The organism is Streptomyces monticola, assembly GCF_042665355.1.
GTDB lineage: Bacteria > Actinomycetota > Actinomycetes > Streptomycetales > Streptomycetaceae > Streptomyces > Streptomyces monticola.
In genome coordinates, this window is record NZ_JBHTCF010000011.1 from 168,738 (window position 1) to 225,173 (window position 56,436).

Consider the following 56,436-nt stretch of genomic DNA (forward strand, 5'->3'; position numbering starts at 1 on the left):
GCATGGGGTGATCTGCGCGTCCTGTACGGCCCGTTCGGCCGCGACGGGGCCACCGCCCGCGCCGCCGACCTGCCCACGGGACGCACCTTCGAACCCACCGGCATGACGGCGGGCGACATCACCGGGGACGGCAGGGACGACCTGGTGACGACGCACGCCTTCGAGGAGATGTCGGAGTCGTCGCAGTTCTGGGCGGGCTCGGCGAGCGGCCTCTCGACCACGTCCAGGACCCTCACGGACGCCGCGTCGGCGACCATCGGCGACGTCGACAAGGACGGCCGCGGCGACCTGGTGATCCGTACCGTCCCCGGCGGCGTGGTGGAGAACCTCCCGTACGACGCGGGCACCGTCAAGGTCCTCTACGGCACCGCGTCCGGGCCGTCCACGACCCGCACCACGACCCTCACCCAGAACTCGGCGGGCGTGCCCGGCGCGAGCGAGGACGGCGACCAGTTCGGCGCCGCACTCGCCGCGGGCGACGCGAACGGCGACGGTTACGCGGACATCGCCGTCGGCATCCCCTACGAGGACCTCGCCGGCGCCGCGAACGGCGGCAAGGACGCGGGCTCCACGGTGCTCCTCAGGGGCGGTGCGTCCGGTCTGAGCGGCACCGGCGCACGGGCGTACCACCAGGACACGGCGGACGTCCCCGGCGTCGCCGAGGCCGGCGACCGCTTCGGCGCCGCGGTGGCACTCCCGGCGGGCCAGGGCCTGGTGGCCGGCGCCCCCGGTGAGGACACCGCGTCCGGCACCGACTCGGGCGCCCTGTGGCTGCGGCTCGCCGCATCGGGCACCTACGCGCTGAACCCGGGCGACCTGCAGGCGCCGGGTCAGGGCGCGGAACTGGGCTCGTACCTCACGGACTGACGCCGCGAAAGAACACGGGATACCCGACACAAGACGTCGGGTATCCCGTCCACGCTGAACGCATGACGTTCAACTGGGAAGCCTTCGCGACCGCCGAACCCGCTCTCGCCAAGACCGTCGAGGACCGCTTCGCCCTCTTCACCCACCACATCCTCGCGACCGTCCGCAAGGACGGCTCCCCGCGCACGACGGGGCTCGAAGTCCGGTTCCTGCACGGGGAGTTGTGGCTCGGCATGATGCCGAACTCGCTCAAGGCCCTTGATCTGCGCCGCGATCCACGGTTCAGCCTGCAGGCCAATCCGGGCGCGGGCGAGGAGATGGCAGGCGGCGACATCCGGATCGCGGGCCGCGCCGTCGAGGTGCACGACCCCGCCGAGCGCGCCCGCTACACCGAGGACGTGAACCCTCCGGACCCGGCCGCCTTCCACCTCTTCCGCACCGAACTCACCGAGGTGGTACGGACGTACATCGAGGACAACACCTATCTGGCGATGCAGATCTGGAAACCGGAAGAGCCCCTGCGCACCGTCAGGCGGACGTAGGGGCTCTTCGCGGTCAGGCGGCGGGGATGATCACTCCCACTCGATGGTGCCCGGCGGCTTGCTCGTGACGTCCAGGACGACGCGGTTCACATCGGCCACCTCGTTGGTGATCCGCGTGGAGATCTTCGCGAGCACGTCGTACGGCATCCGCGTCCAGTCCGCCGTCATCGCGTCCTCGGACGAGACCGGGCGCAGGACGATCGGGTGACCGTAGGTACGGCCGTCGCCCTGCACGCCGACCGAGCGCACATCGGCGAGCAGGACGACCGGGCACTGCCAGATGTCCCGGTCGAGGCCGGCGGCGGTGAGCTCCTCGCGGGCGATGGCATCGGCCTCGCGCAACAGGTCGAGCCGGTCCTTCGTCACCTCGCCGACGATCCGGATGCCGAGGCCGGGGCCCGGGAAGGGCTGGCGCTGGACGATCTCGTCGGGCAGGCCGAGCTCCTGGCCGACCATGCGGACCTCGTCCTTGAACAGCTTGCGCAGCGGCTCGATGAGCTGGAACTCGAGGTCCTCGGGCAGACCGCCCACGTTGTGGTGGGACTTGATGTTGGCGGTGCCGCTGCCGCCGCCGGACTCGACGACGTCCGGGTAGAGCGTGCCCTGCACGAGGAACTCGACGTCCCCCGAGCCCTCGGCGACGATCTCGGCCTGGGCCTGCTCGAAGACCCGGATGAACTCCCGGCCGATGATCTTCCGCTTCTCCTCCGGGTCGGAGACGCCGGCGAGGGCGGACAGGAACCGCTCGCTCGCGTCCACGACCTTCAGCTGCACGCCGGTCGCGGCCACGAAGTCCTTCTCGACCTGCTCGGTCTCGCCCTTGCGCATCAGGCCGTGGTCGACGTACACACAGGTCAGCTGGGAGCCGATGGCCTTCTGTACGAGAGCGGCGGCGACGGCGGAGTCCACGCCTCCGGACAGACCGCAGATGGCGCGCTTGCCGCCGACCTGCTCGCGGATCGCGGCGACCTGCTCCTCGATCACGCTGCCGGTCGTCCAGTCCGGCTTCAGGCCCGCGCCCCGGTACAAGAAGTGCTCAAGAACCTGCTGGCCGTGCGTGGAGTGCATCACCTCGGGGTGGTACTGCACGCCGTAGAGCTTCTTCTCGTCGTTCTCGAAGGCCGCGACCGGCACGACGTCCGTGGACGCCGAGACCTGGAAGCCCTCGGGGGCGGCGGAGCAGGCGTCGCCGTGCGACATCCACACAGACTGCTCGTCCGGGGTGCCCTCGAAGAGCGTCGAACCGGACCTGGACACATGCAGGGGGGTGCGGCCGTACTCGCGGGCACCGGTGTTGTCGACGGTGCCGCCGAGCGTGGTGGCCATGAGCTGGAAGCCGTAGCACATCCCGAAGACCGGGACCCCGGCCTCGAAGAGGGCACGGTCCACGGTGGGGGCGCCCTCCGCGTACACGGACGACGGGCCGCCGGAGAGGATGATCGCCGCGGGGTTCTTGGCGAGCATCTCGGCGACCGGCATGGTGCTCGGCACGATCTCGCTGTAGACCCGGGCCTCCCGCACGCGGCGGGCGATGAGCTGGGCGTACTGCGCACCGAAGTCGACGACCAGGACGGTGTCGGGGGCGGCAGCTGAGGACTGTGAAGACACTGCTGGCACTGCGGCGGCCTTCCGGCGGTGGGGAGGGGGTCTCTGTTTGTCGATTCTAACGGCGCACAGGAGTGCCTCTTCGTCTCACCATCCGAACCCGGGACCGGCCCGCCTTGACCGGGCACGCGCGCGTGGGGCCATACTGTCCCCGTGACCAAGCAGACTCCCGCGTACTTCGCGTTTACCTATGGCAACCGGCCCACCGGCTGCCATGGTCGTGCTGCTTGATCCACTGACAAGCGACTTCCCAGGCGCCCCGGGCCGACAAGGCCCGGGGCGTCTGTCGTATCCGGGCCCGGTCGCCCCGGGGGCACCACGATTGCCGACCGCGACAGGAGCCCCCGCTCATGACCACCACCGCCACCCCCACCGCTCAGGCCACCGCCCCTCACACCACGGCCGCTCCCGCCACCGCCCCCACGGCCACGGCCGCTCCCGCCACGGCCCAGGCCCGGGTCTCCCCCGAGAAGACCGGTGCCCGCACCGCCGAGGCCGCCGAGCTCATCGGCGGCGCCCGGGAACGGATCGACGCGCTCGACGACCGGATCATCGGCCTCGTCCAGGAACGGATGGCCGTCTCGGCCGTGATCCAGGAGTCCCGGATCTCGTCGGGCGGCCGCCGAGTGAACCTCTCCCGCGAGATGGAGATCCTCGACCACTACAGGACGGCGCTCGGCAAGCCCGGCACGGCGCTCGCGATGACGCTCCTCGAGCTGTGCCGGGGCCGCGTCTGAGACGGGGCACGGCCGTGTCCGAGTCGGGGCGCGGCCCCGCGTGTGCGGCCCCGGCGGGCGCACCTGAGTTCGGGCGCGCTCTCACCCGTACGGCGCGTGACCGGTCCGCGCCGGGCTTCGTTGGTCCCGGTGTCCGTGCCAGCCAGGGGCGGGCCCGAAAGAACCACGCGTGGCTCCGCTGGAGCGATGAGACGTACGGATGGTGCCGTGCGTCGTGGGACCTCGCTCCAGAGCGTGACCGGTCGGCAGGGGACAGCAGCCCGGTCACCTTGGGAAAGATTGGTCGGCTCCGGGGACGCCCGGAGCCGGCCGACGGCCCCCGGCAACCATGGCCAGAACTGGCCGAAACGGTTGCGCGGGCCGTGGCTCATCCAGGACGATGCGTTACAGACGCACTCCAAGTCCCGTACTGCACAACTTCATTGCCATTGGTCGAGACCAGCCGTGCGCCCCTCGTGCGCCGGGTCGCCGACCGGCTCCCCCGAAACCAGCGGCGCACCCCCCCGGCGCCGCCCTGCGGCACCGACGCTGCCCTGACGTCGGTGCTGACAGCCAAGGGCCCCGCGGCTCGCACTCCGCGGGGCCCTTCGCTGTCATCAAGCGCTACCCGGCGGCCTTCTCCAGCTCGGCGATCTGGGCGTCCACCAGGGCCCTGGGCACCTCGATCCCAGCGGTGCCGCCGAGGTTCGCCGAGTAGAACACCGCGACGGTCGAGCCGCTGCGCACGACCGTGAACGCCATCGCGCCCTTCTGTCCCTCGGCCGACCCGGTCAGACGGTAGGCGACGGACTCGTCACCCGCCTTGGGGTCGGGCTGCGCCCGCACACCGCTGTAACTGCTGCCCTGTGCACCGAACTTCCGGCACTTGCCGACCGCTTCCCGCACCCCGGCGAGCACCTTCTCGGCGTCGGCCTGCTCGTGGGCGAACAGCGCGACCGACGACAGTGCGCTGAACTCGGCGTCCGCGCCGCCGGCGGCAATGCGCGCCTTGGCCTCGGGGTCGGTGGAGTACACCACCATGTCCACGAGCGGCCCGCAGGCCCCGGCCTTCGCCGACTCCCCGGTCTTCGGGAAATCCCGTGAGTCACGTCACATAAAGATCCCGTGAGTTCGCAGACAACCATTCACAGCTTTCACAGGTCATGCATGCGTATCAACGGCCACACCCGCGCCCCACCGCGGAGGCCTCCACCTCCGTGCCGTGCGTGACGCCCGGTACGCCGGACTTCCCGAGGTCTTCCATGAAGCTTCGCCGTGTCATGGCCACCGCGGCCGCGACGGCAGTCATAGCCCCGGCCGCGCTGCTCGCGGCGCCGGCCGCGTTCGCGACGGAGGAGACGACTCCGTCTCCCACCGCGAGCGCCACCGAGTCCAGCCCCGAGACGACGACTTCGGCCCCGGCGCCGACCGAGTCCGCGACCAAGACGGGCAAGCCGACCGAGGCGCCCAGCGAAACCGCGTCGGAGACCGCCAAGCCGACCGAGGCGCCGAGCGAGACCGCCTCGGACACCGCTTCGCCGAGCCCCTCCGAGTCGGAGTCGGACGAGCCCACCGACGAGCCCACCGACCCCTCGGAGTGCGTGGACTCCAAGGTCGATGTGGACATCAAGGGCCTGCCCGGCAAGATCGCCGCGGGCTCCGGCCGGCACAAGTTCAAGATGACGGTGGCCAACAACTCCGAGTCCACCCTCACCGACCTGTTCTTCCTGGCCGGCGCCTCCGCCGACAAGGCCGGGGAGAACATCTTCAAGAACAAGCAGGTCGAGCTCCAGGCCCTCAACGAGGACACCGGCACCTGGGAGAACATCGGCACCGACGGGCACGCCGTCGGCTTCGTCGGCTGGACCGACGAGCTGAAGCCCGAGTACCAGGTCGACATCCCGCTGCGGATCAACGTCAAGAAGAGCGCCCCGGTCGGCGCCGGCTTCTCGCTCGGCGGCAGCGTGTACAGCGACGAGGACGCCGAGTGCGTCGGCTTCGGCGAGATCGCGTACAAGTTCCAGATCGTCGCCGCGGGCACCGACACCGAGGACACCAAGCCGCAGACGGGCGGCCAGGTCCCGGTCACGGACGAGAAGCCGGACAAGGACGACGCCGCCAAGGTCACCGGCAACCTCGCCGAGACCGGCTCCAGCTCCGCCCTTCCGGTCATCGGCCTGATCGGCGGCATCACCGTCGTCGCCGGTGCCGGTGTCGTCTTCGCGGTCAGGCGCCGCAAGGGTGAGGGCGCGGTCGCGTAACGACCACCCCGTCGGGACACGGTCAACTCCCGTACACGACAAGGGACCTGCACTCGGAGGGGGGTGCAGGTCCCTTGCGTTCGTACAGGTCCCTTGCGTTCGTACAGGCCCCTTGCGTTGGTGCAAGTCCCTTATGCGTGCCGTGCCGGTCCCTTATGTGTGCCGTGCCGGTCCAGGCGCCGTCACTTCTTCGGCGGCACCGCGGGCATCCCCAGGAACGGCAGCTTCAGGGCGCCGAAGGCGTCGGCGGGAACGGCGGGCGCCTTGGGCTCGATCGCCTCCACCCGCACATAGCGCTCGCCCTGCGGCGGACGCGGGTCCTCCTGGCCCTTGTTCGGCCACAGCGACATCGCGCGCTCGGCCTGCGCGGTGATCGTCAGGGAGGGGTTCACACCGAGGTTCGCCGTGACCGCCGCGCCGTCGACGACGGATATCCCGGGGTGGCCGTAAAGGCGGTGGTACGGGTCGATCACACCGGTCAGCGCGGAGTCGCCAATGGGGCAGCCGCCCAGGAAGTGCGCGGTCAGCGGGGTGCCCATCAGCTCGCCGATGTTCGACCCGGCGAAGCCGTTGATCTCCTCGGCGAGCAGCGTCGCCGCCTCGGTGGCTTCCTTGATCTGGTCGGGGTTGGGCGCCCCATGCCCCTGACGTGCCGTCAGCAGTCCCTTGCCCAAGCCCTTTTCCTTGCGGTACGTGGTCAGGGAGTTGTCCAGGGACTGCATCACCAGGCCGATGATGGTCCGCTCCGACCAGCGCCGGTTGGACAGCGAGCGCAGCATCAGCAGCGGGTGGCGGGCGCAGTTGCCGAGCCAGCCCAGGACACGGCGTGAGCTGTAGGGCACCTGGAGGATCGTCATGCCGCCCATGGCGTTGGAGCCCTTGCCGTAACGCACCGGCTCGATATGGGTGTTGGCGTCCGGATGGATCGAGGACGTGATCGCGACGCCCTTGGTGAAGTCGACCTTCGCGACGCCATGGCGCTTCTTGTACCGGCGGTTGTCGGTCTGGGCGCCCACCAGGGCCTCGGAGTTGGTGCGGGTCAGATCGCCGAGCCGGTCCGAGATGTGCGGCAGCAGGCCGCTGTCCTTCATCCGGTGCAGCAGCGTCTGGGTGCCGTAGGTACCGGCGGCCACCACGACCTTCCGCGCCCTGAACACCCTGCCCTTGCCCTTGCGTTTGTCGTCGGTGGGCAGCGTCGCCACCGCGTAGCCGCCGCGCGAGTCCTCCGTCACCGAGACGACGGAGGTCATCGGGTGGACGGTCGCGCCCGCCTTCTCGGCGAGGTGGAGATAGTTCTCGTTGAGGGTGTTCTTCGCGCCGTGCCGGCAGCCCGTCATGCACTCACCGCACTCGGTGCAGGCCTTGCGGGCGGGGCCCGCGCCGCCGAAGTACGGGTCGGCGACCTCGGTCCCCGGCGCCGCCTTCACCTCGCCCGTCGCGTCCTTGCCGTCGCCGTAGAACACCCCGACCGGCGCCATGTGGAAGGAGTCCCCGACACCCATCGCCTCGGCCGCGGCCTTCAGATGGACGTCCGAGGGCGTCGTCGTCGGGTTGAGCCGCACACCGAGCATCCGCTGCGCCTGGTCGTAGTACGGCTTCAGCTCCTCCTGCCAGTCGGTGATGTCCTTCCACTGCGGGTCGTTGAAGAACGGCGCCGGCGGTACGTACAGCGTGTTGGCGTAGTTCAGCGAGCCGCCGCCGACACCGGCGCCCGCCAGGACCATGACGTTGCCGAGGAGATGGATGCGCTGGATGCCGTAGAGGCCGAGCGCCGGGGCCCACAGATAGTTCTTCAGGTCCCAGGAGTTCTTCGGCAGCGTGTCGCGCGTGAAACGCCGGCCGGCCTCCAGGACGCCGACCCGGTAGCCCTTCTCGGTCAGCCGCAGGGCGGAGACGGAGCCGCCGAAGCCGGAGCCGACGACGACGACGTCGTAGTCGTAGTCGTGGTCGGCACTCTCCTCCGCCGATGCCCGGCTGGAGACAGACTGGTCCTGTGACACCGATACCTCCATAGAAACGTGCAGGTCAGCCGCGTACTGGCAGCAGGGGGGTCAGCGCAGGCGGAAGGCCTTCATCGCGCGCAGGCTGCGGGTCATGAACGCCGCGTACTTCTCGTCGTCCATCCCGAACGACGGCGCCATCGGCATGATCCGCTGATGGGCGACGGTCTGCGCCTCGGTGTACTTGAGGATGCCCTCGGAGCCGTGCCGGCGGCCGAGCCCGGAGTCCTTCATGCCGCCCATCGGCGACTGGACGCTGCCGTACGCGGGCGCGTAGCCCTCGTTCACATTGACCGTGCCGGTGCGCAGCCGCGCGGCGACGGCGCGGCCACGGCGGCCGTCCTTCGTCCACACCGAGGAATTGAGGCCGTACGCCGTGGAGTTGGCGAGGCCGACCGCCTCGTCCTCGTCCGTGAAGCGGTAGACGGAGACGACCGGGCCGAAGGTCTCCTCGTTGCACACGGACATCGGGGCCTCGACGCCGTCGAGGATGGTCGGCTCGAAGAAGTACGGGCCGATGTCGGGCCGGGCCACACCGCCCGCGACCAGCGTGGCGCCCTTGGCGACGGCCTCCTCGACATGCCGGGTGACGGTCTCCAGCTGCCGCTCGCCGACGAGCGATCCCATGTCGGCGCCGTACGCGAGGGACGTGCCGAGGCGCATCGCCTTGGTGCGGGCGGCGAAGCGCTCCACGAAGGCGTCGGCGATCGACTCGTGGACGTACAACCGCTCTATGGAGATGCAGAGTTGACCGGCGGAGGAGAAGCAGGCACGCACGGCGCCGGCCGCGGCCTTCTCCACATCGGCGTCCTCGAGGACCAGCATGGCGTTCTTGCCGCCGAGTTCGAGCGAGACGCCGACGAGCCGGGCGGCCGCGCCCTGGGCGACCTCGCGGCCCGTGCGGGTGGAGCCGGTGAAGGAGACGTAGTCGGCGTACTTGACCAACTCGGGCCCGACGACCGGGCCTTCGCCGAGCACCACCTGGAAGACCTCGGCGGGAAGCCCGGCCTCGATCAGCAGGTCACGCGCCCACAGGGCGGTCAGACAGGTCTCGGTGTCGGGCTTCATGACGACCGCGTTGCCCGCGACGAAGGCGGGGAGCGCATCGCCCACCGACAGCTCAAGGGGGTAGTTCCAGGGTGCGATCTGGCCGACGACACCGCGCGGCACCCGGTTCTCGCTGACCTTGGTGAGCGTCGGCACCGCGCCCGTGTGCCGCCTGGAGCGCAGATACGCCGGCGCCTTGCGGCCGTAGTGCCGGGCGGCGACGGCGACGGCCTGCACTTCCTCGTGCGCGTGCAGCCGGGCCTTGCCGGTCTCCAGCTGGATCAGGTCGAGCACCTCGGCCTGGCGGGCGAGCACCAGGTCGTGGAAGCGGAGCAGCACCGCGGCCCGCTTGCGTACGGGCGTCGCGGCCCACGCGCCCTGGGCGGCCCTGGCCCGCTCGAACGCCGTCGCGACGTCCTCGGGCGTGGACTCGGGCAGATCCGCCAGCTTCTCGCCGGTGAACGGCGTGTGGTTGGCGGTCCGCCCCGAGCCGACGACATCACGGGTGAGCCGGGCTACGAGGTCGGGGGTGACCACATCGGCGGCGGTCCGTGCGCCCGCGGGCGCGGGGGCGAGGGGGTTGGTGCCGTTCTTGGCCGGGGCGGGGGCCTGCGAGTCCGTCATGAGCGTGAGCGTACGACTCCGGAAACCTTTTGGGTACCCGTCGGTAATCAGCTTTCACGGAGTAGGCACATTGCGCCAGTGGTCACTGGCAACAAAGGGCCTGATCAGCGGCGTTGTCAGCCCTTGACGGTCACAGCTTCTTGATGTCCAAGTTCTCGATCACTGACTTGGCTACCTCGCGGCCGCGCTCCGTGAAGTCGCCCTTGCCGGGGTACCTGATCGCGAGCTTGTACATGTCGCCGCCCTTGGTCCGGTAGTAGAGGACCTTGGCCTCCCGCGGCGCCTCCAGGTCGTCGGGGCCGCCGTCGAGCTGGCCCGCGTACACGACGGTGTTCTCGGCCGCCTTCTGGCCCTGGTACTTGGCGTCGTTCTTGGTGGTGACCTTGGCCTTCTCCATGTCGGCCTCCGGCAGGATGTCCGAGGACGACGTACCGCCGCGAAGGTCCTCCGCGTCCTCGTACGCCTCGGCCGCGGCGCTGCCGGAGATCTCGTCGGTGTCGTCCTCGGACTTCTTGTAGAGGTTCAGCTCGACGCTGACGACACCACTGGGATCGCTGTACTCGATGAAGTGCTTACCCCTGTCGAGGTCGTCGGGCTCATTGGTCTTCACGTACGCCGCGGGCAGCAGCACCGAGGCGTCAAGGCCCTTGAGGTCGCGTGACTTCCAGCCCTCCGCGTCCGTCACGGAGCCCACGAACGGATCGACGACGACCAGCGCGGCCGCCGCCACCGCCGCCACGACGACGGCGGCCGCGCCGATCAGCACCTTGCGGCTGACCCTGATGCCGTCCACCGGACCCCGCGCCGTCCCCAGGGACTGCACCTTCGTCGGCGCCGGCGGCTTCGCCGCGTCCTGGAGCAGCTGGCGGACCTGGGCCGCCGTCGGGCGGTGGTTCGGGTCCTTGTTCAGGAGCCGGTTGATGGCGTCGGCGAGCGGGCCCTTGGCCGCGTTCGGCGTCGCCGGGGTCGCGTTGATCACCGACTGCAGCGTGGCCGGTGTGTTGTTGCGGCGGAACGGCGAGACGCCCTCCGTCGCCGCGTACAGGACCACACCGAGCGACCACAGGTCGGAGGCCGGGCCCGGACGCTGCCCCAACACCCGCTCGGGCGCGATGAATTCGGGCGAGCCGACGAAGCCGCCGGTGTCCGTCAGATTGGTCTCGCCCTCGATCTGCGCGATCCCGAAGTCCGTGAGGACGACCCGGTCGTGCCGGCCCAGCATCACGTTGTCCGGCTTCACGTCCCGGTGCAGGATGCCCGCCTGGTGCGCGGCGTCCAGGGCGTCGAGGACCTCGAGCCCGATCCGGGCGGCCTCGCGGGCGCCGAGCGTGCCCTCCTGCAGCGCGTCACCGAGCGTGCGGCCCTGCACGAACTCCATGACGATCCAGGGCTGGCCGTCCTCGACCGCCACGTCATGGACGTTCACCACGGCCGGGTGGTCGAGCCGCGCCGCGGCCCGTGCCTCACGGCGCATCCGCTCGAAGGCGTTGGCCCGCTCCCGGTCCGGCAGATGGTCGGGAAGCCGCGGCTCCTTGACCGCCACATCACGGTCGACCGTCTCGTCCTTGGCCCGCCACACCGTGCCCATGCCGCCGTGGCCGAGCTTGGACAGCAGGCGGTAGCGGCCCGCGACCAGACGGCCCGCACCCGGATCGGGCTGCGCCTGCTGCTGCGGCGCCACCTGCGTGGGCACGGCGTGCGCCTGCGGCGGCGCGGGCGGCCCGGGGGCGGGCGGGGCCTGCTGCGCGTAGGGGTTGGGCTGGCTGGGGTCGTACGGGCCGGACTGGCTGGGGTCGTACGGGTTGGGCTGCTGCGCCTGCTGCGGCGGTCGCGGCTCGTACGAGGTGGGCTGGTACGGGGTGCCGTAGCCGCCCTGACCTCCCTGGCCGCCGTGCCCTCCCTGGCCGCCGTGCTCTCCCTGGCCCCCCGGCGGCTGCTGCGGCTGCTGTGGCGGTTGCAGACCGAAACTCGTCGGGTCGTTCGGGCCGTAAGGGGGTCCCCCGTGGTTGCTCATGCGTCATTGCTATCGCGTGCCACGGCCCCACATCCACCCCGGGTGGACAGCGGTCACTGACCCGTGACCCGGGGCGCCGGATATCTGGGGGTTGGCCGGAATTTGACGCTCGTCCGGGCCCTTGGGCACGCGTTCACCGTGACCGGGTCCTGACGAACCGTTCACCGTGACCGGGTCCTGACGAACCGTTCACCGTGACCGGGTCCTGACGAAGGTGTCGAGCGCCGTGTCGAAGTGCCGTTTCGCCTCGTCCGCCCGGCCGGCCGGCGCCGACACCCACACGTCGTACATCCGGCCGCCCTCCTCCCAGGCCAGGTCGTACATATGCCGCCTGCCGCGCCCATCGCCGAGACCGTCCCCGTCCCAGGTGAACTCCCACAGCGCGGCGGGCCTGCCGTTGTGCGTGGTCTCGGTGACCTCGCCGGCGCGATAGCCCTCGTGGCTGCGCGGCCCCTCCCGGTGAGCGCGCCGCAGCGCCGCCACCGGGCCGCCGGTGACCGGGTCCGCCTCCTTCACCCCGATCCGGAACACCCCGCCCGGCGCCACGTAGAAGATCCGTCGCGACTCCGTCGCACGCTCGTAGCCGCGCGGCACGGCGAGCGAGAACCCGGCCGGGTCGTGCACCGTCCGGTACCCGGCAGGCGCGGACTTGGCGCCCGTCGGCTCCCGGGTCACCGTCACCGTCGGCGTGGGGCCCGAACTGCGCGTCGCAGAAGGGGAGTCGGACGCCGGCCCGCCGCCCTCGCCGTCCCGCCCGAGCAGCAGCCCCGCCGCGGCACCGGCGGCAGCCGCGAGCGCCACCACGAGGGCCCCCGCGACCAGCGCGGCCCGCGCCCGGCGGCCGCGCGGCCATCCGCCCCGCCAGCCGAGAGGCCGGGCACGCGGCCACCGGGGACGGCGCCCGGCGGCAGAGCCGTTCCCCGCGGCCGGGAGCAGCGGACCAAGCACGGGCCCGAGCACCGGGTGACGCGGCGGCGCACCGCCCGAGGGCGCCACATAGGGCGCGATCCCGGTCTCGACGTACGACCGCAGGAGCCGCTCCGCCTCCTCGGCGTCGATCCTGCGCTCCGGATCGCGCTCCAGGAGCCCGCGGATCACCGGCAGCAGCGGCCCCGCCACCGCGGGCGGCCGCAGGTCCTCCATCAGTACGGCGGCCACGATCCCGCCCAACGTGTCGCGCCGGAACGGCGATTCACCGGTCAGCGCCGCACACAGCAGCACACCGAGCGACCACAGATCGGACTCGGGCCCGGCCGCGCCGCCCGACATCCGCTCCGGCGCGGTGTACTCCGGCGAGCCGACGAACGAGCCGTGCTCGGTGAGCGTCGTCGACCCGGCGACCTGCGCGATCCCGAAGTCGGTGAGCACCACCCGGCCCGTGTCGCTCTCCATGAGGACATTGCCGGGCTTGAGATCACGGTGCAGCACACCCCCGGTGTGCGCGGCCCGCAGCGCCCCGAGCAGCGCCAGACAGAGCCGGGCCGCCTCCGCCGGCACGAGCGGCCCCGCCACGGCGAGCCGGTCCGCGAGCGAACCGCCCTCGATCAACTCCATGACGATGTACGGATGTCCGTGCTGCACCACCACGTCATGGACGGTGATCACATGCGGATGCCGGATCTGGGCGACGGTGCGGGCCTCCCGCAGGGTGCGCTCACGCAGCTGCTGCGCCTCGTCGGCCAGAAGCGCCGAGCCGAGGAGGACTTCCTTGACGGCCACCTGCCGGCCGAGCAGCTCGTCCATGGCGCGCCAGACGACCCCCATGCCGCCGCGCCCGAGTTGAGCCTCCAACCGGTAACGGTCCGCTATCAAGCGGCTGTTGCCCCGCTCGCTCGCCATGGACTCATCATGCCGCACACCCGTACGGACGCGCCCCGCGCGTTACGGCCACCCTGCCGCCGAGGCTATGGGTGTCGGCCACTCAGCTTATGGCTCCAGGTCACACCGGGTGACCGGGCCTCATGGCCGCTCGTACGGCCAAGGGACACGCACCACCGCTCACGGCCGTGCGGTCCAGGGACGCGCACCGTCGCTCACCCTCGGAGCTCACGGTCACTCATGGCCGCCAGCCGCGCAGCACGCTCTCGAACTGCTCCCGCGTCTTGTCCCAGTCCGCCGCCGGGCCCGACATGTAGATCGCGTACTCCGTACCGTCCGGGGCGAAGTACAACTGGTCGATCGCCCGCCGCTCGCCCTTGTTGGCGCCCTTGGTCTCGGTCCAGGTGAACTCCCACAGCGCGCCACGGTTGCCGCGGAAGGTGTTGGCCGTCAGCTGCATCCGGTCGTACGTCGGCAGCCGGCCCATGCCCTGCTTCTCCATGGCGAGAGCGTGCAGATAGGAATTCTCGTGCTCGGGCTTCTTGTTCACACCGATCCGGATGAAGTGCCGCCCGCCGTCCGGGGTGTAGTCGATCTGATCGCCGAACGTACGCCGTTCGTAGTCGGGCGGCACCAGCAGACTGAAGCCGCCCACGTCGTCCCTGATGCGCTTCCAGTCCTTCGGCAGCGCCCCGGCCGTCTCCTCCTTGCCGCCTCCGTTGCGCCCCTGGCCCTGGTCTCCTTCGTCCTGCGCGTACTTGAGGATCCCGACCGCCGCACCCACTCCGACCAGCGCGGCAGCCACCACGACCGCGACGGCCGTCCGCCAGGTGCGCTTGCGGCCCCGGCTCTGCGGGGGCGGCTGCGACGGCGCCTGGTACGGCATTTGGTGCGAGGTCTGCGGTGTCTGCGGGGTATGCGGCGGCTGCATGTTCTGCGGGGTATGCGGTGGCTGCGCCGGCTGCACGTTCTGCGGGGGCTGCTGCTGCGCCGTGGGGCGGAACCCGGTGAGCTCATCACCGGAGATCCGCCGCGTCGGCACATACGCGTGCGTCGACTGCGGCACGCGGCCCTCCGCCACCTCCGCCAGCATCCGCTCGGCCTCCTCGGCCGAGGGCCGCTGCGCCGGGTCCTTGCGCAGCAGCGCCGTGATCACCGACGCCAGCGGACCGGCATGCTCCGCGAAGCCCGGGTCGTCCTCCACCACGGCCTGCATGGTGGCGAGCGGCGACTGCCGGCGAAACGGGGAGAACCCCTCGACCGCCGCGAACAGCGTCGCCCCCAGAGCCCATAGATCGGCCGCCTGCCCCGGGTCGGCACCCCGCACCCGCTCGGGCGCCAAATAGTCGATGGAACCGACCAGTTCACCGGTCTTCGTGATCGTCGAGTCACCCTCGATGGCCGCGATACCGAAATCCGTGAGCAGCACCCGGCCGTCCCGGGCGAGCAGCACATTGGCCGGTTTCACATCCCGGTGCAGCACCCCTGCGGCATGCGCGGCACGCAGCCCCCGCACCACCCACGCCCCCACACGGGCCGCCTCGGCCGGAGCGATCCGCTCGTCCTGCTGCACGGCGTCGGCCAGGGAGCGGCCGTCGACCAGCTCCATCACGATCCAGGGCCGCTCGTCGTACTCGAAGACGTCATGCACGGTGACCACGGCGGAGTGGTTGATCCGCGCCGCCGCCCGCGCCTCCTTCTGCGTACGCGCGAGCAGCACCGCACGCTCCGCCTCGGAGACATACAGCGCGGCCGTCAGCTCCTTGACCGCGACGGTGCGGTGCAACACCTCGTCATGTGCCCGCCACACCTTGCCCATGCCGCCGCTGCCGAGGCTCTCACCGAGCCGGTAACGGCCCGCGAGGAGCGAGCCCTGCGCCTTGCCTTCGGTCTGATCCACGTCCCCCGCCTGTCCTTGCTCCCGGCCAAGGGTATGGAATGGGCCGTACGAACCGGAAGGCGGCGGCCGGTTGTCGTCCGCAGGGGCATAGGCGGGGCATACGCGGAGCAGGGCGGTTGGGGCTGCTTCTCCGGCTGATGCGCGCTACTTCTTCAGTCGATGCGCGCTACTTCTCCGGCTGATGCACGCTACTTCTTCGGCTGATACGTCGCCAGCGCCTGCCCGTACAGCCGGGTCACCTCGTCACGCTCGGACTCCGGCCCCTTGACCATCAGCACGTGGTACCGGCCGTCGATGAGCATCGCGACATTGCGTACGTAGACGGAGTCGCCGTCGCCCTCCTGCCAGGTGAACTGCCCCTCGGCCATGGCGCGGGTGCCGATCGTGGTGGTGCGCAGGCCGCTGGAGGTCGCCCAGGACGAGTCGTGATACGGCTGCAGCTCCGGCTCGTCCTGCTTCTGGTACTTCATCGGGTCGCTGCCGTACTCGTCCGCGCCGTCCCGGCCCGGCACCACCGTCAGCGTGAAGGCGCCGTCCCCGTAGACGACCTGCCCCCGGCCGTTTCTGCCCTGCCGGTCCCAGCCACTGGCCACCGCCACCCGGAAGCCCTCCGGGTCCTTGCGCAGGACGAAGCCCTTCGGCAGATCGGGATCGGTGGTCTGCGGATCGGGCTTCTGCGAACTCGGCGACCCCTTGTCGCCGTTGTCGCTGCCTTCGCCGTCACCGGTGCTGTCGGGCCTGTCCGGCTCGTCCGACGGATTCGCGGGCGCCGAACTGGCCGCGCCCGCCTGCCCGGCGGGCTCGCCCCCGTCACCGGACTCGCGCGGCTCCGCCTTCGGCATGAAGAGCATGGCGTACGCGACCGCCGCCACCAGACCGAGCAGGATCAGGGCGAGCAGCAGCCGGCCGAGCCTGCGCGGCGTGCCCTGCGCACCGGGAGCACGCGACGGCCGCGGCTCGCGCGGCGGCCGCGGAGCCCGCTCGGGTGCGGGAGCGCGCCGCGCCTTCGGGGCCCGCTGCTCTGTCGGAACACGCCGCGGTTTCACGGCACTTCGCGGTCCCGCCTCGGACGCGAGGTGCGCGGGCTGCGCGGCGTCCTGGGCGGCCCGGCCCTTCTTGTGGCGGCCGGCACGGCCCGCACGCCGTCTGCGCACCAGCTCGCCACGACGGCGTACGACGGGCAGTTTGGTGCGGTCGAACGGCGGCGCCGCCACCACATGCGCACCGGCCTCCGGCTCGGGCGCCGACCGGACGAGAGAGCGCAGCCAGCCGCGCAGCTCCTCGAAGTCCGGGCGCTCCGTGGGGTCCTGGCGCAGCAGCGACTCCACGACCGGCCGCAGCGGACCGCACTCCTCGGCGAACGCGGGCGGCTCCCCGCACACCATCTGGACCAGTTCGTACGCACTGTCCTCGGGGTAGGGCGCGTGGCCCTGCACGGCGCGGAACAGCAGCGCGCCGAGCGCCCACAGATCGGTGGCGGGCCCGACCGGAGCGGCCAGCTGCCAGTTCTCATGCACCGGCCCCGCCTGCTCCGGCGACCAGCGCTCGGTCACGGCACCCACGACGGTCATCCGCGCCTGCCGGGCCCGCTCGGCGGCGAGCGGCGTCTCGGGCCCCTTGCGCCGGGGCGGCCGCGGGGCCAGCAACTCATCCCATTTGCTGGGGGTTTGACGGGGCAGGCGGGTGGTGGGCTCGTCGTGTACGGGGGCACCGGCGGGGGCGTGGGCGGCGGTGGGGGCGTGGGCGTCGGCAGCGGTGGGGGCCGAGGCGGGTGCGGCGTCGGCCCCGGGGCGCGACGCCTGACCTGCCTGATCCGCCCTGCTCTGCCGGTCCGGCCCGCTCTGCTGATCCGCCTGGTCCGCTCCCGCGCCGCGCGGTGTCGCGCCGTGCCAGTCGGGTGCGAGGCCCTTGCCGCCACCGGGACGACCGGCGACACCGTACGGATCGGCTATCCGGCCGGGCGGCGTTTGGACGTGCTGGTCGGACGGCGCCTGAACGTGCCGACCGGTCGGCGCCTGAACCTGCTGCACGTGCTCCTCGCTCACACGGGCCGCCGCGGCCGCCCGTGCTCCGGCGCGATAGGCCGCGATCGCACCGGCCCGCACCGCCCGCGCGTCACCCGGCGGCAGCGCCCGCTGCTCGGCGGGCGCCTGCGGGCCCCCGGGCTGCGGCGACTTGCGCAGGTCCGGCGAGGCACCGCCGGGTTCCCCTGAGCCACCCTCCGCCGGGCCGCCCTCCATGAGTTCCGCGGGGTCCGATAGGTCCGACGGGTCCGACGGGTCCGACAGATCTGACGGGTCCGGCACCGGGTCGTATCCGCACAGCGCCTCCTCCGCCGCACCCGCCGCCAGGCCCGTGAGCATGACGCGGCCGTCGTCACAGACCAGGACGGTACGGACGGTGATGTTCCGGTGGACCCAGCCATGGGCGTGCAGCGCGCGCAGGGCGGTCAGGACCTCCGAGGCGACCTCCGCCGCGCGGTACGGCGACAGCGGCTTGTCGGCTATCAGCGCCGCCAGCGGCAACGCCGATACGACCTCGCTGACGATCCACAGCGAACCGTCCTCGGCGAAGACATCGAAAACCTGGTCAAGGCGCGGGTGATCGGGGATCTGCGCGGCCGCCTGCGCGGCCTCGAGGGCGCGCCGCACGGCCGGATCCGCAGGCCTGCGGGTGGCATGCCCGGACGGATGGCGCGCACCGCCGCCGTCCTCGTCGAGCACTTCCGCGTCGACGGTCTCGGGCAACGGCACCTGCCTGACCAGGACTTCCTGGCCGCTGTACGTATCGAAGGCACGGGTCTCGGCGAACTCGTACTCATCCGACGGCGGCAACGGCAGGCGGTAGCGGTCGGCGAGTACCCGTCCCGCATAGTCGTCCACGTCGCCTCCCCGTCAGCGCCCCATGGATTCGTACACCAAATCCGGTCGTTTTCCGGCATATTGCGGCTGCGTACGGTCCATGAACTCTCACGATACGTGGCCTCGACCGACTCCGCCGCCGGGTCTCGGCAACCCGCTCAGTCCTTGGGCGCGAACGTCTTGAACGCGGTCTCCCGCAGCGTGCGGCACTCCTTGCCGTCCCAGGTACTCGCCTTGCAACTGACCATGATCGAGTAACCGTGGGTGGCGTCGACCTTGAAGCCCCGGTTGAGCACCCGCACCCGCTGGCCGCTCTGGTCGCGCTCGAACTCCCAGTCCGCGACGGTCGGGTAGCCCTTGTAGTCGCCGACCTCGTCTATGCGTATGTGCTTGTAGTTACGGCTGCTCCCGGCGACGGCTCCCTTGAGCTGCTCCCACGCGGCGGCCGCGTCATCACCGGGGCTGCGGTTGAAATCGACCTGAACGCGCGGGAATCCGCCGTTCGCGCTGAATATCCCGCCGGAGTTCTGCCCGGCCGTACCGGTGCGCCGGAAGTCCTTCGGCATCGCCATGGCGAAGTGGAACTGGCCGTCCGACACCGTCTTGTACCCCGCCGGAAGGCCGCCGCCGGTGTCCTTGCCGCCGTCACCGCCACCGCCGTCGTCCTTGCCGTCGCCCTTGCCTTGGTCCGTGCCCGGGTCGTCGCCCTTGCCCTGGTCCTTGCCCGGGTCCTTTCCTTGGCCCTCCGGGTCCTTGGCACCGCCGTCGTCATCCGCGCCCGCCCCGCCGGACGCCGACGTTTCGCCCTTGCCCTTGCTGTCGGGAGTATCGTCACCGCCGCTCAACGCGACCGCGAGAACCGTGCCGAGCACAGCCAGCACGACGACCACCACCAGGGTCACCAGCGCGCGCCGCGGCACCACATCGGTGAGCGAAGCCCGCGCGCCGCCCCCGCCACCGGATCCGGATCCGGCCGGCCGCTTCCCCGGCGCCCCGGCCGGGGACACCTGCGCGGTACCCGCACCACCGGACGCCGCCGAAGCCGACGACGCCGGAGCCGATGAAGCCGACGCAGGCGCCGGCTCCGACGAGGGCGCCGACTCCGCACCCGCCGCCTCCGCGCTCGCGTTCGCGTCTGCCTCCGTCGCGGCCGAACCCCTGCCGCCCGACGAGGACTTCGCACCTGCCGCCGTCGCCGCCGCCGCGTTCCGCACCGACCGCAGAGCACCCCGCAGCCGCTCCACCGCGGCCTCGCTGCGCCGCCCGCCGCCCTGCGCGGGCACCGTCGGCAACGGCACCACCTTCGTCGCCGCCACCGGATCGTCCGCCTCCGGCTCGGCCTCCAACGGCTCGGGGGCATGGATCACATCGTTCAGGAGCGCCCGCGCCCCCGCATCGTCGAGCCGCTGGTCCGGGTCCTTCTCAAGCAGGCCGTAGATGACCTTCTCGAGCCGCCCGGCGTTCCGCGGCGGTTCGAGGGACTCCGTCATCACCGCGGTGAGCGTCGCGATCGCCGAGCCCTTGTCGTACGGCGGCACACCCTCGACAGCCGCATACAGCAGACCGCCGAGCGACCACAGGTCGGCGGCAGGACCCGGCTTGTGACCACGGGCCCGCTCCGGCGAGATATACGACGGCGCCCCCACGAGCATGCCGGTCGAAGTGATGGACGGGTCACCCTCGACCTGGGCGATACCGAAGTCCGTCAGCACCACCCGGCCTTCGTCCTTGGAGATCAGCACATTCGACGGCTTCACATCGCGGTGCAGAATCCCCTCACGGTGCGCGGCCCGCAGCACATCGAGCACGGCGAGCCCGACCTCGGCGGCACGCCTGGGCGTCAGATGCCCGTCCTGCCGCACGACTTCGGCCAGCGACTTGCCCTCGATGAGCTCCATCACGATCCACGGGCGGTCGTCCTCGTCGACGACGTCATAGACCGTCACCGCGCCGTTGTTACGGATCCGGGCAATCGCCTTGGCCTCACGCAACGTCCGCGTGATGAGCCGCCGCTTCTCATCGTCGTCGATGCTCGAAGGGAACCGCAGCTCCTTGACCGCGACCGTACGGCCGAGCGTCTCGTCGACCGCGCGCCAGACCGTGCCCATACCGCCGCGGCCGAGCACCTCTCCCAGCCGGTACCGACCGGCGAGGAGGCGCCCCTTGGTCTCCTTCGGCTGCTCAGCCTCCGACATGCGTCCCCTCTGCAATCAACCCGCCCTGGCAGAGCGTCCATTGTCTCTCATGCCCGGGGTGGGGGAAGGCCCGGGTCCGCGCGATGATGGCCCGGTACAGATCAAGGGACCGATATGACCGACCAGCACTCACCACACCCCCCTCACACCTCGCCCACCCCAACCCCGCACAAGGGTCACGGCACGAGCACCTGGCGGGGGGTGATTCGGGGGGGTGTGGGGGTGGTTGTGTTGGGGGTGACGGCACTGTCGTTGCGCGAGGCTGGGCCCCCTCCCCCCTCCGGCGACGGGGCCCCCTCCCCCACCTCCACCACCGGTCAAGCCCTCAACTCCCCCTCGGCCCTTCTGGCCTCCCTCACCACCAGATCCCGCACCCCGGGCACCGCGGCCCTCGCCCGGACCACCGCCCCCGCATCCGCCCGGGACACCACGGCCGGCCCGAACGTCCCGGGCACCTCCAGCGGCCGCTACGCCCCGGACACCCCCGACGCCCCTGGCAGCCGCTATGTCTCCACCGGAACGGCCAACACCGCGACCGACCGCCCCATCCGCCGCAAGGACCGCTTCCGTATCGGCAGCATCACGAAGTCCTTCACGGCCGTGGTGGTTCTCCAACTCGCCGCCGAGCGCAGGCTGGCCCTCGACGACACCGTCGAGCAGCATCTGCCCGGCGTCATCCGAGGTCACGGCAACGACGGTCGTGACCTCACTCTGCGTCAACTACTGACCCACACAAGCGGCTTGTTCTCCTACACGGACGCCCTGGGCACGCACACCACCACCTTCGACCGCGCCTACACGCCTGCCTCGCTGCTCCGGACCGCCCTGGCCCACCGCCCCCTTTTCGCGCCCGGCACAGACTGGTCGTACTCCAACACCAACTACACGGTGCTCGGCATGGTCATAGAGAAGGTCACGGGCCGCAGCTACGCCGAGGAGGCGCAGCGCCGCATCCTCACCCCGCTGCGGCTGACCGGTACCTCGTTCCCCGGCGACAGCAGCCGTCTGCCCGCCCCGCACGGCCGCGCCTACTCCGGAACTCCCGCTTCCCCCAAGGACGTCACGGCCATAGAGCCCTCGGGGGCGGGTGCGGCCGGCGAGGTCATCAGCACCCTCGACGACCTGGACCGCTTCTACTCGGCCCTCCTCACGGGCGAGCTGCTGCCCGCGGCCCAGCTGGCCGAAATGCGGAACACCGACGCGTCCGGCGGCGTGTACGGCATGGGCCTGATGCGCACCGAGCTGTCCTGCACCACCGTCTGGGGGCACAACGGCCGCATCATCGGTTCCTACGCCGAGACCGCCGCCACCTCCGACGGCCGCCACGTCCTGACGTATCGCCTCAACTCCGACTGGTCCACGGACGAGAAGCTCAAGAAGGCGCTCCTGGAAAGCGAGTTCTGCCGAAAGAGCCGCAAGTAGAGGAACCACACGCAGAGGACTGAACCCAGAAGACCGGAACCAGGCAACTGGAGACCCAGACGACTCCGAGCAGCGAGCCCGACCGGCCCCGAACTCACAAAGGCACGATGTCCGGTGCCCCCAGCCGCGCGGCGTCCGCCGTCAGGTCGTCCGGCTGGCGCTGTGATTCACGCTCGGCCTCGACCCGCTTCTCGTAGTGCTCGACCTCTCTTTCGATCTGGTCCTTGTCCCAGCCGAGCACCTTCGCCATGAGTTCCGCGCATTCCCGCGCGCTACGCGTGCCGCGGTCGAAGGTCTCGATGGAGATACGGGTGCGTCGGGTGAGGACGTCGTCGAGGTGGCGGGCGCCTTCGTGGGAGGCGGCGTACACCACTTCGGCCCGTAGGTAGTCGTCCGCGGCCTGCAGGGGGGCGCCGAGTGCGGGGTCGTTGGCGATGAGGTCGAGCAGTTCCTCTGCGAGTGAGCCGTACCGGTTCAGCAGGTGTTCCACGCGCACCACGTGGAGGCCGGTGCGGGCCGCGATGCGTGCGCGTGCGTTCCACAGCGCCTTGTATCCCTCTGCGCCGATCAGGGGGATGTCCTCGGTGACGCAGTCGGCGACTCGCTGGTCGAGTCCGTGCACGGCTTCGTCGACGGCGTCCTTGGCCATGACGCGGTACGTCGTGTATTTGCCGCCGGCGACGACGACGAGGCCGGGGACGGGGTGGGCCACGGTGTGTTCCCGGGAGAGTTTGCTGGTGGCGTCCGATTCTCCGGCGAGCAGAGGCCGCAGTCCGGCGTACACCCCCTGGACGTCGTCGCGTGTGAGGGGGACCGCGAGGACGGTGTTCACATGCTCGAGCAGGTAGTCGATGTCGGCGCTGGAGGCGGCGGGGTGTGCCTTGTCGAGGTCCCAGTCGGTGTCGGTGGTCCCGACGATCCAGTGGCGTCCCCAGGGGATGACGAAGAGGACGGATTTCTCGGTCCTGAGGATCAGTCCTGTCGTGGAGTTGATCCGGTCCTTGGGCACGACGAGGTGGATGCCTTTGGAGGACCGCACGTGGAACTGTCCGCGTGAGCCGACCATGGCCTGGGTGTCGTCGGTCCACACTCCGGTGGCGTTGACGACCTGGCGTGCCCTGATCTCGTATTCGCCGCCGCCTTCGACGTCCTGGACGCGGGCGCCGACGACCCGTTCGCCTTCGCGGAGGAAGCCGGTGACGCGTGCGCGGTTGGCGGCCTTGGCGCCGTAGGCCGCGGCGGTGCGGACCATCATGGCGACGTACCGGGCGTCGTCCATCTGTGCGTCGTAGTACTGCAGTGCTCCGACCAGGGCTTCCTTTTTCATGCACGGGGCCACGCGCAGGGCTTGCTTCCGGGAGAGGTGGCGGTGCATGGGCAGGCCGCGGCCGTGGCCCCGGGACATCGACATGGTGTCGTAGAGGGCGACGCCCGATCCGGCGTAGAGCCGCTCCCATGCCTTGTGCTGCAGCGGGTAGAGGAACGGCACGGGTTTGACCAGGTGCGGTGCGATCCGCTCGAGCAGCAGTCCGCGCTCCTTCAGCGCTTCTCTTACGAGTGCGAAGTCGAGCATCTCCAGATAGCGGAGGCCGCCGTGGATCAGCTTGCTCGACCGGCTCGAGGTGCCGGAGGCCCAGTCGCGTGCCTCGACGATGCCGGTGGACAGGCCGCGTGTGACGGCGTCGAGTGCGGTGCCGGCGCCGACCACGCCCGCGCCCACCACCAGCACGTCCAGTTCTCGCTCGGCCATGGCTGCAAGCGCCTGTGCCCGCTCGGCCGGTCCCAGTGTCGCTGTCCTCACTGCTGCCTCCCGTCGCCCCCGTGTGGTCGGGCTCACATCGTCGATTCTGTCCGTACTCACCGACTTCAGCCACCGCCTGTGGACAACACTCCGAAGACAGGCATCGCGCAATGCCGCAAATCGGTCATATTTACTCCTAACCTGACATTGCGCTGGTCCAGTTTGTCCACAGGGCTTGCGCACTCCTCCCGCTCCGGCTATTGGGAAGGACGGCCCACCGCCATGCCCGCAGATCTCGCCGTCATCGGACTCGGACATCTCGGCCTGCCCCTCGCCCAGGCCGCCGTCTCGAGCGGCATCGAGACCCTCGCCTACGACCCACGGCTCAGCGCCGACCTCGCCGCCGGGCGGCTGCCCGCGGACGAGGGCACGCTCACCGCCGCCGACCTGCGCCGGATGCTCTCGGGGGGCTTCCGGCCGACCACCAACCCGGCCGAACTCGGCCGGGTGCGCACCGCGGTCCTCTGCTCGCCGGCCCCGCTCGGCGCGGGAGGCGCGCTCGACCTCGGCCAGATCGCCGACGCGGCCCGCGCGCTCGCCGCCCGCCTGCGACCGCACACCACGGTCATCCTCGAGTCACCCGTGTACCCGGGGACCACGGAGGAATTCCTCCGCCCCATCCTCGAAGAAGGATCCGGGATGCGGGCCGGCCGCGACTTCCACCTCGCCTACTCGCCCGGCCGCCTCGACCCCGGCAACCGCACCCACGGCTATGCCGGCACCCCCAAGGTCATCGGCGGCCTCACCTCCGCCTGCACCGAGTCGGCGGCCGCCTTCTACGGCCGCCTCACCGACAAGGTCGTACGCGCGCGTGGCCCGCGCGAGGCCGAGACCGTCCAGCTCCTGGAGACCAACTACCGGCATGTGAACATCGCCCTCGTCAACGAAATGGCCGTTCTCTGCCATGACCTGGGCGTCGACCTGTGGGACGTCATCCGCTGCGCCGAGACCAAGCCGTTCGGCTTCCAGGCCTTCCGCCCCGGCCCCGGGGTCGGCGGCCACGGCATCCCGCTCGACCCCAACTACCTTCCGCACCGCAGCCGCACCCCGGGCCACCCCCTGCGCATGGTCGGCCTGGCGCAGGAGATCAACCACCGCATGCCCCAGTACGTCATCCAGCGCGCCGCCACCCTCCTCAACGAGCACGGCAAATCCGCCCGCGGCGCGCGCGTGCTGCTGCTCGGCGTCACCTACAAGCCCGACCTGGGCGACCAGCAGGGCTCCCCCGCCCGCGAGATCGCCACCCGCCTGATGGAGATGGGCGCCGCCATCAGCTACCACGACCCGTACGTCCCGCACTGGAGCGTCCTTGACCGCCCCGTCCCCCGCGCGGACTCCCTCTACGAAGCGGCGGCCGACGCGGATCTGACGATCCTGCTCCAGCCCCACCGCACCTACGACCTCCAGGGCCTCGCGGTGAAGGCACAGCTCCTCCTGGACACCCGGGGCGCCACTCCGGTCGGAGCCGCTCACCGGCTCTGACCCCGCGCCTCCCGCGAAAACCAGCACTACAAAAGCGGCACTACAAAAGAAGGAGGGGCCCGCACCACCCGGTGCGGGCCCCTTCCTCTACGTACGGGTACGAAGATCCTCTACGTACGTCTACGAAGGCTCAACTCCCCATGCGTACGGACACTCAGCGGCGGTGCTGCGAGTCCGCCACCGTGACCTCGACCCGCTGGAACTCCTTGAGCTCGCTGTAGCCGGTCGTCGCCATCGAGCGCCGCAGGGCACCGAAGAAGTTCATCGACCCGTCGGGCGAGTGCGAGGGGCCGGTGAGGATCTCCTCGGTCGTGCCGACCGTGCCCAGGTCGACCTTCTTGCCGCGCGGCACGTCCTCGTGGACGGCCTCCATGCCCCAGTGGTGCCCCTTGCCCGGAGCGTCCACGGCGCGCGCCAGCGGGGAGCCCATCATCACCGAGTCGGCACCGCAGGCGATGGCCTTCGGCAGGTCGCCGGACCAGCCCACGCCGCCGTCGGCGATGACATGCACATAGCGGCCGCCGGACTCGTCCATGTAGTCACGGCGGGCGGCCGCGACATCGGCGACGGCCGTCGCCATCGGCACCTGGATGCCCAGGACGTTGCGCGTGGTGTGCGCGGCACCGCCGCCGAAGCCCACCAGGACACCCGCGGCGCCCGTGCGCATCAGGTGCAGCGCGGCGGTGTACGTGGCGCAGCCGCCGACGATGACCGGCACGTCCAGCTCGTAGATGAACTGCTTGAGGTTCAGCGGCTCGGCGGCGCCCGACACGTGCTCGGCCGACACCGTCGTGCCGCGGATCACGAAGATGTCGACGCCGGCGTCCACCACGGCCTTGGAGAACTGGGCGGTGCGCTGCGGCGACAGGGCGGCGGCGGTGACGACGCCGGAGTCGCGCACCTCCTTGATGCGCTGCCCGATCAGCTCTTCCTTGATCGGGGCTTCGTAGATCTCCTGGAGGCGGCGGGTCGCGGCCTCTGGGTCGAGCTCGGCGATCTCGTCGAGCAGCGGCTGCGGGTCCTCATAGCGGGTCCACAGGCCTTCGAGGTTGAGCACCCCGAGGCCGCCGAGCTCACCGATGCGGATCGCGGTCTGCGGCGAGACGACCGAGTCCATGGGGGCTGCGAGGAACGGCAGCTCGAAGCGGTAGGCGTCGATCTGCCAGGCGATCGAGACCTCCTTCGGGTCCCGCGTACGCCGGCTCGGCACGATGGCGATGTCGTCGAACGCGTACGCCCTACGGCCGCGCTTGCCGCGCCCGATCTCGATCTCAGTCACGTTGTGAGGCCTTTCCACTCTCCGGTCTGCGTCTTCCAGTATCCCCGACGCGCACACCAAGGCCCGCGGGCGTTGTACCCGCGGGCCTTCAGATGTACGTCCCTACGTGGCCGCCGGTCAGCGGCGGGCGTAGTTGGGCGCCTCGACGGTCATCGAGATGTCGTGCGGGTGGCTCTCCTTGAGCCCGGCCGAGGTGATCCGTACGAACCGGCCCTTGGCCTTGAGCTCCGGGATGTCGGCGGAGCCGACGTAGCCCATGGAGGCCCGCAGACCGCCGACCAGCTGGTGCGCGACCGACGAGAGCGGGCCGCGGTAGGGCACCTGGCCCTCGATGCCCTCGGGCACGAGCTTGTCCTCGGACAGCACGTTGTCCTGGAAGTAACGGTCCTTCGAGAAGGACCGCGCCTGCCCGCGCGACTGCATGGCGCCCAGCGAGCCCATGCCGCGGTACGACTTGAACTGCTTGCCGTTGATGAACACCATCTCGCCCGGCGACTCCTCGCAGCCCGCGAGCAGCGAGCCGAGCATCACCGTGTCGGCGCCGGCGGCGATGGCCTTGGCGATGTCGCCCGAGTACTGCAGGCCGCCGTCGCCGATGAGCGGGACGCCCGCGTCATGGCACGCCTTGGCGGCTTCGTAGATCGCGGTGACCTGCGGGACGCCGATTCCGGCCACCACGCGCGTGGTGCAGATCGAGCCCGGGCCGACGCCGACCTTCACCCCGTCGACGCCGGCGTCGATCAGGGCCTGGGCGCCTTCACGGGTGGCGACGTTGCCGCCGACGATGTCGACGCCGATGTTGGTCTTGAGCTTGGCGATCATGTCGAGGATGCCGCGGCTGTGGCCGTGCGCGCTGTCCACGACGAGGAAGTCGGCACCGGCCTCGACGAGGGCCTGCGCCCGGTCGTACGCCTCGTCGCCGACGCCCACCGCGGCTCCGACGACCAGGCGGCCCTCGGCGTCCTTCGCGGCGTTGGGGTACTTCTCGGCCTTCACGAAGTCCTTGACCGTGATCAGGCCCTTGAGGATGCCGGCGTCGTCGACGAGCGGCAGCTTCTCGATCTTGTGGCGGCGCAGCAGCTCCATGGCGTCTTCGCCGGAGATGCCGACCTTGCCGGTGACCAGCGGCATCGGCGTCATGACCTCGCGGACCTGGCGCGAGCGGTCCACCTCGAAGGCCATGTCGCGGTTGGTGACGATGCCGAGCAGCTTGCCCGCGGGGTCGGTGACCGGAACGCCGCTGATGCGGAACTTGGCGCACAGGGCGTCGGCCTCGCGCAGCGTCGCGTCCGGGGAGACGGTGATCGGGTCGGTCACCATGCCGGACTCGGAGCGCTTGACCAGGTCGACCTGGTTGGCCTGGTCCTCGATGGAGAGGTTGCGGTGCAGCACGCCGGCGCCGCCCTGGCGGGCCATGGCGATGGCCATACGGGCCTCGGTGACCTTGTCCATCGCGGCGGAGAGCAGCGGGATGTTCACCGTGACGTTGCGCGACACGCGCGAGGAGGTGGAGACCTTGTTCGGCAGCACCTCGGAGGCGCCCGGCAGCAGCAGGACGTCGTCGTATGTCAGCCCGAGCATCGCGAATTTCTCGGGTGCTCCGTCGACGTGGTCACTCATGACACCTTCCCCAATGCTCTTGCCAGGCGCGGACCACCATGCTAACGGCCCGCGGAGGTGCTTCATTCCACGATCGCATCACAGCAGATCACGATCGCTGTACGTTCCTACGACAGCGCCTGGGCGGTCACTGCTCGGCGAGCGCCCGCAGGCGGCTGAGCGCACGGTGCTGGGCGACCCGGACCGCGCCCGGGGACATCCCCAGCATCTGCCCGGTCTCCTCCGCGGTGAGCCCGACGGCGATCCGCAGGAGCAGCAGTTCACGCTGGGTCTGCGGCAGATTGGCAAGGAGCTTCTTGGCCCATTCGGCGTCGCTGCTGAGCAGGGCCCGCTCTTCGGGACCGAGCGAGTCGTCCGGCCGCTCCGGCATCTCGTCGGAGGGCACGGCCGTCGAGCCCGGGTGGCGCATCGCGGCGCGCTGCAGATCGGCGACCTTGTGCCCGGCGATGGCGAAGACGAAGGCCTCGAAGGGGCGCCCGGTGTCCTTGTAGCGCGGCAGCGCCAGGAGCACGGCGACGCAGACTTCTTGGGCCAGGTCTTCCACGAAGTGCCGTGCGTCACCCGGCAGTCGGGAGAGCCGGGTACGGCAGTAGCGCAGCGCGAGGGGGTGCACATGGGCGAGAAGGTCGTGCGTCGCCTGCTCGTCCCCCTCGACGGCACGCTGGACGAGGGCACCGATCACCGTCGTCTCGTCGTCGCGCATCGGTCCATGGTGCCTTGGTGCCTCCCGGTCCGTGGCACCGCGTCCATAGTTGTGCACCGAAGCGTTATGAGCAGGTGCGCCGGAACTCATCTCCTGCGCCCTCCCCTCCCGCTCGATCGAATCGTCCCCGAGGAACTCCACACCTCAAGGATGCGGCATCGCGCGGAAAACCGTTGACGGGACGGCCGAGGCCGTCGGGGCCGCCGTCGGGCGGCCGCCGACCCGCCCGCGCAGCGGCGGGCGGGACTCGCCGGAAACACGGAACCCGCGCGGCGGTGCACTCGCTCAGCGGACCAGGCCCCAGCGGAAGCCGAGCGCCACGGCGTGCGCACGGTCCGAGGCGCCGAGTTTCTTGAACAACCTGCGCGCATGTGTCTTGACCGTGTCCTCGGACAGGAAGAGCTCGCGTCCGATCTCGGCGTTCGACCGGCCGTGGCTCATGCCCTCGAGCACCTGGATCTCACGCGCGGTGAGCGTCGGCGCGGCACCCATCTCGGCCGAGCGCAGTCTGCGCGGGGCGAGCCGCCATGTGGGATCGGCGAGTGCCTGCGTGACCGTCGCGCGCAGCTCGGCGCGCGAAGCGTCCTTGTGCAGATAGCCGCGGGCGCCGGCGGCGACCGCCAGCGCGACACCGTCCAGGTCCTCGGCGACGGTGAGCATGATGATGCGCGCACCGGGGTCGGCGGACAGCAGCCGCCGGACGGTCTCCACGCCGCCCAGTCCGGGCATGCGTACGTCCATCAGAATCAGGTCCGAGCGGTCGGCACCCCAGCGGCGGAGGACTTCCTCGCCGTTGGCCGCCGTCGTCACACGCTCTACGCCGGGCACGGTCGCGACCGCGCGGCGGAGCGCCTCTCGGGCAAGCGGGGAGTCGTCGCAGACGAGGACGGATGTCATGGCCGCCCTCCGCAGCTGATGCGCGTCACCTTGAGCCTCCAGGCTGGTACGAATCGTCACCTGTGCGATTGACGCCCTCGGACACCTGCCCGAGCGCTTCTGTTTTCAACCGCCTCCGCACTCTCAACGACGGTCACTCGAAAGAGTTACGGGTCAGTGAGCCACCTTCGGCACTCTACGTGAGGGGACGGATACAGCACAGGTATCGCAGGTCACCGAAGCTTCCGTTGCGACTATGCCCCATTTAGCGGCTTTTCTTCCCTTTTGCTGGTGTCTGTGACTAGATTCGCCATGAGTCATATTTTCATCTACTCCGACAGTAGATGTACGGTCATGGGCACTGAATCCGCTCATCACAGGTTGCAAGGGGACAAGCAATGGCAGATTTCTCCCGCCTTCCCGGGCCGAACGCCGATCTGTGGGACTGGCAGCTCCTGGCCGCCTGCCGCGGGGTCGACAGCTCGCTCTTCTTCCACCCGGAGGGCGAACGGGGTGCCGCGCGAAGTGCCCGCGAGAACTCGGCCAAAGAGGTCTGCATGAGGTGCCCTGTGCGCGCGGAGTGCGCCGCACACGCCCTGGCAGTACGCGAGCCGTACGGCGTCTGGGGCGGCCTGACCGAGGACGAGCGCGAGGAACTCATGGGGCGGGCCCGCAACCGCCTCGTCACGGCGTCGGCGACCTCCGGCGCCGCTACCCCGGGGCGCTGACGTCCGCTCCGTACCGTTCCAACGAAGGAACGTTTCTTCAGGTGCGCCTTCACGCGCTTTTTCAGGCGCTTCTTCAGGCGCGTTCCCACGTGCGCCGCACGACCGCTCGCCGGGCTCCCGCCGGGCGGGTTCAGCGGGTCGCGGCGCGGGCCAGCTGATCGAGCGTGGCCGCCACGGCCGGCACCTGGGCCAGATCGGGCAGCGTGAGCGCCACGATCTCGCGGCGCACGGCCGGCTCCACCGCCACCGCACGCGCACCCTTGGGGCGCACCGACTCCAGGGCGAGCTCGGGCAGTACGGCGACGCCGAGACCCGCTCCCACCAGGCCGATCACCGCCGGATAGTCATCGGTCGCGAAGTCGATGCGCGGGGTGAACCCGGCGCCTTCGCAGACCTGGACCAGCTGGCGGCGGCAGCGCGGGCAGCCCGCGATCCAGGGCTCGTCGGCGAGTTCGCCGATGGCGACGGATGAGGTTCTGGCGAGCCGGTGGCGCTCGGGGACCAGGCCGACGAGACGGTCGGCGAGCAGCGGGCGTACGGCCAGGTCGCTCCAGTCCTCGGTGGTGTTCGCGCCTTCGTAGCGGAAGGCGAGCGCCACGTCGCAGTCGCCCTCGCGGAGCATCTCCACCGAGCGCGGCGGCTCGGCGTCCACCAGGGACACCCGGGTGCCGGGGTGGGCGGCGCGCAGGGCCGCGAGTGCGGTCGGCACGAGGGTCGAGCTGCCGCTGGGGAAGGAGACGAGCCGGACCCGGCCGGCGCGCAGGCCCGCGATGGCGGCGACCTCCTCCTCGGCGGCGGTCAGGCCGGCCAGGATGCCGGAGGCGTGCCGGACGAGGGCTTCGCCCGCCTGCGTCAGGCGCATCTCGCGACCCGTGCGGATGAGCAGCGGGGTGCCCGTCGACTGCTCGAGAGCCTTCATTTGCTGGCTCACGGCCGGCTGTGTGCAGCCCAGTTCGCGGGCCGCCGCGGAGAAGGAGCCGGTGGCGGCCACGGCGCGGAGCACACGGAGATGACGGGCCTCGATCATGCCGTAAGCATAAGTCACGCTTGGAGTCATGGGCGAATAATGAGTCGACGCTTTGGTCAAGGTCGTCTAGCCTGCCGCGCATGAAGCTGCTTTCCGTGAATCTGGGCCGCCACAAGGCCGTGGAGTACACCGATGCCCCGACGGGCGCGACAGCGATCGACAAGCGGCCGGTCGAGGGGCCCGTGCGGGTCGTCGCTCCCGGGCCGAAGGGCGAAGGCGGCAGCGGAGTCGTCGGGGACGAGATTGGCGACCTGCGCCATCACGGCGGTGACGCCCAGGCCGTGTACGCCTTCGCGCGCGAGGACCTGGACGCCTGGGAGGGCGAGCTCGGCCGGCCGCTGGCCAACGGCGTGTTCGGCGAGAACCTCACCACCTCCGGGATCGATGTGACCGGCGCGAAGATCGGGGAGCGCTGGCGGGTCGGTCCCGATCTGGTGCTCGAGGTGACGTCGTCGCGTATTCCCTGCGCCACGTTCGCGGGGCATCTCGGTGAGCGGGGATGGGTGAAGCGGTTTACGCACAAGGCCGCGCCCGGGGCGTATCTGCGGGTGGTGGAGCCGGGTGAGATCAGGGCCGGGGACCCGGTCGAGATCGTGCGCCGGCCGGACCACGAGGTCACCGTCGCCTTCCAGTTCAGGTCCGCCACCACTGAGCGCGCCCTGCTGTCGAGGGTGCTCGCCGCCGGTGACGCGCTGCACCCGGAGGCCATCGACGCGGCCCGTAAGTACATCGCCAAATACGGGGGTTGAGCGGGGCCCGGGGAGCGGCCCGTGAGTCCGGGCGGGCGCGGCGGCGGGCGCCGCAGTCATTAGCCTTGGCCCATGACTACCGCTCTGATTACGGGATCGACCGCGGGCATCGGCGCCGCCTTCGCCCGCCGCCTGGCCGCCGACGGCCACAACCTGGTGCTCGTCGCGCGCGACACCAAGCGGCTGCGGGAGCAGGCCACCGAACTGCACGACCGGCACGGCATCGAGGCGGAGGTGCTGACCGCCGACCTCGCCACGGAGGACGGCATCGAGGCGGTCGCGAAGCGGCTCGACGACCGCAGGGACCCGGTCGACCTGCTGATCAACAACGCCGGCTTCGGCAACAAGGGGCACTTCCTCGAGGTGCCCATGGCCGACGAGCTGACCATGCTGAAGGTGCACTGCGAGGCGGTGCTCCGGCTCACCTCCGCGGCGGTCGAGGGGATGCGGGACCGGGGCCGCGGCGGCGTGGTCAATGTGGCGTCGGTGGCGGCGTTCGTGCCCCGCGGGACCTATGGCGCCTCGAAGGCGTGGGTCGTGCAGTTCACCCAGGGCGTGGCGAAGGACCTGGCCGGGTCCGGAGTGCGGCTGATGGCGCTGTGCCCGGGTTTCGTGCGCACGGAGTTCCACGAGCGGGCCGGGATGGGCACGGACAACATCCCCAAGTGGATGTGGCTGGACGCCGACAAGCTGGTGGCCGGCGCGCTGTCGGATCTGGCCCGGGGCAAGTCGCTGTCCATTCCGGATCCGCGCTACAAGGCCATGATGGGCGTGGTGAAGGTGGTGCCGCGGGGGCTGCTCGGCGGGATCACCTCACGTACGGGACGCAAGTACGGCCCGCAGTGAGCGGCCGCAGCGGCGGGCGTAGGCGCGCTGCAGGGCCCGGGTCAGGGGCGGTACGAGGCCGGTGTACCAGGCGGCCGGGCGGCTGAACGCCGTTATGGTCAGGGCGACTTGGCCGCTTTCGGCGAGGGTGACGAGGAAGGCCTCCTCGCCGCGTTCCGGGTGGCCGGGCAGGGTGCCGTAGGCGAAGCCGGCCGTATCCGGGCCGAGTTCGGCCCAGACGACGCGGCAGGGCGCCCTGACCGGTCCGAGGCCCACGGTCACCTCGACGCCGGGGGCCGCACGCTCTGCCGTGCTGTCGATGCGCACGCCCACCGCGCGGTGCATGCGCCAGGTGAGGACAGCTTCGGCGGCGGCCCGGAAGTCCGCGGGACCGGTGCCGACGACCGTCGTCACCCGCAGGTGGTGGTAGCCGTCGGGCAGCGGCGGTCCCTGACGGGTCGCGCCGGTTTCGGGATACGTGAACGGGGCCGGGGCCGGCATGACGATCCTCCGTGGGGAAGCGCTCGGGCCCGGCACCCGCGTGGGGTGCCGGGCCCGAGTCGGCTCAGCTCAGTTCGCCTGCGCTTGCTTCAGCGCCGGCGATGGGCTCAGTGGGAGTGGCCGTGACCGTGGCCCGCCTCGGCCTCTTCCTCTTCCTTCTTCTCGACGACCAGGGTCTCGGTCGTCAGGAGCAGGGAGGCGATGGACGCGGCGTTCTCCAGGGCGGAGCGGGTGACCTTGACCGGGTCGATGACGCCGGACTTCACCAGGTCCTCGTAGGCGCCGGTGGCGGCGTTGTAGCCGCTGCCCTTCTCGAGCTCGGCGACCTTGGAGACGATGACGTAGCCCTCGAGGCCGGCGTTCTCGGCGATCCAGCGCAGCGGCTCGACGGCGGCGCGGCGGACGACGGCGACACCGGTGGCCTCGTCGCCCTCCTTGCCGAGGGAGCCCTCGAGGACCTTCGCGGCGTGGACGAGCGCGGAGCCACCACCGGAGACGATGCCCTCCTCGACCGCGGCGCGGGTCGCGGAGATGGCGTCCTCCAGACGGTGCTTCTTCTCCTTCAGCTCCACCTCGGTGGCGGCGCCGACGCTGATCACGCACACGCCGCCGGCCAGCTTCGCGAGGCGCTCCTGGAGCTTCTCGCGGTCCCAGTCGGAGTCCGTGGCCTCGATCTCGGCCTTGATCTGGGCGACGCGGCCGTCGACGTCGGCCTTCTGGCCGCCGCCGTCGACGATCGTGGTGTCGTCCTTGGTGATGGTGACGCGGCGGGCGGTGCCGAGCACGTCGAGACCGGCCTGGTCGAGCTTGAGGCCGACCTCCTCGGCGATGACGGTGGCACCGGTGAGGGTGGCCATGTCGCCGAGCATCGCCTTGCGGCGGTCGCCGAAGCCGGGCGCCTTGACGGCGACGGCGTTGAAGGTGCCGCGGATCTTGTTCACGACGAGAGTGGAGAGCGCCTCACCCTCGACGTCCTCGGCGATGATCAGGAGCGGCTTGGAGCCACCGGCCTGGATGACCTTCTCCAGGAGCGGGAGCATGTCCTGGATCGAGGAGATCTTGCCCTGGTGGATCAGGATGTACGGGTCGTCGAGGACGGCCTCCATACGCTCCTGGTCGGTCACGAAGTAGTGGGACAGGTAGCCCTTGTCGAAGGCCATGCCCTCGGTGAAGTCGAGCTCCACGCCGAAGGTGTTGGACTCCTCGACGGTGATGACACCGTCCTTGCCGACCTTGTCCATGGCCTCGGCGATCAGCTCGCCGATCTGCTTGTCCTGGGCGGACAGCGCGGCCACGGCGGCGATGTCGGACTTGGAGTCGATGGGACGCGCGGTGGCGAGCAGGTCGTCGGAGACGGCCTTGACCGCGGCGTCGATGCCCTTCTTCAGGGCGGCCGGGGAGGCACCCGCGGCCACGTTGCGCAGGCCCTCGCGGACCAGGGCCTGGGCCAGCACGGTGGCGGTGGTGGTGCCGTCACCCGCGATGTCGTTGGTCTTGGTCGCCACCTCCTTCACCAGCTGGGCGCCGAGGTTCTCGTACGGGTCCTCGACCTCGACCTCACGGGCGATGGTGACGCCGTCGTTGGTGATGGTGGGGGCGCCGAACTTCTTGTCGATGACGACATTGCGGCCCTTGGGGCCGATGGTCACCTTGACGGTGTCGGCAAGCTTGTTGACGCCGCGCTCGAGGGCGCGACGGGCGTCCTCGTCGAACTTCAGGATCTTCGCCATGGAGCTGAATCAGTCCTCTCGAAAATGAACTGCGCCCCTGGCGCCCGGCTTCTTAATTGTCGCGGGGGCCAAGGGCGCAGCTCAAAAGCAAAACCGGTGAATTACTTCTCGACGATCGCGAGCACGTCGCGGGCCGAAAGGACGAGGTACTCCTCGCCGCTGTACTTCACCTCGGTGCCGCCGTACTTGCTGTACAGCACGATGTCGCCGGTCTTGACGTCGAGCGGAAGACGCTCGCCGTTCTCGAAACGGCCCGGGCCCACGGCCAGGACGACGCCCTCCTGGGGCTTCTCCTTGGCGGTGTCCGGAATAACCAGGCCAGAGGCCGTGGTCTGCTCTGCGTCGAGCGGCTGGACCACAATGCGGTCCTCGAGCGGCTTGATGGCAACCTTGGAGCTGGCGGTCGTCACGATCCGACCTCCCCCTTCGGAGATCTCACGGGGTTAACTGTCTGAGGTGGCGACCAGGTGGATCCGTCGTCGCGGGTGCCGGACCTGCCCGTCGCTGTGTTGGCACTCTCCAGTGGTGAGTGCCAGACCCGAGACTATGACTGCGATTAGCACTCGGTCAAGCGGAGTGCCAATCGCCGACCTGTACGGGGGGATGAATCACCACCGGCAGGCCTCGATTTCGCAACGTTCCGGCGGACGCCACGGTTCCGTACGACAGTCCTGGCATGCGGGAGGGCAGCGGGCGCGAGGCATGGCGGCGGAGGGCGGGCGATGCGCTGCTCGCCGTACTCCTGCTCGTCGGCGATGTCGCCGCGCTGGGCGCGGCGACGGTCATGGCCGGTATCCACCGCTGGAGCACGGGGCCGGTCCCGGGCATGGACCGGCTGCCCTACCTGACCACCGGGCCGGTCGCCGCGGTCATCGCGCTCAGCGGCGCCGTGCTCCTTCGGGGCGGGCTCAAGGCGTCCGGCGGGCTCCAGGTGGCGGTGAGCCTGCTGGCCATCGGCGCCCTGCTGATCGGCGGCGTCGCCGCCTACCGCGAACAGCGGCCCGAGCCCGCGCCGTCCACGTACGACCCCGGCCACACCGGCCGGCAGTGCCGCAGCGGCGGCGACAACAGCGAGTGTCTCGGCGGGTGACCGCAGCCGCCATCCCCGACGGGTGACCGCAGCCGCCGTCCCGGCGGGTGATCTCGATCGCAGGGGCGGGCGGAACCGTTGCGGGGGAAGTCACGTCCTCCACCTTGTGAAGATAAAGCGCCTTAAAGCGGAGCAGATCGGACAGGAAGCCGATTCCTCGGCCGCCACCGTCGGCCGCCGCAGCTCCCCCGCCGCGCTCTCGCACCGGCGTACCGAAGCCCTGCTCCTGGCGCTGACTGTCGCGGTCACCGTCTTCGGGCATGCCTATGTCGGGCTCGCGACCCATGGTCAACTGCCTGCGAATCTGGCCCAGTTCACGGCCAGCATGTCGTTGCTCGCGCTGGCCGGGCATCTGGCGGTGCGACGGTTCGCGGCGTATGCCGATCCGCTGATCCTGCCCATCGCGACGCTGCTCACCGGGCTCGGTCTGATCCTGCTGCACCGCCTGGACACCACGTACGCGGAGAAGTTCAAGAACGCGACCCCCACCGCGGGCGGGCAGCTGCTGTGGTCCGTGATCGGGGTCGCGGTCTGCATCGGGGTCCTGGTGGCGCTGCGCGACCACCGGCGGCTGCAGCGCTACATCTATCTGACGATGGCCGTCGCCCTGGTGCTCCTTATGGCACCCGCCTTCTTCCCCGGCGACACCTACGGCGCCAAGCGCTGGATCTATCTCGGCAGTCTGTCCTTCCAGCCCGGCGAGTTCGTGAAGATCATGATCGCGGTGTTCTTCGCGGGCTATCTGACCCTGAACCGGGACGCCCTCGCCCTGACCGGCCGCAAGCTGCTCGGTGTGCGGCTGCCCCCGGGGCGGCAGCTCGCGCCGATCCTGACCGTCTGGGTGGTCAGCCTGCTCGTGCTCGTCTTCGAGCGGGACCTGGGCACCTCGCTGATCTTCTTCGGGCTCTTCGTGGTGATGCTGTACGCGGCCACGGAGCGGCCCGGCTGGATCCTGTGCGGCGTGACCCTGGCCGCGGTCGGCGCCTTCGTGGTCGGCTCGCTGCAGCCGCATGTGCACGGGCGCGTCGAGGCCTGGCTGAACCCGTTCGAGGCGCTCACCCCCGAAGGGCAGGCCAAGGGCGCGTCCGACCAGCTCGCGCAGGCCCTGTTCAGCTTCGGCAGCGGCGGCCTCACCGGTTCCGGGCTCGGCCAGGGCCACCCGGAGCTGATCGGCTTCGCGGGCCGCAGCGACTTCATCCTGACCACGGTCGGCGAGGAGATGGGGCTCGCGGGACTGATGGCCGTGCTGCTCCTGTACGCCCTGCTCGTGCAGCGCGGTATGCGCACGGCCATCCTCGCCAGGGACTCCTTCGGCAAGCTGCTCGCGGCCGGGCTCGCGGCCGCCCTGATGCTCCAGGTGTTCGTGGTCTCGGGCGGCGTGATGGGCCTGATCCCGCTGACCGGCAAGGCGCTGCCGTTCCTCGCGAAGGGCGGCTCATCGCTGGTGGCGAACTGGGGGATGATCGCGCTGCTGCTGCGGATCAGCGACAGCGCGGGGCGGCACCGCGAGGCGTCCCTCGCGGAGCGCGACGATCCCGGTGACCTGGGCGACCTGGGTGACCGGGGTGACCGGGGTGACCGGGGTGGCTCCGGGGCCCGCGGGCCCGCCGCCCACGCCGCCGGCTCCCGTGCCGGGGACCGTCCTCAGGGCCCGTTCTCCACCGCCGCACGGGCCTGACGGCCGGGCCCGGAGTCAGAGGTAGTCCTCCAGGCGCGCCACCGTGTACCCCTGCGCCTGGATCCTGCGCAGCATCCGCGCCGTCATCTCGGTCAGCGAGGCGCCCTTCAGCTCGTCCGGGCCGCGGAAGTGCGCGAGGACGATGTCGCCGGGGCGCAGCTTGCCGCCCTCCGCGTACCGCAGGTCGTTGATCTGCATGGACGCCCGCCACAGCACCAGGGCGGAGAGCCCGCAGTCGGCGGCGGCGCGCAGGGTGTCGTCGTTGTAGTCGCCGTACGGTGGGCGGAAGAGCCGCGGTTTGATGCCGAAGCGCTCCTTGAGCTTGTCCTGCTGGCCGCAGATCTCCCAGCGCTGCCCTTCGTAGGAGAGTCCGGGCAGATAGGGGTGGTCGAGGGTGTGGTTCTGCACGGTCGCGCCCACCGCGCGCAGCTCGCCGAAGTGCGCGTAGCCGGGTCCCACCACGCTGTCCGTCAGGAACATGCTGACCGGCAGCTTCAGTTCCTTCACCATCCGGACGAACCGCGGATCGCGTTCCGCGCCGTCGTCGAAGGTCAGAAAGACGACCTTGTCCTTGGTCGGTACGCGGTCGATCACGGCGGGCAGCCCGGGCCCCGCGGCGGCGAGCGGTTTACGGGCCGGGGGCTTGGGCGCGGGCGCGAACGGCTTGCTCAGGCCCCAGCGGCGGTACGTCGCCGCGCTCACCCGGCGTTCCTCGACCTTCTGCGCGGCCTTCCTGCCGAGCCGCTCGATCGGGTCGACCGACTGGGCGCACCCGGTCAGCGCCCCGCTCACGGCCAGCGCACCGGCTGCCAGCACTCCGGCGAGCAGCCGGTGCGCGCGCCTCACCGTCCGGCCCCCGCCGAACCTGCCCCCGCCAGACCGGCCCTCACAGGTAGTCCTCCAGGCGGGCGATGGCGTACCCCTTGTCCGTCACCGTCTTCAGCAGGCGCCGGATCATGTCGGGCATGGTGCCCTTCCAGTCCTCCTTGCCGCGGAAGTGGGTGAGGATGATGTCGCCGGGGTGCAGGTCGCGGTCCCACTCGCGCCAGTCCATGCGGTCCACGAAGGCCTCGGCGTTCCACAGCGGGACGGCCTTGACGCCGCACTCCTTGGCGGCCTTCAGGGTCTCCTTGTTGTAGTTGCCGTAGGGCGGGCGGAAGAGCTCGGGCCGCTTGCCGTAGCGCTTCTGGATCACGTCCTGCATGCCGCAGATCTCGCGCTTCTGCTGTGCGTACGAAAGTCCGGGCATGTAGCGGTGGTTGAGCGTGTGGTTGTTCAGTACGACACCGCGGTCCTGCATCTTCTTGAAGTAGCCGTAGTCCTCCTTGACCAGGTAGTCGCTGAGGAAGGCGGTGTACGGGATCTTCAGGTCGCTCATCATCTTGAGGAACCGCGGGTCCTTCTCGGCCCCGTCGTCGATGGTGAGGAAGACGACCTTGTCCTTGGTCGGGACGGTGGTGAAGACCGGCGGCAGCTCCTTCTGCCCGGCGACGTCGAAGCCCTTGCGGGTGGTGATCCGGGGCTTCTTGGACGGCGCCTTCGGCGGGGTCAGCGGCATCTTGGCGACGTTCCAGCGCTTGACCGCCGCGAGCCGTGCGGCGTGCGCGGCCGCGCGCTGCTTGGCGAGGCCGGCCTGCTGCTGTCCGGGGGCCGGCTGGGCCGGGGTCCGTTCCGCTTCGCCGCCGGCGCAGCCGGAGGCCAGGGCGGCGGCGGTCACGAGGGCCACGGCCGCCTTGGCCTGGGTGGCCCCATTTCTGGCTGATTTTTCTTTTTGTCGTACTAGTTGCATGGCGTCGGATCCTGTCAGCGCGGGGCCGCCCAACTCCGCCGACACCGCCGCCCGGCGCGCACGATCCACCGACTGGCCGACACGGATCGCTTGCACGGGCCGGCACGGATCGCTTGCACGGGCCGGCACGGTTCGCTTGCACGGGCCGGCACGGTTCGCTTGCACGGGCGGAGACGGGCCACGGTCACCGGCACGGCGCCCGGATGCGAGCGTCGACCAGGACGGCTCGGCCGTGAGCACCGGCCAGGACGGCCCGGGTGCGAGCACCGGCCGGGACGGCCCGGCTTCCGCTGGCCGACAATGGCCGGGTGAACGACCTCGACCCCCCGGACCCCCTCGCCGCCTTCGCCGCCCTGCTCACCGACGAGGGGCGCGCGCTGCTCGACGAAGTGCGGGAGCACGACCCCGCCCAGGAGCTGGCCCTCGCGACCCGGCTCCGCCGTGACCACCCGGCGGGACTGGTCTCCGCGGCCCTCGGCCAGGCCCGGCTGCGCCAGCGCGCGGCCGCGAAGTTCGGGGCGGCGGACGCGCGGCGGATGTTCTTCACGCCGAACGGCGTCGAGCAGGCGACCCGGACGAGCGTCGCGGCGTACCGCGCGGAGCGGTTCAAGGAGCTCGGCGTGAGCAGCGTGGCCGATCTGTGCTGCGGGATCGGCGGCGACGCGATCGCACTCGCCCGCGCTGGGATCTCCGTACTGGCCGTCGACCGCGACCCGTTGACCTGCGAGGTGGCGCGGGCCAACGCGGCCGCGCTCGGCCTCGGCGATCTCATCGAGGTGCGCTGCGCGGACGTCGCGGACATCGACACCTCGGCGTACGACGCGGTCTTCGTGGACCCGGCCCGGCGCGGCGGTCGCGGGCGCATCTTCGACCCGGAGGCCTACTCGCCGCCGCTCTCCTGGGCGGTCGATGCCGCCCGCAAGGCCCCGCACGCGGCCCTGAAGATCGCCCCCGGCGTACCGCACGAGGCGGTGCCCGAGGACGCCGAGGCGGAGTGGATCTCGGACGGCGGTGACGTGAAGGAGGCGGTGCTGTGGTTCGGCGAGGGCATCGGCCCCGGCTCGGTGAGAGCCACGCTGCTGCCCGCGCACGCCACGCTGTGGACGGCACTCTCGACGATGCTGCCCGACCCCGGACCGCGGCCGGTCGGGCGCTTTCTGTACGAGCCGGACGGCGCCGTCATCCGGGCCCATCTGGTCGCCGAGGTGGCGAAGGAGGTCGGCGGGGGCCTGCTTGACCCGACGATCGCGTACGTCACGAGCGACGAGCGGCACGAGACAGTGTTCGCGAGCGCCTACGAGATCACCGACCAACTCCCATTCAACGTAAAGAAGTTGAAGGCCCTGCTGCGGGAGCGGGGAGTCGGCGTCCTGACCGTCAAGAAGCGCGGCTCGGCCGTCGAGCCGGAGGAACTGCGCCGCAAGGTGAAACCGCAGGGGCCGAACTCGGCGACGGTGTTCCTGACCCGGGTCGCGGGAGCGCCGACGATGCTGATCGGCGCCCCGGCCACACCCGCCGGCCGACCACCCGCCTGACCGTCACGAGCGCTCACCCTCCGAGCGCTCACCCTCCGCCCGCCGGAGCAGCAGTTCCCGTTCACGTTCGTTGCGGGCGAGGGCTGCCGCGCGGATGAATTCGGTGCGGGCCTCCGCCGTGCGGCCGAGGCGGGCGAGGAGGTCGCCGCGGACGCTGGGCAGCAAGTGGTAGCCCCGCAGGGCGGGTTCGGCGGCCAGGGCGTCGACGAGGGCGAGGGCGGGTTCGGGGCCCTGTGCCATGGAGACGGCCACCGCGCGGTTGAGCTCCACGACCGGGGACGGGGTGCGCGCGGCGAGCAGCTCGTAGAGGGTCGCGATCTGTGTCCAGTCGGTGTCCTCGTAGGTGTGCGCCCGGGCATGGCTCGCGGCGATGGCGGCCTGCAGGGTGTACGGGCCCGGGGCGCCGCCCACCGCCTGGGCCCGGCCGAGGGCGGCGAAGCCGCGGCGGATGAGCAGCCGGTTCCAGCGGCTGCGGTGCTGCTCGGCGAGCAGCACCGGCTCGCCGGACGGGCCGGTACGAGCCGCCGTACGTGAGGCCTGGAACTCCAACAGCGCGGCGAGTCCGTGCACTTCGGGCTCTTTGGGCATCAGCCCCTGCAGCACCCGGGCAAGGCGCAGGGCGTCCTCGCACAGAGCGGGCCGCAGCCAGTCGTCGCCCGCGGTGGCGGCGTACCCCTCGTTGAAGATCAGGTAGATGACCTCGAGGACGGAGCCGAGCCGGGCCTCGCGGTCGGGCCCGTACGGCACTTCGAAGGCGACGCCCTGCTTGGCGAGGCTGCGTTTGGCGCGCACGATGCGCTGGGCGGCGGTCGCCTCGGAGGTGAGGAAGGCGCGGGCGATCTCGGGGGTGCTGAGGCCGCCGAGCAGCTTCAGGGTGAGCGCGATCCGGGCCTCGGCGGAGAGCACCGGATGGCAGGCGGTGAAGACGAGCCGCAGCAGGTCGTCGTCGATGTCGTCCGGCGCTGCGGGCTCCTGCGGCGGTGGCACGGCCGCCAAGTCCCGTCCCATCTCGGCCAGTTTGCGGGCGTAGCGCTCGCGGCGGCGGACCAGGTCGACGGCGCGGTGTCTGGCCGTGGCCATGAGCCAGGCGCCCGGGTTGTCCGGGACCCCCGTCTGCGGCCACTGCTCAAGAGCGGCGACCAGCGCGTCCTGCGCGAGTTCCTCCGCTATCCCGACGTCGTGCACGACCCGGGCCACGCCCGCGATGATGCGGGGCGACTCGATCCTGAAGACCGCCTCGATCGCCTCGTTGGCCCGGTGGGTGGCCGCTTCACCCTGTTCGTCCGTCACGGCCACCCATCAAAGCACCCGGAAGGGCGGACCTCAGCCCTCTTCGATCTGCCGGACCTCGGCGCTGATCGTCCAGTACGGCTCGTGGGTCTGCAGGAAGCGCTTGGTCCACTCGACGGCCTCGGCCATGTCCTTGCACTGGGAGATCGAGTAGCCGCCGATGACCTCCTTGGTCTCGGTGAACGGCCCGTCCGTGACGGAGATCCGGCCGCCCTCCCAGTGCACACGGCTGCCCTGCGAGGTCGGGGCGAGCCCGGCGGTGTCGAGCATGACGCCGGCCTTGGTGATCTCCTCCAGGAGCTTGCCCATGCGCTCCTGGAGCTCCGGGCTCGGGCCGCCCTCGGGGACGTTGTTCTCATCGATACGGATCATGGTCAGGAAGCGCGGCATGGTGACTCCTCGGTCCGGGAGACGGGGGCCTCTCCCCCGCCTCTCACCCATGCGTCGAACGGGCGGACCAGGAATCGACACGCTCCCCGGATTTCTTCGAAGATCTTTTACGAAACCACGCGAAAACGGTACGAGACCTAGGCGACGGCCACCGACTCGAACCGCCACCGGTGCACCGCGCGCCGCACCAACTCGCCGTCAGGTTCCGGCAGTTCGGGCAGGTCGGCGTCGTAGGCCGCGTCCCACCAGGTGATCACGAGAACCCGGTCCTCGGGTGCGGCGAAGGTCTCACGGCGCAGCGGAGCGACAGCCAGTTCCTGCGCGCCGGCCCAGTCGAGCAGCTCCCCGCCCCGGCCCTCCACGGCCCGGGCCTCCCACATCAGGGCGACGGTCATGAGTACAGGTTGTCCTTTGCCACTTCGTGCACGTGATCGTGAGAGTGAGAGTGAGAGTGCGTGTGGGCCTGCGAGTGGCCGTGGGAGTGGGCGTCACCGTGTCCCGGCACATGCGGCTCCGTCACCGGGAGCGAGGAGTCCGCCGACAGGTCCCAGTCCGACGTGGACCGGCCCCGTGCCACCATCTCGGCGCCGAGTGCCGCGACCATCGCGCCGTTGTCCGTGCACAGCTTGGGCCGTGGCACGCGCAGCTGGATGCCCGCGCGCTCGCAGCGCTCCTGGGCGAGGGCGCGAAGGCGCGAGTTGGCGGCCACGCCACCGCCGATCATGAGGTGGTCGACCCCCTCGTCCTTGCAGGCCCGCACCGCCTTACGGGTCAGCACATCGACGACGGCCTCCTGGAAGGACGCCGACACATCACGGACCGGCACGTCCTCGCCGGCGTTCCGCTTCGCCTCGATCCAGCGCGCCACGGCGGTCTTCAGACCGGAGAAGGAGAAGTCGTACGCCGGGTCGCGCGGCCCGGTGAGCCCCCGCGGGAAGGAGATCGCGTTCGGGTCGCCCTCCTTCGCGTACCGGTCGATGACGGGGCCGCCGGGGAAGCCGAGGTTGAGCACCCGGGCGATCTTGTCGAAGGCCTCGCCCGCAGCGTCGTCGATGGTCGCGCCCATGGGGCGTACGTCCGAGGTGATGTCGGAGGAGAGCAGCAGCGAGGAGTGTCCGCCGGAGACGAGCAGCGCCATCGTGGGCTCGGGCAGCGGGCCGTGCTCCAGCTGGTCCACGCAGATGTGCGAGGCCAGGTGGTTCACGCCGTACAGCGGCTTGCCCAGGGCGTAGGCGTACGCCTTCGCGGCCGAGACGCCGACGAGCAGCGCGCCCGCAAGCCCGGGCCCGGCCGTCACGGAGATCCCGTCGAGGTCACGGGCGCTCACGCCCGCCTCCTTCAGGGCCCGTTCGATGGTCGGCACCATCGCTTCGAGGTGGGCACGCGAGGCGACCTCCGGCACGACGCCGCCGAAGCGGGCGTGCTCGTCGACGCTGGAGGCGACGGCGTCCGCGAGCAGCGTGGTGCCGCGGACGATGCCGACGCCGGTCTCGTCGCAGGAGGTCTCGATGCCGAGAACGAGAGGCTCGTCGCGTGAGTCAGCCATGGGTGTCGGTTCCTTGTACTTGTACGGAGGAGGCCGGGTCGGCGAGACGCATCACCAGGGCGTCCACGTTCCCGGGCTGGTAGTAGCCGCGCCGGAAGCCGATCGGCTCGAAACCGAAGCGCTCGTACAGCTTCTGGGCACGGGTGTTGTCGACGCGCACTTCGAGCAGCACTTCGCCGCACTCGAAGGCGGTGGCGGCCCGCAGCAGGTCGCTGAGCAGCGCGGCGCCGAGCCCGCTGCCCCAGTACTCGCGGGCGACGGCGATGGTCTGGACGTCCCCGAGCCCGCCGGCGGCGGCCAGGCCCGCGTACCCGACGACCTCGTCCTGCGCGAGCGCGACGACGAAGTGCCTGGTGGCCAACGGGCCGCGGGAGTGCGCGAGTTCGGACCAGAACATGCCGCGCGACCAGGCGTCCTCGGGGAACAGCTCACGTTCGAGCACCATCACGGGCTCGATGTCCCACCAGCGCATCCCGCGCAGGACGGGAGTATCCACGGTGGTCACTTGGGGGTGACCACCTTGTAGTTCTTGGGGACTTGGGCGTCGGGGCGGCGCAGGTACAGCGGCCGTGGCGGCTCGAGGTCCACGCCCGCCGCGAGCCGCTCGGCGGCGAGGGAGGCGAGGGCGGCGGCGGAGACATGCTCGGGGCCGCGGGCGTCGGCGAAGGTGTCCGGGTAGAGCAGCGCGCCGGCGCCGGCGGCGGGCAGTCCCGCCACGCGCTCGGCGATCTCCGCGGGCCGGTCGACGGCCGGGTCGGTGAGCCGGGTGCGCGCGTCGGCGTACCGCGCCCAGTAGACCTCCTTGCGCCGGGCATCGGTGGCGACCACGAACTCGCCGTCGATCCCGGCCGCGTAGGCCAGGCCGTCGAGCGTGCACAGGCCGTGCACCGGGACGCCGAGCGCGGAGCCGAAGGTCTCGGCGGTCATGAGGCCGACCCGGAGGCCGGTGTAGGGGCCGGGGCCGACGCCCGCCACGATCGCGGTGACGGCGTCGAGTTTCACGCCCGCGTCGGCGAGCACCCGGTCGACGGCCGGAAGCAGCAGCTCCCCGTGTCTGCGTGCGTCGACCTGAGCGGACTCGGCGACGACGGATGCGCCGTCGTGCAGGGCGACGGTCACGGCGGGGGTGGCGGTATCCAGAGCGAGCAAGAGCACGCAAACAGCCTACGGCTTGCGCGGCCGTGGCACGGTGCCCAGGCGAGGGGTTCACCTGCTGCTACCGTCACCATCAAGACGTATATACGAAGGGTGGAACGGTGGCACGCAGCAGCTCGGGAATCGTGGCCGGGCTCACCGCGGCGGCCCTCGCCGCGGTCGGCTTCCTCGCCTACCAGGCCTCGGCCAACGCCCCGGAGACCCTGGGCAAGCCCAAGCAGGACTCCTCCGCGGCCACCCCTCAGCACCCCAAGGACAAGGCCGACCCGAACGCGGTACCCGCGGCGTCGGGCAGCGGCGAGCGCGTCGTCTACTCCCTCGGCACCGACCAGGTCTGGCTGGTCGGCGGGGACAACAAGGCGCAGCGCTCCTTCAAGGTCACCCCGTCCACGGTCGATCCGCAGCCCGGTGAGTACGCCGTGACCACCCGTTCCGGCTCGGTCGTCGGCTCCGACGGGGTGCCGATCGAGCACGTCGTGCGGTTCGCGAACGCGGACGGCGTCGCGATCGGCTTCAGTGCCGCCGTGGACGGCTCGATGCCGAAGCCCGACCCGTCGAAGAAGACCGGCGGCATCCGCCAGACGCGGGCCGACGGCAAGGCGATGTGGGAGTTCGCGACGGTCGGCACGACCGTTTACGTGGTGCCGTAACTCCCGTACCCCATCGCCTCGGCCGGCCCGATCGGCCCGATCGGCCCCACCAGCTCGGCCGGCCCGATCAGCTCGGCCGGCTCAGGCCGCGTCCGGCTGCCGGTCCGTCTCCTGGGCGGCCGTGGACTCCGGGCATCGCTCCGGGAACCGGGGCGGGGTGGACACCGCGCTCGCGGCGGCACACGAAGCCAGCAGCTCACTCATCGACAGCGCTTGCGGCTTGGTCTCACGTTCCGGCGCCGACATGGTGCCTCCCGAGCTCGGCCCTGCGAGGTTAGGTACACCTAACCAGGTCGTGGTATCCATGTGACCACGCCGGGTCCTCGGCATGCAACATCTTCCCGACGGCCTGTCGGAAACTTCGGGGGAACGTACGAAAACGGGCGTTCAGGCGACCGGAAACAGCCCCTGGCCAGGGCGCCTCAGACGGCGAGCGCCGTGAGGTCGGCCGCCGTCCAGCGCTCCCCGATCCCCGTGAGCGCGACCTGGCGCACATCGTCGTCGGTGTCACCGGTGGCGCGGTCGATGACCACGTGAAGGCGGTCGTCGGAGAGCTCCTCGACCTTGCCCTCGCCCCACTCCACGACGATCACCGAGTCGGGCAGCGAGACATCGAGGTCCAGGTCCTCCATCTCGTCGAGCCCGCCGCCGAGGCGGTACGCGTCCACGTGCACCAGCGGCGGACCGTCACCGAGCGGGGGGTGGACGCGGGCGATCACGAAGGTGGGCGAGGTGACGGCGCCGCGCACGTTCAGACCTTCGCCGAGGCCACGGGTGAGCGTCGTCTTGCCCGCGCCGAGCTCACCGGTCAGCATCACCAGGTCGCCGGGGCGCAGGACTTCGGCGATACGGCGCCCCAACTCCCGCATCTGCTCGGGGGAGTTGACGGTGAGGCCGGTGCTACGGACGGGTGCCGGGCTGTGCGGTGCTTCCATAGCCATCCACGGTAGCCGCTGCCGGGACGGCGCCCGCCCGGACCAGGAGATCAGCGAGCCGGTCCACGACTAGCTCGGGGTGCTCCATCATCACCAGGTGCCCGGCGTCCGGCACGATCACCAGCTCCGCGTCCGGCAGCAGATCGGCGATGGCCTCGCTGTGCTCGCTCGGCGTCACCAGGTCCTTGTCGCCGGCCAGGACGAGGACGGGCAGCGCGGCGAAGCGCCCGAGCGCCTCCGCCTTGTCGTGGTCCGCGAAGGCCGGATAGAACTCGGCGACCACGTCGATCGGCGTGCCCTCGATCATCCGCTCGGCGAACCGTGCCACCGCGGGGTCCACATCACGGGACGCGAACGAGTACCGCTTGATGATCCCCGCGAACAGGTCGGCGGTGGCCCTGCGCCCCTTCTCCACCAGCTCCGCGCGCTGGCCGAGCGCCTTGAGCACACCGGGGAGCACTCGTCGCACCGCGTTGACGCCCGCCACCGGCAGGCCGTAGTTGACCTCGCCGAGCTTGCCCGACGACGTACCCACGAAGGCGACACCGGCGACCCGGTCACGGATCAGCTCGGGGAACTGGTCGGCAAGGGCCATCACCGTCATGCCGCCCATCGAGTGGCCGACCAGGACCAGCGGGCCCTCGGGCGCCGCCGTGTCGATCACCGCCTTGAGGTCCCGGCCCAGTTGGTCGATGTCGACCGGCGTGCCGTCCTCGGCCTGGGACCTGCCGCGGTCCGAGCGGCCGTGGCTGCGCTGGTCCCAGTACACGGTGCGCACGGCGCCGCGCAGGGCGGCCCGCTGGAAGTGCCAGGAGTCCTGGCTCAGGCAGTAGCCGTGGCTGAAGACCACGGTGACCGGTGCCGGTGTCCTGCGGCCGAAGAGGCGCCGCCGCTTGGGGGCCGCGCTCTGCCCCGGCTCCGCCTCCTCCACCTCGTAGTACAGCTGCGTGCCGTCGTCCGCCCGCGCCTTGCCCGGCTGGCCGCGCAGCGCGCCGTAGGGGCCCGCCGAGTCGAGGGCGAGCCTGGCCTTCTTGCGCATGCCGCGGCCGACGGTGAGCCGCTCGATGGCGACGCCTGCCGCGGCGCCGGCGGCGACCACCCCTATCGCGGCACCCGCGACACCGGCCCGGCGCCAGTTCGTGGCCACCGAGCCCGCTGTCTTCGCCGCGTCCACCGCCGCGTCCACGGCGGCCCCCGTGCTGGTCTCGCTCACGTGCCGCTCCTGCCTGTGCTCGGTCGGTTCAGCGCTGTGCCCGCACGTCCGTCGGATCGGGCTGCTCGTTCACATAGACGCGGGGGACCCGCGATCCGATGCGGGTCACGATCTCGTAGCCGATGGTGTCCGCGGCCCGCGCCCAGTCCTCGGCCGTCGGCTCGCCCCGGTCGCCGGGGCCGAAGAGCACGGCCGCGTCCCCCACATCGGGCTCGTCCCCGCCCAGGTCGACGACGAACTGGTCCATCGCGATCCGCCCGGCCGCCGTCCGCCACTTGCCGCCGATCAGGACCGGGCCGCGGCCCGACGCGCCCCGCGGCAGTCCGTCGCCGTAACCGGCGGGGACCAGGCCGAGGGTGGTGGCGCCCGGTGTCACGTAGTGATGGCCGTAACTGACGCCGTGGCCCGCGGGCACCTGCTTGACCAGGGCGAGAGAGGCGGTGAGCGTCATCACCGGGCGCAGGCCGAAGTCGGCGGGCACCCCGACCTCGGGGCTCGGCGAGACGCCGTACATCGCGATGCCGGGGCGCACCAGGTCGTAGTGGGAGTCCGGCAGCGTGAGCGTCGCCGGGGAGTTGGCGATATGCCGGACCTCGGGGCGCAGGCCCGCGTCCTCGGCGTACGCCACCATCTGCGCGAAAGCGGTGGACTGCGCGGCGATCGACGGGTGGCCCGGCTCGTCCGCGCAGGCGTAGTGCGACCAGAGGCCGGTGATCCGCAGGGTGCCCTCGGCCTCGGCCTTGAGGGACTCCTCGACCAGCTCCGGCCAGTCATCGGGCCGGCAGCCGTTCCTGCCGAGGCCGGTGTCGGCCTTGAGCTGCACCTTGGCCGTACGCCCCGCCTGGCGCGCCGCGGCGACGACCTCGCGCAGCGCCCACATGCCGCTGACCGACACCTCGACCTCGGCCTCGACGGCCTGCCGCCACGGGCCGCCCGGCGTCCACAGCCAGCACAGGACACGGGCCTCGTCGGGGCCGATCCCGGCGGCGCGCAGGGCGAGCGCCTCCTCGGGGGTTGCGGTGCCCAGCCAGGTCGCGCCCGCCTGGAGCGCGGCCCTGGCGCAGGGCACCATCCCGTGTCCGTACGCGTCCGCCTTCACCACGGCCATGAACTCGGCGCGCGGTGCGCGGGCGCGCAGGGCCCGCACATTGGCCCGCAGAGCGGCCAGATCGATCTCGGCGCGGACGCGCAGGGGTGTCTCGTTCATCGGGTTCAGTGTCTCAGAGCCGTCCGACAAGTCGGGCTCCGCGCAGCTGTTGGACGGAACACCCCCGCCCGGAGCGCCCAGGAACCAGGGCGCTCCCCGTCCCGGGACCCCGGGCTCAGGCCCCGGGCCAAGCCCCGGGCTCAGGGCCTGCGGCCCCAGATGTAGACCCGGTCGCCCTTGCCGAGGACGGACCACAGCCTGCGGGCGTCGCGGAAGCGCATGTTCACGCATCCCGGTGAGCCCGGCGGGTTGTAGACACTGCCGTAGATGGCGTGGAAGGCCTGGCCGCCGCTGAAGAACTGGCTGAACGGCATGGGGGTGTTGAACAGCGTCGAGTAGTGGTTCTTGTGCTTCCAGTAGACCTTGTGCCAGCCGCTGCGCGTCGGCGTCGAGCGCTTGCCCGTGCGCACCGGGACCGGGCCGAAGAGGGTGCGCTTGCCCTTCTGCACCCACATCAGCTGCCGGGTCAGGTCCACGCAGGCGACGCGGTACTTGCGCTGCGGGCACTTGCGGGCGGCGTTCGGGTTCTTGGCGGCGGCGAGCCAGCGCATCCGGGCCCAGGTCACGGGCCCGGCGAAGCCGATATTGGGGCGGATGCCCTGCGCGGTCTGGAACCTGCGGATCGCCCGGCAGTCCGCGGCGGACTGCCGCCCGTCCGCCTTGAGCCGCAGATAGCGCTCCACCTGCCGCTGGTAGGGCCCGGTCCGTTTGCTGCACTTCGGCGCCGCGGCACCGCGCACCACTTCGCCCGGCGGTACGTACTCGATCAGGGCGTCGATCGCGGCGGGCGGCTCGTACGGTTCGACCGCGTCCTCCGCGGCGCTCGGCTCGTACACCCGCGGCGGCATCGCCTGGTCCGGGGTGTCCAGCTGCCAGGACTCGTACGGCGTGAGCGGCACCCCGGGCACCAGCTGCTGCAGCGGGGCGGGGACGGGCGGCCGGGGACCGGCGAACGCGGGCCCGGCGGGCAGCAGCGCGGCGACCGCCAGTACGACGGCCAGGGACCGGCGTGTGGAGTTACTGATCATGCGATCAGGAAAGCGCCGGAATCGTCCGATTCCGGCGCAGCCACGCGGCCGGGCCGCGCGTTCTCCCTCATTGTGGGCAACGGTCAGGGGGGGGCGTCAGGGAGTGACCACCACGGCGTGACCAGGTGGTGGCCGTCGGAGCGGGCCCTACCCCCGCACATCCCGCCACGCCGCCGGAATCGCCGCGGCCACGTCCTGCGCTCCGACCGGCGCCCCCTGAGCGGCGAGCCGGGCGGCGAGGCCGTGCAGATACGCCCCGACGGACCCGGCGTCCACAGCCGTGAGGCCCGCCGCGAGCAGCGCCCCCGCGAGCCCTGCGAGGACATCACCGCTGCCCGCCGTGGCCAGCCACGAGGTGCCGGTCGGGTTGACCCGGACCGGGCCGCCCTCCGGCCCCGCCACCAGTGTCGTCGCCCCCTTCAGGAGCACCGCCGCCCGGTACTCCGCCGCGAGCCGGCGCACCGCCGCGAGCCGGCCCGCCTCGACCTCGGACCGTTCGACCCCGAGCAGCGCCGCGGCCTCCCCGGCGTGCGGGGTGAGGAGCGTGGGCGCCGTCCGTGCCCGCACCACCTCCGGGTCGGCGAGCCGCAGGCCGTCGGCGTCCACGAGCACCGGCACGTCCGCGGCAAGCACGTCCCGCAGCTGTTCCCTGCCGTGCGCGTCGTCCCCGAGCCCCGGCCCGACGACCCAGGCCTGCACGCGCCCGGCCCTGGACGGCGGCCCCGCGTGCACCAGCGCCTCGGGGAAGCGCGCGATCACCGCGTCCGCCGCGGGGCCCACGTACCGCACCGCGCCGGCACCGGAGCGCAGCGCTCCGGCCACGGCGAGCACGGCGGCCCCCGGGTAACGCGCCGAGCCGGCCGCGATCCCGACGACCCCGCGCCGGTATTTGTCGCTCGAAGCGCCCGGCACCGGAAGCAGCGCCGCCACATCCGCGTACTGCAGCGCCTCGAGCTCGGGCACCGCGGGCAGTCCGAGGCCGATGTCGATCAGCCGCACCGCGCCCGCGCGCTCCCGCGCCGGGTCGATCAGCAGCCCCGGCTTGTACGTCCCGAACGTCACCGTCGCATCGGCGCGCACCGCGTCGCCGAGCACCTCACCGGTGTCCGCCTCGACGCCGCTCGGCAGGTCGACGGCGACGACCAGGGCCCCTGACTCCCTTACCGCGCCCATCAGTTGGGCGGCGGCGGGGCGGAGGCCGCCCTTGCCGCCGATCCCTACGATTCCGTCGAGCACGAGGTCCGCGCCCGCGATATCCCGCTCCGCGGCGGCCGAGACCCGGCCACCGGCCGCCCGCAGCGCCTTCAGACCGCCCTCGTGGGCACGCTCGGGGGCCAGGAGCACGGCCGTGACGCCGGCCCCGCGGCGGGCGAGACGTGCCCCGGCGTACAGCGCGTCGCCGCCGTTGTCACCGCCGCCCACGAGGAGCACGACACGCTTGCCGTAGACCCGGCCGAGCAACTCGGCGCAGGCGGCGGCCAGTCCGGCCGCGGCCCGCTGCATCAGCGCACCCTCGGGGAGCCGTGCCATCAGCTCCCGTTCGGCCGTCCGTACCGTCTCGACACCGAACGCTGTCCGCATACGAAGTCGCTCATCCCTCCGCGATCACCACGGCGGAGGCGATCCCCGCGTCGTGGCTCAATGACACATGCCAGCCGCGCACTCCGAGCTCCGCGGCGCGCGCCGCCACCGTGCCCCGTACCCGCAGCCGGGGCTGCCCACTGTCCTCGACGTACACCTCGGCGTCGGTCCAGTGCAGCCCGGCGGGCGCGCCCAGGGCCTTGGCGAGTGCCTCCTTGGCCGCGAACCGCGCGGCGAGCGAGGCGATCCCGCGCCGCTCGCCGCCGGGGAGCAGCAACTCCCGCTCCACGAAAAGCCGGTCGGCGAGGCCGGGGGTCCGCTCCAGGGACGCCCGGAACCGGTCGACCTCCGCCACATCGATCCCCACACCAATGATCATTCGACGGTGACCGACTTCGCCAGATTCCTCGGCTGGTCCACTTCGTTGCCCCGGGCCGTGGCCAGTTCGCAGGCGAAGACCTGCAGCGGCACCGTCGCCACCAGGGGCTGCAGCAGCGTCGGTGTGGCCGGAATACGGATCAGGTGGTCCGCGTACGGCACGACCGCCTCGTCGCCCTCCTCCGCGATCACGATGGTGCGCGCCCCACGGGCCCTGATCTCCTGGATATTGGACACGATCTTGTCGTGCAGCACGGAGCGCCCGCGCGGCGACGGCACGATCACCACCACCGGCACGTCCCGCTCGATCAGCGCGATCGGCCCGTGCTTGAGCTCCCCGGCGGCGAAGCCCTCGGCGTGCATATACGCCAACTCCTTGAGCTTCAGGGCGCCTTCGAGCGCCACCGGGTACCCCACGTGGCGTCCGAGGAACAGCACGGTGTTCTTGTCGGCGAGCGAGCGCGCCAGCTCACGCACCGGCTCCATGGTGTCCAGGACCTGCTCGACCGCGCCCGCGATCTCGGAGAGTTCATGGATGACGGCGCCGATCTCGTCGCCCCACTTGGTGCCGCGTACCTGGCCCAGGTACAGCGCCACCAGATAGCAGGCGACGAGCTGGGTGAGGAACGCCTTGGTCGAGGCGACGGCGACCTCGGGCCCCGCGTGGGTGTAGAGCACCGCGTCCGACTCACGGGGGATCGTCGAGCCGTTGGTGTTGCAGATGGCCAGGACCTTGGAGCCCTGCTCACGGGCGTGCCGCAGCGCCATCAGGGTGTCCATCGTCTCGCCGGACTGCGAGATGGCGATCACCAGGGTGCGCGGGTCCAGAATCGGGTCCCGGTAACGGAATTCGCTCGCCAGCTCCACCTCGCACGGCATCCGGGTCCAGTGCTCGATGGCGTACTTGGCGATCAGCCCCGCGTGGAACGCCGTACCGCAGGCCACGATGACGACCTTGTCGACCTCGCGCAGCACGGAGTCGGGGATGCGCACCTCGTCGAGTGTCAGGGAGCCCGCCGCGTCGATCCGGCCCAGGAGCGTATCTGCGACGGCCTTGGGCTGCTCGGCGATCTCCTTGAGCATGAAGTAGTCATAACCCCCCTTTTCCGCGGCTGAGACGTCCCAGTCGACGTGATAGGTGCGGTGGTCCGCGGGGTTGCCCTCGAAGTCCGTCACCGTCACGCCGCCCTGCCGCAGCTCGACGACCTGGTCCTGGCCCAGCTCGATCGCGGTCCGGGTGTGGGCGATGAACGCGGCCACGTCCGAGGCGAGAAAGGACTCACCTTCTCCAACGCCCACCACCAGCGGGGAGTTCCGGCGCGCACCGACCACCACATCGGGCTCGTCCGCGTGCACGGCGACCAGCGTGAAGGCCCCGTCCAGGCGACGGCACACCAGCCGCATCGACTCGGCGAGATCGGCGCACGCCGAGTACTCCTCGGCCAGCAGATGCGCCACCACCTCGGTGTCCGTCTCGGAGGACAGACGGTGGCCGCGCTCCTCCAACTCGGCCCGCAGGGCGGCGAAGTTCTCGATGATGCCGTTGTGCACGACGGCGACCCGGCCCGCGTTGTCCAGATGCGGATGGGCGTTGCCGTCCGTGGGCCCGCCGTGCGTGGCCCAGCGGGTGTGCCCGATCCCGCTGGAGCCGGCCGGCAGCGGCCGGTCCACCAGTTCCTTCTCGAGGTTGACGAGCTTTCCCGCCTTCTTCGCGGCGGCGAGCCCGCCGTCCGCGAGCACGGCGACACCCGCCGAGTCATAGCCCCGGTACTCCAGCCGCTTCAGTCCGGCGAGTACGACATCAAGCGCCGACTGTGAGCCGACGTAGCCAACGATTCCGCACATGGCCGCAGCCTACGGCGCCGGACACCGGCAACCTCTCAGCCCCGCCCGCACACCCCCGCCCGAGGGGCTGTTACCGGCCGCGCGCTATCCGGTCCCTGGCCTCCTCGACCAGATACAGATACTCCAGCTCCTCGCAGCGCGGCTTGCTGCCCGGCTCGTACATGTCGAGGCAGTCCTCCAGGTCCTCGCCCAGATCCTCATCGGGCAGGTCGAGGGCCAGCTCGCTGCTGACCCGCCCCGCGAATTCCGCCCGCGCCCCCAGGGCGGCCTGCGCTCTGCGGCGGCGGACACGGGCGAAGACACGACGGCGTACGGACATGGCGCCCCCCTCGGGCCCCGGAGCTGTGCGGCTCACCCGCCCCGGCACAGTCCGGAACGTATCCCCGTTCGCATAAGCGGTCTAGACCTCACACACGGCCAACCGTCCCGCAAGGCATATCCGGCCCACACGCCTCAAAGTGGACTCTGTACACCTCAAAGTGGACCCACGTGACGCACCCCACCCGCCATCCCGTTCATCCAGCCGCAACAATGAAGTAGTGATCACTTCGCCGCCCCGAAGCGCCCACCGCCCGCCGCACCGCCGCGCCGAGCCGACGCCCTACGTCGACCTGACCCGCGCGGAGTGGAGCGCCCTGCGCGAAAAGACACCGCTCCCGCTCACCGCGGACGAGGTCGAGAAGCTGCGCGGCCTCGGCGACGTCATCGACCTGGACGAGGTCCGTGACGTCTATCTGCCGCTGTCCCGGCTGCTCAATCTCTACGTCGGCGCCACCGACGCCCTGCGCGGAGCCCTCAACACCTTCCTCGGCGACACCGGCGGCGGCCACGGCACGCAGTACGGCACGCCCTTCGTCATAGGAGTCGCCGGCTCCGTGGCCGTCGGCAAGTCCACCGTGGCCCGCCTCCTGCAGGCGTTGCTCGCCCGCTGGCCCGAGCACCCGCGCGTGGAGCTGGTCACCACGGACGGCTTCCTGTGGCCGATGAAGGAGCTCAAGGAGCGCGGTCTGCTGTCCCGCAAGGGCTTCCCCGAGTCGTACGACCGCCGCGCCCTGACCCGCTTCGTCGCCGACATCAAGGCCGGCAAGGACGAGGTCACGGCCCCCGTCTACTCCCACCTCATCTACGACATCGTCCCCGGCCGACGCCTCACCGTGCGCCGCCCCGACATCCTGATCGTGGAGGGCCTGAACGTCCTGCAGCCCGCCCTGCCCGGCAAGGACGGCCGCACCCGCGTGGGCCTCGCCGACTACTTCGACTTCAGCGTGTACGTGGACGCGAAGCCCGAGGACATCGAGCAGTGGTACCTCAACCGCTTCAAGAAGCTGCGCCAGACCGCGTTCCAGAACCCGGACTCGTACTTCCACCGGCACACGGCGGTCTCCGAGGAGGAGGCCCTGGACTACGCACGCACCATGTGGCGCACCATCAACAAGCCCAACCTCCTGGAGAACGTGGCCCCCACCCGCGGCCGCGCCACCCTGGTCCTGCGCAAGGGCCCTGACCACAAGGTCCAGCGCCTGCGCCTGCGCAAGCTCTGAGCCGGGTAGGGGGCCTGGGCCCGCACCAACGCGTACGCCCCTCGCCCACGGACATCCGTGGGCGAGGGGCGTACGCGTACCGCTTCGAGATTCCCTGCGGCCTAGCCCAGCGCGGACTTCACCACATCGGCGAGCCGCTCCGCCACCGACCGTGCCTGGTCGATGTCGGCGGCCTCCACCATCACGCGCACCAGCGGCTCCGTACCGGAGGAGCGCAGCAACACCCGCCCGGTGGCGCCCAGTTCACGCTCGGCGTCGGTGACCGCTGCGGTCAGCTCCGGCGAGGTGCTGACCCGGCTCTTGTCGACGTCCGGGACGTTGATGAGCACCTGCGGCAGGCGCTCCATGACACCGGCGAGCTCCTTGAGGCCGCGCCCCGTCTGGGCGACCCG

Annotated in this window: 50 protein-coding genes (2 of these 50 running past the window's edge); 14 read left to right on the plus strand and 36 right to left on the minus strand. The window is 71.2% G+C overall.

The window, feature by feature from the left end; translation table 11 throughout:
- Both ACFQVC_RS24795 and ACFQVC_RS24800 read left to right on the plus strand, forming a co-directional pair.
- Positions 1–867, plus strand: partial view of an FG-GAP and VCBS repeat-containing protein gene (locus tag ACFQVC_RS24795; RefSeq protein ID WP_381834368.1) — the 3' portion only. It extends 540 nt beyond the left edge of the window; 867 of the gene's 1,407 nt are visible here — the last part of the coding sequence; its start codon lies beyond the left edge, outside the window; it ends in the stop codon at positions 865–867.
- 62 nt (positions 868–929) lie between these two features.
- Complete coding sequence (locus ACFQVC_RS24800) at positions 930–1,409, plus strand: pyridoxamine 5'-phosphate oxidase family protein (protein ID WP_381834371.1); 480 nt, start codon at positions 930–932, stop codon at positions 1,407–1,409.
- 30 nt (positions 1,410–1,439) lie between these two features.
- Here ACFQVC_RS24800 and guaA read toward each other — a convergent pair whose 3' ends face one another.
- A complete protein-coding gene (gene guaA, locus ACFQVC_RS24805; protein WP_381834374.1) occupies positions 1,440–3,017 on the minus strand; it encodes a glutamine-hydrolyzing GMP synthase in 1,578 nt (525 codons plus the stop codon).
- A gap of 347 nt (positions 3,018–3,364) precedes the next feature.
- On the opposite strand from guaA, the gene ACFQVC_RS24810 reads away from it, so the two are divergent.
- The gene (locus tag ACFQVC_RS24810; protein ID WP_381834377.1) at positions 3,365–3,751 is read left to right on the plus strand and encodes a chorismate mutase; all 387 of its coding nucleotides are present in this window, start codon (positions 3,365–3,367) and stop codon (positions 3,749–3,751) included.
- A gap of 603 nt (positions 3,752–4,354) precedes the next feature.
- Here ACFQVC_RS24810 and ACFQVC_RS24815 read toward each other — a convergent pair.
- Entirely contained in the window at positions 4,355–4,771 is a 417-nt protein-coding gene (locus ACFQVC_RS24815; RefSeq protein ID WP_381834380.1) for a hypothetical protein, read from the minus strand.
- 221 nt (positions 4,772–4,992) lie between these two features.
- Between ACFQVC_RS24815 and ACFQVC_RS24820 the strand changes: the two genes are divergently transcribed.
- Positions 4,993–5,991 carry an LAETG motif-containing sortase-dependent surface protein gene (locus ACFQVC_RS24820; RefSeq protein ID WP_381834383.1) on the plus strand — a complete coding sequence of 333 codons (999 nt, stop codon included), beginning with the start codon at positions 4,993–4,995 and terminating at the stop codon, positions 5,989–5,991.
- Between the two features lie 182 nt (positions 5,992–6,173).
- Here the strand turns inward: ACFQVC_RS24820 and ACFQVC_RS24825 are convergent, their stop codons facing one another.
- The 7 genes from ACFQVC_RS24825 to ACFQVC_RS24855 all read right to left on the minus strand — a co-directional run bounded on the left by ACFQVC_RS24825 (position 6,174) and on the right by ACFQVC_RS24855 (position 20,450).
- Positions 6,174–8,003 (minus strand): GMC family oxidoreductase N-terminal domain-containing protein, encoded by a 1,830-nt coding sequence (locus ACFQVC_RS24825; protein WP_381834385.1) that lies wholly within the window; start codon positions 8,001–8,003, stop codon positions 6,174–6,176.
- A gap of 39 nt (positions 8,004–8,042) precedes the next feature.
- On the minus strand, positions 8,043–9,662 hold the full coding sequence (locus ACFQVC_RS24830) for a succinic semialdehyde dehydrogenase (protein WP_381834388.1): 1,620 nt from the start codon (positions 9,660–9,662) through the stop codon (positions 8,043–8,045).
- Positions 9,663–9,792: 130 nt separating this feature from the next.
- Positions 9,793–11,676, minus strand: coding sequence for a serine/threonine-protein kinase (locus ACFQVC_RS24835; protein WP_381834391.1), 1,884 nt, complete (start codon positions 11,674–11,676; stop codon positions 9,793–9,795).
- Between the two features lie 189 nt (positions 11,677–11,865).
- Positions 11,866–13,515 carry a serine/threonine-protein kinase gene (locus ACFQVC_RS24840; RefSeq protein ID WP_381834394.1) on the minus strand — a complete coding sequence of 550 codons (1,650 nt, stop codon included), beginning with the start codon at positions 13,513–13,515 and terminating at the stop codon, positions 11,866–11,868.
- A 217-nt stretch (positions 13,516–13,732) separates the two neighbouring features.
- Positions 13,733–15,394, minus strand: a complete 1,662-nt coding sequence (locus ACFQVC_RS24845; protein WP_381834396.1) for a serine/threonine-protein kinase — start codon at positions 15,392–15,394, stop codon at positions 13,733–13,735.
- 188 nt (positions 15,395–15,582) lie between these two features.
- Positions 15,583–18,276 (minus strand): protein kinase, encoded by a 2,694-nt coding sequence (locus ACFQVC_RS24850; protein WP_381834399.1) that lies wholly within the window; start codon positions 18,274–18,276, stop codon positions 15,583–15,585.
- A gap of 137 nt (positions 18,277–18,413) precedes the next feature.
- A complete protein-coding gene (locus ACFQVC_RS24855) occupies positions 18,414–20,450 on the minus strand; it encodes a serine/threonine-protein kinase (RefSeq protein ID WP_381834402.1) in 2,037 nt (678 codons plus the stop codon).
- Between the two features lie 237 nt (positions 20,451–20,687).
- Here ACFQVC_RS24855 and ACFQVC_RS24860 point away from each other — a divergent pair, with 237 nt between their 5' ends.
- Positions 20,688–21,872, plus strand: a complete 1,185-nt coding sequence (locus tag ACFQVC_RS24860; protein WP_381834405.1) for a serine hydrolase domain-containing protein — start codon at positions 20,688–20,690, stop codon at positions 21,870–21,872.
- A 94-nt stretch (positions 21,873–21,966) separates the two neighbouring features.
- Here the strand turns inward: ACFQVC_RS24860 and ACFQVC_RS24865 are convergent, their stop codons facing one another.
- On the minus strand, positions 21,967–23,673 hold the full coding sequence (locus ACFQVC_RS24865) for a glycerol-3-phosphate dehydrogenase/oxidase (protein WP_381834408.1): 1,707 nt from the start codon (positions 23,671–23,673) through the stop codon (positions 21,967–21,969).
- A 222-nt stretch (positions 23,674–23,895) separates the two neighbouring features.
- Between ACFQVC_RS24865 and ACFQVC_RS24870 the strand changes: the two genes are divergently transcribed.
- The gene (locus ACFQVC_RS24870; protein WP_381834411.1) at positions 23,896–25,155 is read left to right on the plus strand and encodes a nucleotide sugar dehydrogenase; all 1,260 of its coding nucleotides are present in this window, start codon (positions 23,896–23,898) and stop codon (positions 25,153–25,155) included.
- Between the two features lie 154 nt (positions 25,156–25,309).
- On the opposite strand, the gene ACFQVC_RS24875 is transcribed toward ACFQVC_RS24870, so the two are convergent.
- From ACFQVC_RS24875 to ACFQVC_RS24890, 4 genes are all read right to left on the minus strand, one after another.
- Positions 25,310–26,434 (minus strand): GuaB3 family IMP dehydrogenase-related protein, encoded by a 1,125-nt coding sequence (locus ACFQVC_RS24875; protein WP_381834414.1) that lies wholly within the window; start codon positions 26,432–26,434, stop codon positions 25,310–25,312.
- A 117-nt stretch (positions 26,435–26,551) separates the two neighbouring features.
- Positions 26,552–28,054: an IMP dehydrogenase gene (gene guaB / locus ACFQVC_RS24880; RefSeq protein WP_381834417.1), complete on the minus strand. Its 1,503-nt coding sequence runs from the start codon at positions 28,052–28,054 to the stop codon at positions 26,552–26,554.
- A 127-nt stretch (positions 28,055–28,181) separates the two neighbouring features.
- A complete protein-coding gene (locus tag ACFQVC_RS24885; RefSeq protein WP_381834420.1) occupies positions 28,182–28,757 on the minus strand; it encodes a sigma-70 family RNA polymerase sigma factor in 576 nt (191 codons plus the stop codon).
- Positions 28,758–29,042: 285 nt separating this feature from the next.
- On the minus strand, positions 29,043–29,654 hold the full coding sequence (locus ACFQVC_RS24890) for a response regulator transcription factor (protein WP_003948568.1): 612 nt from the start codon (positions 29,652–29,654) through the stop codon (positions 29,043–29,045).
- 377 nt (positions 29,655–30,031) lie between these two features.
- Here ACFQVC_RS24890 and ACFQVC_RS24895 point away from each other — a divergent pair, with 377 nt between their 5' ends.
- Positions 30,032–30,361 (plus strand): WhiB family transcriptional regulator, encoded by a 330-nt coding sequence (locus tag ACFQVC_RS24895; protein ID WP_381834423.1) that lies wholly within the window; start codon positions 30,032–30,034, stop codon positions 30,359–30,361.
- Between the two features lie 130 nt (positions 30,362–30,491).
- Here the strand turns inward: ACFQVC_RS24895 and ACFQVC_RS24900 are convergent, their stop codons facing one another.
- Positions 30,492–31,388: a LysR family transcriptional regulator gene (locus ACFQVC_RS24900; protein ID WP_381834426.1), complete on the minus strand. Its 897-nt coding sequence runs from the start codon at positions 31,386–31,388 to the stop codon at positions 30,492–30,494.
- 80 nt (positions 31,389–31,468) lie between these two features.
- Here ACFQVC_RS24900 and ACFQVC_RS24905 point away from each other — a divergent pair, with 80 nt between their 5' ends.
- Together ACFQVC_RS24905 and ACFQVC_RS24910 are read left to right on the plus strand one after the other, a co-directional pair.
- Positions 31,469–32,137 carry an MOSC domain-containing protein gene (locus tag ACFQVC_RS24905; protein WP_381834429.1) on the plus strand — a complete coding sequence of 223 codons (669 nt, stop codon included), beginning with the start codon at positions 31,469–31,471 and terminating at the stop codon, positions 32,135–32,137.
- 72 nt (positions 32,138–32,209) lie between these two features.
- Positions 32,210–32,983, plus strand: coding sequence for an SDR family NAD(P)-dependent oxidoreductase (locus ACFQVC_RS24910; protein WP_381834432.1), 774 nt, complete (start codon positions 32,210–32,212; stop codon positions 32,981–32,983).
- Here ACFQVC_RS24910 and ACFQVC_RS24915 read toward each other — a convergent pair.
- From ACFQVC_RS24915 to groES, 3 genes are all read right to left on the minus strand, one after another.
- Positions 32,951–33,463, minus strand: a complete 513-nt coding sequence (locus ACFQVC_RS24915) for a DUF1990 family protein (RefSeq protein ID WP_381834435.1) — start codon at positions 33,461–33,463, stop codon at positions 32,951–32,953. The two genes, ACFQVC_RS24910 and ACFQVC_RS24915, sit on opposite strands and share 33 nt — an antisense overlap.
- A gap of 107 nt (positions 33,464–33,570) precedes the next feature.
- Positions 33,571–35,193 carry a chaperonin GroEL gene (groL, locus tag ACFQVC_RS24920; RefSeq protein ID WP_381834438.1) on the minus strand — a complete coding sequence of 541 codons (1,623 nt, stop codon included), beginning with the start codon at positions 35,191–35,193 and terminating at the stop codon, positions 33,571–33,573.
- Positions 35,194–35,294: 101 nt separating this feature from the next.
- The gene (gene groES, locus ACFQVC_RS24925; protein WP_005313390.1) at positions 35,295–35,603 is read right to left on the minus strand and encodes a co-chaperone GroES; all 309 of its coding nucleotides are present in this window, start codon (positions 35,601–35,603) and stop codon (positions 35,295–35,297) included.
- A gap of 266 nt (positions 35,604–35,869) precedes the next feature.
- On the opposite strand from groES, the gene ACFQVC_RS24930 reads away from it, so the two are divergent.
- Both ACFQVC_RS24930 and ACFQVC_RS24935 read left to right on the plus strand, forming a co-directional pair.
- Positions 35,870–36,283 (plus strand): DUF6234 family protein, encoded by a 414-nt coding sequence (locus ACFQVC_RS24930; protein WP_381834441.1) that lies wholly within the window; start codon positions 35,870–35,872, stop codon positions 36,281–36,283.
- A 136-nt stretch (positions 36,284–36,419) separates the two neighbouring features.
- Entirely contained in the window at positions 36,420–37,961 is a 1,542-nt protein-coding gene (locus ACFQVC_RS24935) for an FtsW/RodA/SpoVE family cell cycle protein (protein ID WP_381834746.1), read from the plus strand.
- A gap of 15 nt (positions 37,962–37,976) precedes the next feature.
- Here ACFQVC_RS24935 and ACFQVC_RS24940 read toward each other — a convergent pair whose 3' ends face one another.
- Complete coding sequence (locus tag ACFQVC_RS24940) at positions 37,977–38,807, minus strand: polysaccharide deacetylase family protein (RefSeq protein ID WP_381834444.1); 831 nt, start codon at positions 38,805–38,807, stop codon at positions 37,977–37,979.
- Positions 38,808–38,847: 40 nt separating this feature from the next.
- Complete coding sequence (locus ACFQVC_RS24945; RefSeq protein WP_381834447.1) at positions 38,848–39,750, minus strand: polysaccharide deacetylase family protein; 903 nt, start codon at positions 39,748–39,750, stop codon at positions 38,848–38,850.
- Between the two features lie 308 nt (positions 39,751–40,058).
- Here ACFQVC_RS24945 and ACFQVC_RS24950 point away from each other — a divergent pair, with 308 nt between their 5' ends.
- Positions 40,059–41,285, plus strand: a complete 1,227-nt coding sequence (locus tag ACFQVC_RS24950; RefSeq protein ID WP_417851986.1) for a class I SAM-dependent methyltransferase — start codon at positions 40,059–40,061, stop codon at positions 41,283–41,285.
- 3 nt (positions 41,286–41,288) lie between these two features.
- On the opposite strand, the gene ACFQVC_RS24955 is transcribed toward ACFQVC_RS24950, so the two are convergent.
- The 6 genes from ACFQVC_RS24955 to tsaB form a co-directional block, all read right to left on the minus strand.
- Complete coding sequence (locus ACFQVC_RS24955; RefSeq protein WP_381834450.1) at positions 41,289–42,575, minus strand: RNA polymerase sigma factor; 1,287 nt, start codon at positions 42,573–42,575, stop codon at positions 41,289–41,291.
- 33 nt (positions 42,576–42,608) lie between these two features.
- Positions 42,609–42,965 (minus strand): YciI family protein, encoded by a 357-nt coding sequence (locus ACFQVC_RS24960; RefSeq protein ID WP_381834453.1) that lies wholly within the window; start codon positions 42,963–42,965, stop codon positions 42,609–42,611.
- Between the two features lie 137 nt (positions 42,966–43,102).
- Positions 43,103–43,360 carry a hypothetical protein gene (locus tag ACFQVC_RS24965; RefSeq protein WP_381834456.1) on the minus strand — a complete coding sequence of 86 codons (258 nt, stop codon included), beginning with the start codon at positions 43,358–43,360 and terminating at the stop codon, positions 43,103–43,105.
- Positions 43,357–44,511 carry a tRNA (adenosine(37)-N6)-threonylcarbamoyltransferase complex transferase subunit TsaD gene (gene tsaD / locus ACFQVC_RS24970; protein ID WP_381834458.1) on the minus strand — a complete coding sequence of 385 codons (1,155 nt, stop codon included), beginning with the start codon at positions 44,509–44,511 and terminating at the stop codon, positions 43,357–43,359. The genes ACFQVC_RS24965 and tsaD overlap by 4 nt, the downstream gene beginning before the upstream one ends.
- Positions 44,504–44,983, minus strand: coding sequence for a ribosomal protein S18-alanine N-acetyltransferase (gene rimI / locus ACFQVC_RS24975; RefSeq protein WP_381834750.1), 480 nt, complete (start codon positions 44,981–44,983; stop codon positions 44,504–44,506). The genes tsaD and rimI overlap by 8 nt, the downstream gene beginning before the upstream one ends.
- Positions 44,984–45,012: 29 nt before the next feature.
- Entirely contained in the window at positions 45,013–45,666 is a 654-nt protein-coding gene (gene tsaB, locus ACFQVC_RS24980) for a tRNA (adenosine(37)-N6)-threonylcarbamoyltransferase complex dimerization subunit type 1 TsaB (protein ID WP_381834461.1), read from the minus strand.
- Between the two features lie 101 nt (positions 45,667–45,767).
- On the opposite strand from tsaB, the gene ACFQVC_RS24985 reads away from it, so the two are divergent.
- Entirely contained in the window at positions 45,768–46,316 is a 549-nt protein-coding gene (locus ACFQVC_RS24985) for a hypothetical protein (protein WP_381834464.1), read from the plus strand.
- A gap of 81 nt (positions 46,317–46,397) precedes the next feature.
- Here ACFQVC_RS24985 and ACFQVC_RS24990 read toward each other — a convergent pair whose 3' ends face one another.
- The 9 genes from ACFQVC_RS24990 to ACFQVC_RS25030 all read right to left on the minus strand — a co-directional run bounded on the left by ACFQVC_RS24990 (position 46,398) and on the right by ACFQVC_RS25030 (position 54,822).
- Positions 46,398–46,562 carry a hypothetical protein gene (locus tag ACFQVC_RS24990; protein ID WP_381834467.1) on the minus strand — a complete coding sequence of 55 codons (165 nt, stop codon included), beginning with the start codon at positions 46,560–46,562 and terminating at the stop codon, positions 46,398–46,400.
- Positions 46,563–46,738: 176 nt separating this feature from the next.
- The gene (tsaE, locus tag ACFQVC_RS24995) at positions 46,739–47,251 is read right to left on the minus strand and encodes a tRNA (adenosine(37)-N6)-threonylcarbamoyltransferase complex ATPase subunit type 1 TsaE (protein ID WP_381834469.1); all 513 of its coding nucleotides are present in this window, start codon (positions 47,249–47,251) and stop codon (positions 46,739–46,741) included.
- Positions 47,217–48,464 (minus strand): alpha/beta fold hydrolase, encoded by a 1,248-nt coding sequence (locus ACFQVC_RS25000; RefSeq protein ID WP_381834472.1) that lies wholly within the window; start codon positions 48,462–48,464, stop codon positions 47,217–47,219. Before ACFQVC_RS25000 ends, tsaE begins: the two co-directional genes overlap by 35 nt.
- Before the next feature lie 28 nt (positions 48,465–48,492).
- Positions 48,493–49,671: an alanine racemase gene (gene alr / locus ACFQVC_RS25005; protein WP_381834475.1), complete on the minus strand. Its 1,179-nt coding sequence runs from the start codon at positions 49,669–49,671 to the stop codon at positions 48,493–48,495.
- Positions 49,672–49,811: 140 nt separating this feature from the next.
- Positions 49,812–50,699 (minus strand): L,D-transpeptidase family protein, encoded by an 888-nt coding sequence (locus tag ACFQVC_RS25010; protein WP_381834478.1) that lies wholly within the window; start codon positions 50,697–50,699, stop codon positions 49,812–49,814.
- Positions 50,700–50,846: 147 nt separating this feature from the next.
- Entirely contained in the window at positions 50,847–52,280 is a 1,434-nt protein-coding gene (locus ACFQVC_RS25015) for an NAD(P)H-hydrate dehydratase (RefSeq protein ID WP_381834481.1), read from the minus strand.
- A gap of 10 nt (positions 52,281–52,290) precedes the next feature.
- Positions 52,291–52,659: a holo-ACP synthase gene (locus ACFQVC_RS25020; protein ID WP_381834484.1), complete on the minus strand. Its 369-nt coding sequence runs from the start codon at positions 52,657–52,659 to the stop codon at positions 52,291–52,293.
- A complete protein-coding gene (gene glmS / locus ACFQVC_RS25025) occupies positions 52,656–54,503 on the minus strand; it encodes a glutamine--fructose-6-phosphate transaminase (isomerizing) (protein ID WP_381834487.1) in 1,848 nt (615 codons plus the stop codon). The genes ACFQVC_RS25020 and glmS overlap by 4 nt, the downstream gene beginning before the upstream one ends.
- 70 nt (positions 54,504–54,573) lie before the next feature.
- The gene (locus tag ACFQVC_RS25030; RefSeq protein WP_381834490.1) at positions 54,574–54,822 is read right to left on the minus strand and encodes a hypothetical protein; all 249 of its coding nucleotides are present in this window, start codon (positions 54,820–54,822) and stop codon (positions 54,574–54,576) included.
- A 220-nt stretch (positions 54,823–55,042) separates the two neighbouring features.
- Between ACFQVC_RS25030 and coaA the strand changes: the two genes are divergently transcribed.
- A complete protein-coding gene (gene coaA / locus ACFQVC_RS25035; protein ID WP_381834494.1) occupies positions 55,043–56,044 on the plus strand; it encodes a type I pantothenate kinase in 1,002 nt (333 codons plus the stop codon).
- A gap of 101 nt (positions 56,045–56,145) precedes the next feature.
- Here the strand turns inward: coaA and glmM are convergent, their stop codons facing one another.
- Positions 56,146–56,436, minus strand: partial view of a phosphoglucosamine mutase gene (glmM, locus tag ACFQVC_RS25040; RefSeq protein WP_381834497.1) — the final stretch only. 1,068 nt of this gene lie beyond the right edge of the window; 291 of the gene's 1,359 nt are visible here — the last part of the coding sequence; the start codon falls outside the window, past its right edge; the stop codon is at positions 56,146–56,148.

What these genes read in the sequence shown, in the direction of transcription:
- ACFQVC_RS24800 (WP_381834371.1), top strand. Translation starts at nt 930, where the DNA reads ATGACGTTCAACTGGGAAGCCTTCGCGACCGCCGAACCCGCTCTCGCC.
- ACFQVC_RS24810 (WP_381834377.1), top strand. Translation starts at nt 3,365, where the DNA reads ATGACCACCACCGCCACCCCCACCGCTCAGGCCACCGCCCCTCACACC.
- ACFQVC_RS24815 (WP_381834380.1), bottom strand. Translation starts at nt 4,771, where the DNA reads ATGGTGGTGTACTCCACCGACCCCGAGGCCAAGGCGCGCATTGCCGCC.
- ACFQVC_RS24820 (WP_381834383.1), top strand. Translation starts at nt 4,993, where the DNA reads ATGAAGCTTCGCCGTGTCATGGCCACCGCGGCCGCGACGGCAGTCATA.
- ACFQVC_RS24825 (WP_381834385.1), bottom strand. Translation starts at nt 8,003, where the DNA reads ATGGAGGTATCGGTGTCACAGGACCAGTCTGTCTCCAGCCGGGCATCG.
- ACFQVC_RS24830 (WP_381834388.1), bottom strand. Translation starts at nt 9,662, where the DNA reads ATGACGGACTCGCAGGCCCCCGCCCCGGCCAAGAACGGCACCAACCCC.
- ACFQVC_RS24835 (WP_381834391.1), bottom strand. Translation starts at nt 11,676, where the DNA reads ATGAGCAACCACGGGGGACCCCCTTACGGCCCGAACGACCCGACGAGT.
- ACFQVC_RS24840 (WP_381834394.1), bottom strand. Translation starts at nt 13,515, where the DNA reads ATGGCGAGCGAGCGGGGCAACAGCCGCTTGATAGCGGACCGTTACCGG.
- ACFQVC_RS24855 (WP_381834402.1), bottom strand. Translation starts at nt 20,450, where the DNA reads ATGTCGGAGGCTGAGCAGCCGAAGGAGACCAAGGGGCGCCTCCTCGCC.
- ACFQVC_RS24870 (WP_381834411.1), top strand. Translation starts at nt 23,896, where the DNA reads ATGCCCGCAGATCTCGCCGTCATCGGACTCGGACATCTCGGCCTGCCC.
- guaB (WP_381834417.1), bottom strand. Translation starts at nt 28,054, where the DNA reads ATGAGTGACCACGTCGACGGAGCACCCGAGAAATTCGCGATGCTCGGG.
- ACFQVC_RS24885 (WP_381834420.1), bottom strand. Translation starts at nt 28,757, where the DNA reads ATGCGCGACGACGAGACGACGGTGATCGGTGCCCTCGTCCAGCGTGCC.
- ACFQVC_RS24890 (WP_003948568.1), bottom strand. Translation starts at nt 29,654, where the DNA reads ATGACATCCGTCCTCGTCTGCGACGACTCCCCGCTTGCCCGAGAGGCG.
- ACFQVC_RS24895 (WP_381834423.1), top strand. Translation starts at nt 30,032, where the DNA reads ATGGCAGATTTCTCCCGCCTTCCCGGGCCGAACGCCGATCTGTGGGAC.
- ACFQVC_RS24900 (WP_381834426.1), bottom strand. Translation starts at nt 31,388, where the DNA reads ATGATCGAGGCCCGTCATCTCCGTGTGCTCCGCGCCGTGGCCGCCACC.
- ACFQVC_RS24905 (WP_381834429.1), top strand. Translation starts at nt 31,469, where the DNA reads ATGAAGCTGCTTTCCGTGAATCTGGGCCGCCACAAGGCCGTGGAGTAC.
- ACFQVC_RS24910 (WP_381834432.1), top strand. Translation starts at nt 32,210, where the DNA reads ATGACTACCGCTCTGATTACGGGATCGACCGCGGGCATCGGCGCCGCC.
- ACFQVC_RS24915 (WP_381834435.1), bottom strand. Translation starts at nt 33,463, where the DNA reads ATGCCGGCCCCGGCCCCGTTCACGTATCCCGAAACCGGCGCGACCCGT.
- groL (WP_381834438.1), bottom strand. Translation starts at nt 35,193, where the DNA reads ATGGCGAAGATCCTGAAGTTCGACGAGGACGCCCGTCGCGCCCTCGAG.
- ACFQVC_RS24930 (WP_381834441.1), top strand. Translation starts at nt 35,870, where the DNA reads ATGCGGGAGGGCAGCGGGCGCGAGGCATGGCGGCGGAGGGCGGGCGAT.
- ACFQVC_RS24945 (WP_381834447.1), bottom strand. Translation starts at nt 39,750, where the DNA reads ATGCAACTAGTACGACAAAAAGAAAAATCAGCCAGAAATGGGGCCACC.
- ACFQVC_RS24960 (WP_381834453.1), bottom strand. Translation starts at nt 42,965, where the DNA reads ATGCCGCGCTTCCTGACCATGATCCGTATCGATGAGAACAACGTCCCC.
- ACFQVC_RS24965 (WP_381834456.1), bottom strand. Translation starts at nt 43,360, where the DNA reads ATGACCGTCGCCCTGATGTGGGAGGCCCGGGCCGTGGAGGGCCGGGGC.
- tsaD (WP_381834458.1), bottom strand. Translation starts at nt 44,511, where the DNA reads ATGGCTGACTCACGCGACGAGCCTCTCGTTCTCGGCATCGAGACCTCC.
- rimI (WP_381834750.1), bottom strand. Translation starts at nt 44,983, where the DNA reads ATGCGCTGGTGGGACATCGAGCCCGTGATGGTGCTCGAACGTGAGCTG.
- ACFQVC_RS24990 (WP_381834467.1), bottom strand. Translation starts at nt 46,562, where the DNA reads ATGTCGGCGCCGGAACGTGAGACCAAGCCGCAAGCGCTGTCGATGAGT.
- tsaE (WP_381834469.1), bottom strand. Translation starts at nt 47,251, where the DNA reads ATGGAAGCACCGCACAGCCCGGCACCCGTCCGTAGCACCGGCCTCACC.
- alr (WP_381834475.1), bottom strand. Translation starts at nt 49,671, where the DNA reads ATGAACGAGACACCCCTGCGCGTCCGCGCCGAGATCGATCTGGCCGCT.
- ACFQVC_RS25010 (WP_381834478.1), bottom strand. Translation starts at nt 50,699, where the DNA reads ATGATCAGTAACTCCACACGCCGGTCCCTGGCCGTCGTACTGGCGGTC.
- ACFQVC_RS25015 (WP_381834481.1), bottom strand. Translation starts at nt 52,280, where the DNA reads ATGCGGACAGCGTTCGGTGTCGAGACGGTACGGACGGCCGAACGGGAG.
- ACFQVC_RS25020 (WP_381834484.1), bottom strand. Translation starts at nt 52,659, where the DNA reads ATGATCATTGGTGTGGGGATCGATGTGGCGGAGGTCGACCGGTTCCGG.
- glmS (WP_381834487.1), bottom strand. Translation starts at nt 54,503, where the DNA reads ATGTGCGGAATCGTTGGCTACGTCGGCTCACAGTCGGCGCTTGATGTC.
- ACFQVC_RS25030 (WP_381834490.1), bottom strand. Translation starts at nt 54,822, where the DNA reads ATGTCCGTACGCCGTCGTGTCTTCGCCCGTGTCCGCCGCCGCAGAGCG.